The sequence below is a fragment of the Streptomyces sp. NPDC015032 genome, from assembly GCF_043080425.1.
Classification (GTDB): Bacteria; Actinomycetota; Actinomycetes; order Streptomycetales; family Streptomycetaceae; genus Streptomyces.
Genome location: NZ_JBIBVN010000015.1, coordinates 56,084 through 113,210 on the forward strand (window position 1 = coordinate 56,084; position 57,127 = coordinate 113,210).

52 protein-coding genes (2 of these 52 cut by a window edge) are annotated in these 57,127 nt (G+C 70.3%); 25 read left to right on the forward strand and 27 right to left on the reverse strand.

Annotation, left to right across the window (positions count from 1 at the left end):
- A protein-coding gene (locus tag ACF08M_RS21900) for a hypothetical protein (RefSeq protein ID WP_392186925.1) crosses the window boundary here: on the reverse strand, positions 1-205 show its 5' end (the start). It extends 1,349 nt beyond the left edge of the window; only the first 205 of its 1,554 coding nucleotides appear in the window; it begins with the start codon at positions 203-205; its stop codon lies beyond the left edge, outside the window.
- 481 nt (positions 206-686) lie between these two features.
- Here ACF08M_RS21900 and ACF08M_RS21905 point away from each other — a divergent pair, with 481 nt between their 5' ends.
- A complete protein-coding gene (locus ACF08M_RS21905; RefSeq protein WP_392186926.1) occupies positions 687-2,654 on the forward strand; it encodes a VWA domain-containing protein in 1,968 nt (655 codons plus the stop codon).
- Here ACF08M_RS21905 and ACF08M_RS21910 read toward each other — a convergent pair.
- Together ACF08M_RS21910 and ACF08M_RS21915 are read right to left on the reverse strand one after the other, a co-directional pair.
- Positions 2,588-3,838: a sensor histidine kinase gene (locus tag ACF08M_RS21910; RefSeq protein WP_392186927.1), complete on the reverse strand. Its 1,251-nt coding sequence runs from the start codon at positions 3,836-3,838 to the stop codon at positions 2,588-2,590. The genes ACF08M_RS21905 and ACF08M_RS21910 overlap by 67 nt on opposite strands.
- Entirely contained in the window at positions 3,835-4,488 is a 654-nt protein-coding gene (locus tag ACF08M_RS21915; RefSeq protein WP_392187022.1) for a response regulator transcription factor, read from the reverse strand. The genes ACF08M_RS21910 and ACF08M_RS21915 overlap by 4 nt, the downstream gene beginning before the upstream one ends.
- Before the next feature lie 251 nt (positions 4,489-4,739).
- On the opposite strand from ACF08M_RS21915, the gene metG reads away from it, so the two are divergent.
- Together metG and ACF08M_RS21925 are read left to right on the forward strand one after the other, a co-directional pair.
- Positions 4,740-6,344 (forward strand): methionine--tRNA ligase, encoded by a 1,605-nt coding sequence (metG, locus tag ACF08M_RS21920; RefSeq protein WP_392186928.1) that lies wholly within the window; start codon positions 4,740-4,742, stop codon positions 6,342-6,344.
- A gap of 434 nt (positions 6,345-6,778) precedes the next feature.
- Positions 6,779-9,550 (forward strand): hypothetical protein, encoded by a 2,772-nt coding sequence (locus ACF08M_RS21925; RefSeq protein WP_392186929.1) that lies wholly within the window; start codon positions 6,779-6,781, stop codon positions 9,548-9,550.
- A gap of 115 nt (positions 9,551-9,665) precedes the next feature.
- On the opposite strand, the gene ACF08M_RS21930 is transcribed toward ACF08M_RS21925, so the two are convergent.
- From ACF08M_RS21930 to ACF08M_RS21945, 4 genes are all read right to left on the reverse strand, one after another.
- Positions 9,666-10,247, reverse strand: a complete 582-nt coding sequence (locus ACF08M_RS21930; protein ID WP_392186930.1) for a Uma2 family endonuclease — start codon at positions 10,245-10,247, stop codon at positions 9,666-9,668.
- A 66-nt stretch (positions 10,248-10,313) separates the two neighbouring features.
- Positions 10,314-11,147 (reverse strand): L,D-transpeptidase family protein, encoded by an 834-nt coding sequence (locus ACF08M_RS21935; protein ID WP_392186931.1) that lies wholly within the window; start codon positions 11,145-11,147, stop codon positions 10,314-10,316.
- 208 nt (positions 11,148-11,355) lie between these two features.
- Positions 11,356-11,553 carry a DUF397 domain-containing protein gene (locus ACF08M_RS21940; protein ID WP_392186932.1) on the reverse strand — a complete coding sequence of 66 codons (198 nt, stop codon included), beginning with the start codon at positions 11,551-11,553 and terminating at the stop codon, positions 11,356-11,358.
- 8 nt (positions 11,554-11,561) lie between these two features.
- A complete protein-coding gene (locus ACF08M_RS21945; RefSeq protein WP_392186933.1) occupies positions 11,562-12,413 on the reverse strand; it encodes a helix-turn-helix domain-containing protein in 852 nt (283 codons plus the stop codon).
- A 245-nt stretch (positions 12,414-12,658) separates the two neighbouring features.
- Here ACF08M_RS21945 and ACF08M_RS21950 point away from each other — a divergent pair, with 245 nt between their 5' ends.
- The 7 genes from ACF08M_RS21950 (at position 12,659) to ACF08M_RS21980 (ending at position 17,527) form a co-directional block, all read left to right on the forward strand.
- Positions 12,659-13,075, forward strand: a complete 417-nt coding sequence (locus tag ACF08M_RS21950; RefSeq protein ID WP_392186934.1) for an ATP-binding protein — start codon at positions 12,659-12,661, stop codon at positions 13,073-13,075.
- A 129-nt stretch (positions 13,076-13,204) separates the two neighbouring features.
- A complete protein-coding gene (locus ACF08M_RS21955) occupies positions 13,205-13,408 on the forward strand; it encodes a hypothetical protein (RefSeq protein ID WP_392186935.1) in 204 nt (67 codons plus the stop codon).
- Position 13,409: 1 nt separating this feature from the next.
- Positions 13,410-13,946 carry a DUF6879 family protein gene (locus ACF08M_RS21960; RefSeq protein ID WP_392186936.1) on the forward strand — a complete coding sequence of 179 codons (537 nt, stop codon included), beginning with the start codon at positions 13,410-13,412 and terminating at the stop codon, positions 13,944-13,946.
- Positions 13,943-14,785, forward strand: a complete 843-nt coding sequence (locus ACF08M_RS21965; RefSeq protein ID WP_392186937.1) for a helix-turn-helix domain-containing protein — start codon at positions 13,943-13,945, stop codon at positions 14,783-14,785. The genes ACF08M_RS21960 and ACF08M_RS21965 overlap by 4 nt, the downstream gene beginning before the upstream one ends.
- 176 nt (positions 14,786-14,961) lie before the next feature.
- On the forward strand, positions 14,962-15,102 hold the full coding sequence (locus ACF08M_RS21970) for a hypothetical protein (RefSeq protein ID WP_392186938.1): 141 nt from the start codon (positions 14,962-14,964) through the stop codon (positions 15,100-15,102).
- Positions 15,099-16,280 (forward strand): methyltransferase domain-containing protein, encoded by a 1,182-nt coding sequence (locus ACF08M_RS21975; protein WP_392186939.1) that lies wholly within the window; start codon positions 15,099-15,101, stop codon positions 16,278-16,280. Before ACF08M_RS21970 ends, ACF08M_RS21975 begins: the two co-directional genes overlap by 4 nt.
- A gap of 170 nt (positions 16,281-16,450) precedes the next feature.
- Entirely contained in the window at positions 16,451-17,527 is a 1,077-nt protein-coding gene (locus ACF08M_RS21980) for an RICIN domain-containing protein (RefSeq protein ID WP_392186940.1), read from the forward strand.
- Positions 17,528-17,773: 246 nt separating this feature from the next.
- On the opposite strand, the gene aspS is transcribed toward ACF08M_RS21980, so the two are convergent.
- On the reverse strand, positions 17,774-19,564 hold the full coding sequence (gene aspS / locus ACF08M_RS21985; RefSeq protein WP_392186941.1) for an aspartate--tRNA ligase: 1,791 nt from the start codon (positions 19,562-19,564) through the stop codon (positions 17,774-17,776).
- 195 nt (positions 19,565-19,759) lie between these two features.
- On the opposite strand from aspS, the gene ACF08M_RS21990 reads away from it, so the two are divergent.
- Positions 19,760-21,943 carry a SpoIIE family protein phosphatase gene (locus tag ACF08M_RS21990; RefSeq protein ID WP_392186942.1) on the forward strand — a complete coding sequence of 728 codons (2,184 nt, stop codon included), beginning with the start codon at positions 19,760-19,762 and terminating at the stop codon, positions 21,941-21,943.
- Between the two features lie 119 nt (positions 21,944-22,062).
- Here the strand turns inward: ACF08M_RS21990 and ACF08M_RS21995 are convergent, their stop codons facing one another.
- The 3 genes from ACF08M_RS21995 to ACF08M_RS22005 form a co-directional block, all read right to left on the reverse strand.
- Positions 22,063-23,193, reverse strand: coding sequence for an AI-2E family transporter (locus ACF08M_RS21995; RefSeq protein ID WP_392186943.1), 1,131 nt, complete (start codon positions 23,191-23,193; stop codon positions 22,063-22,065).
- Positions 23,194-23,243: 50 nt separating this feature from the next.
- Positions 23,244-24,200 (reverse strand): pirin family protein, encoded by a 957-nt coding sequence (locus ACF08M_RS22000; protein WP_392186944.1) that lies wholly within the window; start codon positions 24,198-24,200, stop codon positions 23,244-23,246.
- 168 nt (positions 24,201-24,368) lie between these two features.
- Entirely contained in the window at positions 24,369-24,809 is a 441-nt protein-coding gene (locus ACF08M_RS22005) for an SseB family protein (RefSeq protein WP_072487501.1), read from the reverse strand.
- Positions 24,810-24,980: 171 nt separating this feature from the next.
- Between ACF08M_RS22005 and ACF08M_RS22010 the strand changes: the two genes are divergently transcribed.
- From ACF08M_RS22010 to ACF08M_RS22035, 6 genes are all read left to right on the forward strand, one after another.
- A complete protein-coding gene (locus ACF08M_RS22010) occupies positions 24,981-26,807 on the forward strand; it encodes an acyl-CoA dehydrogenase (RefSeq protein ID WP_392186945.1) in 1,827 nt (608 codons plus the stop codon).
- Positions 26,808-26,918: 111 nt separating this feature from the next.
- On the forward strand, positions 26,919-27,542 hold the full coding sequence (locus tag ACF08M_RS22015) for a Uma2 family endonuclease (RefSeq protein ID WP_392186946.1): 624 nt from the start codon (positions 26,919-26,921) through the stop codon (positions 27,540-27,542).
- 85 nt (positions 27,543-27,627) lie between these two features.
- Complete coding sequence (locus ACF08M_RS22020; RefSeq protein WP_392186947.1) at positions 27,628-28,314, forward strand: hypothetical protein; 687 nt, start codon at positions 27,628-27,630, stop codon at positions 28,312-28,314.
- Positions 28,315-28,375: 61 nt separating this feature from the next.
- Positions 28,376-29,674 carry a M18 family aminopeptidase gene (locus tag ACF08M_RS22025; RefSeq protein WP_392186948.1) on the forward strand — a complete coding sequence of 433 codons (1,299 nt, stop codon included), beginning with the start codon at positions 28,376-28,378 and terminating at the stop codon, positions 29,672-29,674.
- A gap of 149 nt (positions 29,675-29,823) precedes the next feature.
- The gene (locus ACF08M_RS22030; protein ID WP_392186949.1) at positions 29,824-32,811 is read left to right on the forward strand and encodes a BTAD domain-containing putative transcriptional regulator; all 2,988 of its coding nucleotides are present in this window, start codon (positions 29,824-29,826) and stop codon (positions 32,809-32,811) included.
- Positions 32,812-32,981: 170 nt separating this feature from the next.
- Complete coding sequence (locus tag ACF08M_RS22035) at positions 32,982-33,734, forward strand: hypothetical protein (RefSeq protein ID WP_392186950.1); 753 nt, start codon at positions 32,982-32,984, stop codon at positions 33,732-33,734.
- A gap of 94 nt (positions 33,735-33,828) precedes the next feature.
- Here ACF08M_RS22035 and ACF08M_RS22040 read toward each other — a convergent pair whose 3' ends face one another.
- Positions 33,829-35,655 (reverse strand): NHL domain-containing thioredoxin family protein, encoded by a 1,827-nt coding sequence (locus ACF08M_RS22040; protein WP_392186951.1) that lies wholly within the window; start codon positions 35,653-35,655, stop codon positions 33,829-33,831.
- An 82-nt stretch (positions 35,656-35,737) separates the two neighbouring features.
- On the opposite strand from ACF08M_RS22040, the gene ACF08M_RS22045 reads away from it, so the two are divergent.
- The gene (locus ACF08M_RS22045) at positions 35,738-36,229 is read left to right on the forward strand and encodes an LURP-one-related/scramblase family protein (protein ID WP_392186952.1); all 492 of its coding nucleotides are present in this window, start codon (positions 35,738-35,740) and stop codon (positions 36,227-36,229) included.
- Between the two features lie 126 nt (positions 36,230-36,355).
- Here the strand turns inward: ACF08M_RS22045 and ACF08M_RS22050 are convergent, their stop codons facing one another.
- Entirely contained in the window at positions 36,356-37,156 is an 801-nt protein-coding gene (locus ACF08M_RS22050) for a carbon-nitrogen family hydrolase (protein WP_392186953.1), read from the reverse strand.
- A gap of 170 nt (positions 37,157-37,326) precedes the next feature.
- On the opposite strand from ACF08M_RS22050, the gene ACF08M_RS22055 reads away from it, so the two are divergent.
- Complete coding sequence (locus ACF08M_RS22055) at positions 37,327-38,151, forward strand: maleylpyruvate isomerase family mycothiol-dependent enzyme (RefSeq protein WP_392186954.1); 825 nt, start codon at positions 37,327-37,329, stop codon at positions 38,149-38,151.
- A gap of 196 nt (positions 38,152-38,347) precedes the next feature.
- Here ACF08M_RS22055 and ACF08M_RS22060 read toward each other — a convergent pair whose 3' ends face one another.
- The 3 genes from ACF08M_RS22060 to ACF08M_RS22070 all read right to left on the reverse strand — a co-directional run bounded on the left by ACF08M_RS22060 (position 38,348) and on the right by ACF08M_RS22070 (position 41,377).
- Positions 38,348-39,658 carry a nitrate/nitrite transporter gene (locus ACF08M_RS22060; protein WP_392186955.1) on the reverse strand — a complete coding sequence of 437 codons (1,311 nt, stop codon included), beginning with the start codon at positions 39,656-39,658 and terminating at the stop codon, positions 38,348-38,350.
- A complete protein-coding gene (locus ACF08M_RS22065; protein WP_392186956.1) occupies positions 39,655-40,350 on the reverse strand; it encodes a GntR family transcriptional regulator in 696 nt (231 codons plus the stop codon). Before ACF08M_RS22065 ends, ACF08M_RS22060 begins: the two co-directional genes overlap by 4 nt.
- A gap of 109 nt (positions 40,351-40,459) precedes the next feature.
- Complete coding sequence (locus ACF08M_RS22070; RefSeq protein WP_392187023.1) at positions 40,460-41,377, reverse strand: aminoglycoside phosphotransferase family protein; 918 nt, start codon at positions 41,375-41,377, stop codon at positions 40,460-40,462.
- 279 nt (positions 41,378-41,656) lie between these two features.
- Here ACF08M_RS22070 and ACF08M_RS22075 point away from each other — a divergent pair, with 279 nt between their 5' ends.
- Entirely contained in the window at positions 41,657-42,556 is a 900-nt protein-coding gene (locus tag ACF08M_RS22075) for a D-alanyl-D-alanine carboxypeptidase family protein (protein ID WP_392186957.1), read from the forward strand.
- A 69-nt stretch (positions 42,557-42,625) separates the two neighbouring features.
- On the opposite strand, the gene ACF08M_RS22080 is transcribed toward ACF08M_RS22075, so the two are convergent.
- The 4 genes from ACF08M_RS22080 to ACF08M_RS22095 all read right to left on the reverse strand — a co-directional run bounded on the left by ACF08M_RS22080 (position 42,626) and on the right by ACF08M_RS22095 (position 45,848).
- Complete coding sequence (locus ACF08M_RS22080) at positions 42,626-43,060, reverse strand: VOC family protein (RefSeq protein ID WP_392186958.1); 435 nt, start codon at positions 43,058-43,060, stop codon at positions 42,626-42,628.
- Positions 43,061-43,221: 161 nt separating this feature from the next.
- A complete protein-coding gene (locus ACF08M_RS22085) occupies positions 43,222-43,569 on the reverse strand; it encodes a DUF2004 domain-containing protein (protein WP_392186959.1) in 348 nt (115 codons plus the stop codon).
- Between the two features lie 93 nt (positions 43,570-43,662).
- Positions 43,663-44,292, reverse strand: coding sequence for a DUF4232 domain-containing protein (locus ACF08M_RS22090; protein ID WP_392186960.1), 630 nt, complete (start codon positions 44,290-44,292; stop codon positions 43,663-43,665).
- Between the two features lie 479 nt (positions 44,293-44,771).
- Positions 44,772-45,848, reverse strand: coding sequence for an FAD-dependent monooxygenase (locus tag ACF08M_RS22095; protein ID WP_392186961.1), 1,077 nt, complete (start codon positions 45,846-45,848; stop codon positions 44,772-44,774).
- Between the two features lie 63 nt (positions 45,849-45,911).
- Between ACF08M_RS22095 and ACF08M_RS22100 the strand changes: the two genes are divergently transcribed.
- Complete coding sequence (locus ACF08M_RS22100; protein ID WP_392186962.1) at positions 45,912-46,508, forward strand: TetR/AcrR family transcriptional regulator; 597 nt, start codon at positions 45,912-45,914, stop codon at positions 46,506-46,508.
- A gap of 299 nt (positions 46,509-46,807) precedes the next feature.
- Here ACF08M_RS22100 and ACF08M_RS22105 read toward each other — a convergent pair whose 3' ends face one another.
- The 3 genes from ACF08M_RS22105 to ACF08M_RS22115 all read right to left on the reverse strand — a co-directional run bounded on the left by ACF08M_RS22105 (position 46,808) and on the right by ACF08M_RS22115 (position 48,661).
- Positions 46,808-47,464: a maleylpyruvate isomerase N-terminal domain-containing protein gene (locus ACF08M_RS22105; RefSeq protein ID WP_392186963.1), complete on the reverse strand. Its 657-nt coding sequence runs from the start codon at positions 47,462-47,464 to the stop codon at positions 46,808-46,810.
- 106 nt (positions 47,465-47,570) lie between these two features.
- On the reverse strand, positions 47,571-47,774 hold the full coding sequence (locus ACF08M_RS22110) for a DUF397 domain-containing protein (protein WP_392186964.1): 204 nt from the start codon (positions 47,772-47,774) through the stop codon (positions 47,571-47,573).
- Between the two features lie 5 nt (positions 47,775-47,779).
- Positions 47,780-48,661 carry a helix-turn-helix domain-containing protein gene (locus ACF08M_RS22115; RefSeq protein WP_392186965.1) on the reverse strand — a complete coding sequence of 294 codons (882 nt, stop codon included), beginning with the start codon at positions 48,659-48,661 and terminating at the stop codon, positions 47,780-47,782.
- A 240-nt stretch (positions 48,662-48,901) separates the two neighbouring features.
- Here ACF08M_RS22115 and ACF08M_RS22120 point away from each other — a divergent pair, with 240 nt between their 5' ends.
- Positions 48,902-49,396, forward strand: a complete 495-nt coding sequence (locus ACF08M_RS22120) for an ATP-binding protein (RefSeq protein ID WP_392186966.1) — start codon at positions 48,902-48,904, stop codon at positions 49,394-49,396.
- On the opposite strand, the gene ACF08M_RS22125 is transcribed toward ACF08M_RS22120, so the two are convergent.
- Genes ACF08M_RS22125 through pdhA form a run of 3 tightly spaced genes read right to left on the reverse strand, consistent with a single transcriptional unit; the run spans position 49,383 to position 52,958 of the window.
- A complete protein-coding gene (locus tag ACF08M_RS22125; protein WP_392186967.1) occupies positions 49,383-50,783 on the reverse strand; it encodes a dihydrolipoamide acetyltransferase family protein in 1,401 nt (466 codons plus the stop codon). The genes ACF08M_RS22120 and ACF08M_RS22125 overlap by 14 nt on opposite strands.
- Positions 50,784-50,793: 10 nt before the next feature.
- Positions 50,794-51,774: an alpha-ketoacid dehydrogenase subunit beta gene (locus ACF08M_RS22130; protein ID WP_392186968.1), complete on the reverse strand. Its 981-nt coding sequence runs from the start codon at positions 51,772-51,774 to the stop codon at positions 50,794-50,796.
- A gap of 2 nt (positions 51,775-51,776) precedes the next feature.
- Positions 51,777-52,958, reverse strand: coding sequence for a pyruvate dehydrogenase (acetyl-transferring) E1 component subunit alpha (pdhA, locus tag ACF08M_RS22135; protein ID WP_392186969.1), 1,182 nt, complete (start codon positions 52,956-52,958; stop codon positions 51,777-51,779).
- Between the two features lie 340 nt (positions 52,959-53,298).
- Between pdhA and ACF08M_RS22140 the strand changes: the two genes are divergently transcribed.
- The 3 genes from ACF08M_RS22140 (at position 53,299) to ACF08M_RS22150 (ending at position 55,833) form a co-directional block, all read left to right on the forward strand.
- On the forward strand, positions 53,299-53,958 hold the full coding sequence (locus ACF08M_RS22140; protein ID WP_392187024.1) for a response regulator: 660 nt from the start codon (positions 53,299-53,301) through the stop codon (positions 53,956-53,958).
- Positions 53,959-54,281: 323 nt separating this feature from the next.
- Entirely contained in the window at positions 54,282-54,719 is a 438-nt protein-coding gene (locus ACF08M_RS22145; RefSeq protein WP_392186970.1) for a pyridoxamine 5'-phosphate oxidase family protein, read from the forward strand.
- Positions 54,720-54,840: 121 nt separating this feature from the next.
- Positions 54,841-55,833: a phosphotransferase gene (locus ACF08M_RS22150; RefSeq protein ID WP_392187025.1), complete on the forward strand. Its 993-nt coding sequence runs from the start codon at positions 54,841-54,843 to the stop codon at positions 55,831-55,833.
- 21 nt (positions 55,834-55,854) lie between these two features.
- On the opposite strand, the gene ACF08M_RS22155 is transcribed toward ACF08M_RS22150, so the two are convergent.
- On the reverse strand, positions 55,855-57,127 hold the 3' portion of the coding sequence (locus tag ACF08M_RS22155) for a protein kinase (protein ID WP_392186971.1). It continues 356 nt past the right edge of the window; only the last 1,273 of its 1,629 coding nucleotides appear in the window; its start codon lies off the right edge, out of view; its stop codon occupies positions 55,855-55,857.

Consider the following 57,127-nt stretch of genomic DNA (forward strand, 5'->3'; position numbering starts at 1 on the left):
CGAGTCCGGAGAGGTCGGTGCCGGTCGTCAGCCGGAAGTCCCCGGCCCGGCCGGGAACGGCAGCGGCCAGGGCGGCGGCGCCACGCCGCGCGGTGGCCGTTCCGGTTCCCGCGAAATCGTCCTGTTCGCCCTCGGGTTCGCTGTCGAAACCGTCATCCGGCATGCCCTCGTTGCCCGGTACGGGATCGTCCACGGCCAGCGCCACGGATGACGGAGCGGACGACGGAGCGGACGACGGAGCGGACGACGGAGCGGACGACGGAGCAGCGCTTGCACCGGCTGCCGGCGCGAGGCCGGAAAGCATCGCCCCGGTCACCACGGCACAAGCCCCGAAACGTGTTCTGCGAGATCGTTTCCCCACGTGAGAGCCCTTCTTGACAGCGCATGCGGATAAACAGACAACGGTGCGCCTGATCACTTACCAGACACACCGCCCGTTCACGCTACCGAGGCAACTCGGGACCGGGTGGGCACATTCGAACGACGCACATCAGGTCCGCACCACATACGCACAAGGCTTGGCCGGAGCTCGGTCGCAGTTCGGTCGCGGCTCAGTCGCCCCACGGGCGGGCCGCACCGCCGAACGGCCGGATCCGGCCGCTAACCTTACGTATCCGCCCTGGCCAGGGATGAATTCCCACAGGTCGGACATTCATCGCACCCAACTCACGCGAAAGGCCTCGCCCATGGGCATTCGGAGCTTGCTGCGCAAGGTGTTCGGCCGCGACCGCGCGGAGCAGGACGCGCCGGCGCCGACGGCCACGGTCCCGCCCCAGACCGAACGCACCGCGCCCGCGGAGTCGGAGTCGGAGCCGATCACGGCGACGGCGACGGCGACGGTGGACGAGCCGGCTACGGAGTCCGCCCCGGCCGCCAAGGCCTCGGTACCGGCCCCCGCCTCGCCCCGGTCCGTCACCGGCGACAGCGGTCTGGCGTCGGACCTGGTGGCGGCGGCCTTCGACAAGGCGTCCCTGCCCACGGTCCCCTCCCAGGGCTCGGCCCCGAAGCCGAAGCCGGTGGAGGCCACGGAGCCGGAGGCTACGGAGTCGGCGGCTACGGAGACCGACAGGGCCGCGGCCGAGGTCGAGGAGACCAGCAAGGCCGAAACCACGGTCGAGGTAGCGGCCACGGAGCCGGAGGTCGAGGAGACCGAGGCAGAGGCCACGAAGCCGACCACCATGAAGACCGACAAGACCGAGGCCGAGCCAGTGGCGGCCCCCGCCGCCAAGGCCGAATCGGAGGCTACGGAGCCGGTGGCGGCGCCTGCCGCCGAAGCCGAGCCGGAGCCGATCGCCGCGGAGGCGGAGCCGAAGGCCACGGCGGTCGCCGAGCCGGAAGCCGAGCCGGTCACGGTCGAGGCCGAGAGCCCCGCCGAGCCGGAGACCGTTGCCGAGACCGCCGCCGAGGCAGAGGTCGATGTCGAGCCGGAGGCCACGCCCGCCGCCGAGGCCGAGGCCGAGCCCGAGACCGTCACCGCCGAGGCCGAGACCCCCGCCGAGCCGGAGACCGCAACGGCTGCCGAGCCCGAGCCGGAAACCACGCCTGCCGCCGAGGCCGCGCCCGAGACCGCAACCACTGCCGCACCCGAGGCCGCGCCTGAGCCCATCGCTGCCGAGGCCGAGGCCAAGCCCGAGCCCGTCACTGCCGAAGCCGAACCGGAGACCGCAACCGCTGCCGAGCCGGAGCCGGAGCCGGAGGCGACGCCTGCCGCCGAGGCCGAGCCGGAGACCGCTGCCGAATCCGAAGCCGAGGCCAAGGCCCCCGCCGAGCCGGAAGCCACAACTGCTGCCGAGCCCGAGCCGGAGGCCACGCCCGCCGCCGAGGCCGCACCCGAGCCGGAGACCACCCCCACCGCAGAAACCGAGCCGGAGGCCACCCCCGCCCCGGAAGCCGAAACCGAAGCAATCCCGACCGCGACCCCGACCCCGGCCGCAACCCCCGACGCCCCCGACGCCTCCAAGCCCGCCCCCGCCCTCGCCCTCGCCCAGGTCAAGGCCGGTGCACCCGGGCTCGTCGAGCCGTACAAGGCCGCCCGGGCCGCACTGGAGGCGCACGGGCTGACCGGGCTGCGTGCCACCGTCTACCTGGTCCTCGACCGCTCCGGCTCCATGCGGCCGTTCTACAAGGACGGCAGCGCCCAGCACCTGGGCGACCGCACCGTCGCCCTCGCCGCGCACCTGGACGAGAGCGCCACCGTCCCCGTCGTCTTCTTCTCGACCGACATCGACGGCACCGGCACGGTCGAGCTCACCGCCCACGAGGGCCGGATCGACGAACTGAACGCGGGCCTGGGCCGCCTCGGCCGTACGAGCTACCACCGCGCCGTCGAAGAGGTCGTCGCGCACTACGAGAAGTCGGAGGCGACCGGCCCCGCTCTGGTGATCTTCCAGACGGACGGCCCGCCGGACGCCAAGCAGCCCGCCAAGCAGGCGCTGGCCGACGCGGCACGGCTGCCGCTGTTCTTCCAGTTCGTCGCGTTCGGCGACGAGGACGCGAAGGGCTTCGACTTCCTGCGGAAGCTGGACGTCCCGAACGCCGGGTTCTTCCACGCGGGCCCCGCCCCCCGCGAGGTCGCCGACGCCACGCTCTACAGCGAGGTCCTCGCCGCTCTCCCCGCCTGGATCGAGGCGCGCGAAGCGGCGACCGAGGGCTGATCCACCGGCAGGCGTACGGTCACGGCGAGCCCGCCCGCAGGGCCCGGCACCGCCGTGACCGTACCGCCGTGCGCGACGGCAATAGAACGCACGATCGAGAGACCGAGTCCCGAGCCCCGTCCCATCCGGTCCTTGCCCTCACCCCGCCGGAACGGCTCGAACAGCCCGGGGATGTCCGCCGCGTCGACCACGGGCCCGGTGTTGCGCACCTCCAGCAGTGCCCCGTCGCCGACCGTCACCAGGGACACGTCCACCGTCCCGTCCGGCACGTTGTACGTGACGGCGTTGGCCAGCAGATTCGCCACCAGCTGGGCGAGCAGCAGTCGGCTGCCCCGTACCTCGCAGGGCCCGGTTTCGACGTTCACACCCGGGTGCGTGGCCGTCTCCTCCGCCACCACCTGCGCGAGGTCCACCGCCTCCCGCTCGCTCGCCGCGAGCCCCCGTTCGCTGCGCGCCAGGACCAGCAGCCCCTCGATGAGCCGCTCGCTGCGCCGGTTGTTGTCCAGGAGCGTCTGCCGGGTCCGTACGAGATCCTCCTGGGACGGATCGTCCAGGCCGATCTGGATCGCGGCCCGCTGGGTGGCGAGCGGTGTGCGCAGTTCGTGCGAGGCGTTGGCGATGAACCGGCGCTGGCTGTCGAACGCCTTCTCCAGCCGGGCCAGCAGCGCGTCGAGCGTGTCGCCGAGCTCCTTCAGTTCGTCGTCGGGGCCGTGGGACGCGATCCGTTCGTGCAGGGTGTGCTCGGAGAGCCGGCGCGCCTTCGCCGTCATGGCGTGGACCGGCCGCAGGACCCGGCCCGCCGTCCACCACCCCACCGCGACCGCGCAGGCCGTCATGACGAGGAGCGCAGCCGCGGACCACACGAGCAGCTGATGACCGGCCGCGTCGCTGACGTGGTCGGTGAGGTCGTAGACGGTGGGCGGCCCGAGCCCCCGCCGGGTGATGAGGGGGCCGTTCACCGCGTAGCCGGGCTGGACGACCGCGGCCGTACGGGCGATGGCGCGCGCCTGGGAGTCCGTACCGGCTCGGGAGGCGAGGTTGACGGTGGTGAGCAGCGCCGTCCCGAGCACCAGGAACACCCCGCCGTACACGAGCGCGATCCGGGTCCGGATCGTGGGGACGTGCGGGAGGTGCCGGACGCGCCGGGCCCGCCGGGCCGACGGGTCGTGCGACGGGCGCTTCACAGGGCGTACCCCACTCCCTGCACCGTACGGATCAGGGCCGGCTCCCCGAGCTTCCCCCGCAGCTTGCTCATGCAGACACGGACGGCACCGGTGAACGGATCGGCGTTGGCGTCCCAGGCCCGCTCCAGCAGCTCCTCCGCGCTGACGGTCCCGCCGTCGGCCTCCAGCAGCAGCTGGAGCACCGAGAACTCCTTCGGCGAGAGGTCCAGCTCCCGCCCCTCCCGGGAGGCGGTGCGCCGCACGGTGTCCAGCCGGATGCCGAACCGCTCCAGCTGCGGCGGTACGGGGCGGGCGCTGCGGCGCCGCAGCGCCCGTACCCGCGAGACCAGCTCGGGGAACTCGAACGGCTTGCCCATGTAGTCGTCGGCGCCGAGATCGAGACCGGCGACCCGGTCCTCCATGGAACCGGCGGCGGTGAGCATCAGAATCCTGGTCCGGGAGCCGGAGGCGACCAGCCTCCGCGCCACGTCGTCGCCGTGCACCCGTGGCAGATCGCGGTCGAGGACGACGACGTCGTAGTCGTGGAGCCCCAGGTAGGCGAGGGCGGCATCACCGCTGTACACCGTGTCGACGGCGAACCCGGCCCGCCGCAGCCCGGTGGCGACCAACTCCGCCAGGATCTCCTCGTCCTCGGCGACCAGTACCCGCATCGTGATGTCCCTTGCCTCGTACATGCGCGTCCACTCCCTCCCAGGATGCGTCTTTGTTACGGGAAGTGATGTTTCGCAAAGGTCTCCGCCGCTCTTCGCCACTCTCTGCCGTTCTTCTCCGCCCTCCGCCGCTCCTCTCCGCTCTCTGCCACTCTTCGCCGCACACCACCCGCCGCCCGGCTCCCCGGCGTGCCCGGGGCCCGGCGTTATCCGTGTGAGTCGATCTCCCGCAGGCCGTTAGGATTTCGACCATGGCGGCCACTGGATCCGAGAAGCAGGGGGCGACGGCGTACTACGTCTCGACCCCCATCTACTACGTCAACGACGCTCCTCACCTGGGCCACGCCTACACGACCGTCGCAGGCGACGTGCTCACCCGCTGGCACCGCCAGCGCGGCGAGAAGGTGTGGTACCTCACCGGCACGGACGAGCACGGTCAGAAGATCATGCGCACTGCCGAGGCGAACAATGTCACCCCGCAGGAGTGGTGCGACAAGCTCGTGGAGGAGGCCTGGAAGCCCCTCTGGGAGCACCTGGACATCGCGAACGACGACTTCATCCGTACGACGGAGAAGCGGCACACCGACCGGGTGCAGGAGTTCGTGCAGGACCTGTACGACAAGGGCGAGATCTACAAGGGCGGGTACGAGGGCCCGTACTGCGTGGGCTGCGAGGAGTACAAACTCCCCGGCGACCTCATCGAGGACGAGAACGGCGTCAAGCTGTGCCCGATCCACAAGAAGCCGGTGGAGATCCTCAAGGAGGAGAACTACTTCTTCAAGCTGAGCGCGTACGGCCCGAAGCTGATGGAGTTCTACGCGAACAACCCGGGCTTCATCCAGCCCGAGTCCGCCCGCAACGAGGTCGTGAACTTCGTCAGGCAGGGCCTGCAGGACCTCTCCATCTCCCGCTCGACCTTCGACTGGGGCGTCCCGGTGCCGTGGGACGAGAAGCACGTCATCTACGTGTGGGTCGACGCCCTGCTGAACTACGCCACGGCGGTCGGCTACGGCGCCAACCAGGAGAAGTTCGACGGGACCTTCCCGGCCGACGTCCATCTGGTCGGCAAGGACATCCTCCGCTTCCACGCCGTGATCTGGCCCGCGATGCTGATGGCGCAGGGTCTGCCGCTGCCGGGCCGGATCGCGGCCAACGGCTGGCTGATGGTCGGCGGCGAGAAGATGTCGAAGTCGAACCTCACCGGTATCAAGCCGCAGGACCTGACCACGCACTTCGGCGTGGACGCGTACCGCTGGTACTTCCTGCGCGCCATCGCGTTCGGCAGCGACGGCTCGTTCTCCTGGGAGGACTTCTCCGCCCGCTACACCTCCGAGCTCGCCAACGACTACGGCAACCTCGCCTCGCGCGTCGCCGCCATGGTCGGCAAGTACTTCGGCGGGGCGCTCCCGGAGGCCACCGCCGAGAGTGACGCCGAGAAGGCGGTCCGGGAAGGTCTGGCGAAGGCCGTCGCCACGGCCGATCTGAAGATCGGCGAGGAGCTGGACTTCCAGGCCGGCATCCTGGCGATCTTCGACTTCGTGAAGCAGGTCAACGGCTACATCACGGAGCAGGAGCCCTGGAAGGTGGCCAAGGACACGTCCCCGGAGGGACAGGCCCGCCTGGCGACGATCCTCTACACGGCCGCCGAGTCGCTGCGCGGTGTCGCGGTCCTGCTGAACGCCGTGATGCCGGAGACCTCGCAGAAGCTGTGGGACTCCCTGGGCGCCGAGGCGTCCCTGGGCGCACTGTCCGACCAGCGCGTACAGGACGCGGGCACCTGGGGCCGGCTCCCGGCGGGCGCGACGGTGACGAAGGGCGCGGTGCTGTTCCCCCGCCTGGAGGAGAAGCCGGCATAACCGGATGTACGCACGGGGCAGGGCTGGGACCACTGGAAACCACCCTTGCAGTGGAGCCCTTCGACGTTCGTAGTCGTGGGTGACGGGTTCGAATCGTTCGAGGCCCGGACAGCATCGGCCGGCTGTCCGGGCCTTTGGCGTTCTGCTCGCTGTCCGGTCAGGTACCGAAGGCCGCGGTCAGCGCCCCGGGACACAAGACCACGCAGCCGACGGACGCCGCGCCGGCTGCGAAGAGAGCGCGGGTTGCCATGCGAGCGGGTTGTCATGCGCGCGGATTGTCATGCCCCTGCTCACTTTCTCGATTCCTGTCAGATTCCTGTCAGCTTTCCCGAGGCGGGACAACCGGTGACGACACGTCACCCTCTCCTGGTGCGGGGGGTGCTCCTGGGATTCCTGGGGCACTGACGCATGACCAACAACGAGGAGACACCATCGTGAGACAGGTCTCACGTGCGCTGACGGCTGCCTTGGCGGCCGTGGCGCTGGCGGCGGGTGTGCCGGGGCCGGCGCACGCGCAGCCGGCCGCCGATTCCATACCCGGCGCGCCGCCGGGCGCCTCCGGGGAGCAGCTGCCGGAAGGATGGCGTGTCGAGGGCGGGGAGCTGATCTGGAGTTCGCCCGAGCCCGTGGGCATGGGCGGCGCCCTGGTCGAGTTCCGCTCGGGAGAGCGGACCCTCGGCATCCCGGAGCCCTCCCCCGACCAACGCACCTTCCGGCTCCGCCTCGGCGGGGCGAAGGTCGGACCGGTGAGCAAACTCCAGGTGGTCGCCGGTTCGCGGCGGCTGGACGCCGCAGGGACTGACCGGGCACCCGGTCAGCGGCGCTCGGCGGCCCCGGCGGCGCCCCAGGACCCGTTCCCCGCCAACCCGGTCGACCCCGGTGTCGCCGGTAAGTACCGCACCATCAGCGGTGAGTACGTCCTGAAATCGGTGAGGCTGCCGGGCTACGCCCAGCCCGTGGAGATGCGCGCCACGGTCGTCGGCCCTACGGACGCGCCGGGGAAGCGACCACTGGCGCTCTTCCTTCACGGCCGCAGCGCCACCTGCTACGAGCCCGGCGAGAACAGCGCGGGCATGGAATGGCCGTGCAAGCCGGGCAACAAGGAGATCCCGAGCTACCGCGGCTTTCTGCACGACCAGAAGCTCCTGGCATCCCAGGGCTATGTGACGGTCTCCATCTCCGCTAACGGTGTCAACGCGCAGGACGGCCGCGCGGCCGACCTCGGGGCGCAAGCCCGTTCGTCCCTGGTGCGCCAGCACCTCGCCCGCTGGGCGGAGTGGGGCGCGAACCCCGCGAAGGCACCCGAGGCCGTGCGCGCGACGGAGCCCGCGGACCTCTCGAAGGTGCTCCTGGTCGGCCACTCCCGGGGCGGCGAGGGCGTCAACCGGGCGGCCCTGGACAGCGTCTCCCCGCCGCCGCCCGCCGAGGACGGCTACCGGGGGCCGGTGGGCTGGCGGATCCGCGGCACCGTCCTGATCGGCTCCACCCTCTTCGGCCAGAACCCCACACCCGATGTGCCGTCCATGGCCCTCCTGCCGGGCTGTGACGGCGATGTGAGCGACCTCCAGGGCCAGATCTACCTCGACGGCACCCGGGGCATCGGCGGGGGCACGGCGCTGCACAGCGCGGTGTACATGGTCGGCGCCAACCACAACTTCTTCAACACGGAGTGGACACCCGGCCAGGCCGAGGCCCCGGCCTCCGACGACTTCTGGGACGACACGAACAACCCGGACCCGGTCTGCTCGGCAGGGGCCAAGACCCGGCTGAGCGCCAAGCAGCAGCAGACGGCGGGCGCCACCTACATCGCCGCCGCCGCGCGGCTCTTCCTCGCGGGCGACGACCGGGTCCGCCCGCTGCTCGACGGCTCCGACCGGCGCGCGCCCTCGGCCGGCCCCGCCCAGGTGCTGACCCACGCCGTCGGCGGCAACCGCACCCCGGCGATCCGGCCCGACGACCCGCTCTCGGTGACGAACGGGCGCGTGTGCCAGCAGATCACGACGAGCGCCGACCGGGCCTGCCGGCCGGACTCCGGCCCCGGTAGGTCGCCGCACTTCGCGTCCTGGGCGGACACCACCGATGAGCCGGGCCGCAACGCGGTCACGGCCCGCTGGACCGAGCCGGGCACCCCGGTCCGGCTGACGCCGGAGCGCGCCTTCTCACTGGCGGGCTCCGACGCGCTGGCCCTGCGGGTGATAGTGCCGCCGAACACCCGGGGCACCCGGCTCGACGTCGCCCTCACCGACACCTCCGGCAAGCGGGTGAGTCTCGGCCAGGTCACCGTCGACGGCCTTCCTGGCTCCGACTCGACGGCCGCGCACTGGGCGCGTGAGGTCCGCGTCCCGCTGAAGGCCGCCGTCGGCGCCGGTGTCGACCTGAAGCGGACGCAGTCGCTGGAGCTCACCCCACGCAGCAGCTCCGGCGAGTTCTGGCTGATGGACGCCTGGGGCTGGCGCCCCGGCACCCCTGCGGTACACCCCGTCGCGCTCCCGCGTGTCGACATCGGCAGTCTGACGGTCAAGGAGGGCGACTCCGGCACCCGCACCTACCACGTGCCCGTCCAGGTCACCGGCAAGGGCACCGGCGTGATCAAGCTCGCCGTCCGCGACCCGGAGACCTACGAGTCCACCGTCCGCACCATGACGGTGAAGGCCGGTGACTCCGCAGGCGTGTCGATCACGGTCAAGGGCAACTCCCGCTACGGCTACGACCTCCGCCACGAGGTCGCGGCCAAGGCCGTGCGCGGCACGGCGGTCGGCGGCGCCTTCGGGGGCGTGCTCGTCGAGAACGACGACCCCATGCCCACGATCGCCGTGACCCCGGTCGCCGACTCGGTCACCGAGGGCCAGAAACTCACCTGGAAGGTGGAGCTCTCAGAGCCCGCCGACGTCGACATCGAGACGCGGTTCGACCTCCTGCCGGTGCACGAGGGCACGGAGCTGTCCACGAAGGACGTCGACAAGGAATGGCTCTCCGAGATCGGCGAGTCCGCCGACCCGGAGCGGCCCCTGTCCACGAACAGTCCCTCCCTCTGGGCATCCATCCCCAAGGGCAAGACGAGCACTGAAGTGTCCGTGCCCACGGTCACCGACACGCTGACCGAGCCGGAGGAGTCCCTGCGGATGCAGGTGTACATCCTCAAGCAGGACGACTGGCTGGAGGGCCCCCTCCTCACGGGGAAGGTCACGGACGCGCGCCAGGGCTGACGCCCAGGGTCCACGTCCCGCACCGACGGTGCCTGAGCGCACCACCTGGACGATGGCACCGGCCCCGCCACGGGGCCGGTGCCATCGGCGTGAAGGGGGCCACGCCGCTTCCGGGTCAGCGGACCCAGTTCTTCAGCGGCTCCGTGTCCAGTTCGATGCCCACGGGGTCGGGCAGCTCCACGGACTTCCCGTACGGCACCGTCACCACTCGCTCGTACCGCACGCCGTCGGGCTGCGAGTGCACCTTGACCTCGCAGGTGTCGCGGTCGATGAGCAGGTAGACGGGAATGCCGGTCTCGGCGTACGCCCGCGGCTTCTCGACACGGTCCCGGCGGTCGGTGTCCTCGTCGTACGAGGTGACCTCGACGACCATCAGGACGCCGTCGGGACTGGCCCACTCGCCCTGGCCGACGAAGTTGTCGAGAGGGGCGAGTGCACCGTCCGGGCGCGCATTGCCCTTGCGGTAATTCTCAATGCGCAGACCTTGTTCGCCGAAGAGCCAATTGCCCGGACCCGACTGCATGCAGATCTGTGTCAGCCAGGCGATGATCCGCCCGTGGTCCCCGTCCGGCACAGCCTTGACCCCCAGTTTCCCGTTCACGAACTCCAGACGCAGCGCTTCTTCGGCACGTATGGCGTGACGGGCGAGGTCCTCGAAGACCTCCTGGGTCAGCACACTCTCGTCAACCACGCTCATCACTGCCTCCTGAAGGAAACCGGGCTGCGTCCAGCGTACGGTCGCCCCACCCGGCCCGTACCCGGTTCACTGCTCCAGCCACTCCGCGTCCCCCATCACCACGACGGGCTTCTTCGCCGGGTCGAGAAGGCGCAGCAGTTCCCTCATCCGGTCCTCGGGGAGCGAGACGCAGCCCTGGGTCGGGCCGCCGTGGTCCGCATGGATCCAGATGCCGCCGCCCCGTTCCTTGCCGAGCGGACGTTCCGCGTCCAGGGGGGAGGCGCCGGGGATCCGGTTGTAGTCGACGGCGATGACGTAGTTGAAGGAACCTGCGAGGGACTCCCCGTCGAACCCTTCACCGCTCACATCGAAGGCCGGGCTCTGGTTGTACGGGAACATGGTGCCCGGGGGTTCGAGCAGGCCGCCCGCGGCCGTCAGCCCGAAGACCCCGACCGGGGTACGGAGGTCGTTCTCCCAGTGCTCGTCCGTCCAGCCTTTCAGCGCGTTGTGGGCCGGCCAGCGGTCCGTGACCGCGCGCCAGCCCAGGGCGGGATCGTCGCGGGTGTAGAGGACCGCGGTGGACAGGCTGGAATTGTAGAAATCGCCGGTGACGACGAGCGCCTGCCGGGAGTCCGCCGGAACCTCGGCCCGCATCCGCGGCCCCAGCGCGGGGATCTCCTGGGGGCGGAGGCGCGGGGCCGCCGGGGCCGCCGGGGCCGGGGCGGCCTTTCCCCGTACCCCGTCGGCCTGCGGCCCCCCGACACCTGCGGAGGCGGTGGCGGATACCCGGACCTTGCGGGTGGCGATGTCGGCGTCGGAGGTGGTGTCGCAGGCGGTGAGCAGCAGGATCGCGGCGACGCAGGTGCCGGCGCGTACGGCGTACGGGGGACGCCGGGCGGCCGACGGACGGGGCACTGGCACGGGTACTCCTCCTCAGCGGTCATGGGGCGCGGGCGGCACAGGCGAGGCTCCCCGTCATGCTTCGTCCCGCCGAACCCAGTTAACGCCGCCACCCGCGAGCGCGAATCCGCACGGGGGCCATACGGCGGTACCGCCCGCGGGCGGACGCCTGCGTGATCACGACCGCCCCCGCACGACGCCTGCACGCCCCCTTGCGAGGGTGCGGATGTCACACCCCGCCGAGCCGCCCGCCCTTCACCCCGCCCAGGAGCCGGTCCAGCTGGGCCGGGGTGATCGCCAGCTCCGTACCGGGGTCGTCACTCTCGCGGAGCCGTATCAGGCCGTCGGCGGAGGCAAGTTCGACGCAGCTGTTTCCGTCGCCGCCGCCCGAGAACGAGGACTTCTGCCAGGCCATCGAGTTGGACATGCTCGACCTCACCATTCCTTGGTCATCCGGTGAATGAAATCGCGCGACTTGCCGGGATCGAGTGATGCCGCTTCCAGCTTGTGGAAGAGCGCGCGGAACCGGTCGAGCTGGGACTCGGCGTCAAGGAACGCGGTGCCGTGAGGCGCGTCCCGCACCACCGTGTCCAATCGAGGCACCGGCCCACCCGCGTACACCATCGCGCTCCCGGCGCCCGCGAAGCCATCGGTATCGAAGGGAACAACCCTTACCGTTACGCCTTCTCCCTCGGACAGGGTGAGAATCTGGTCGAGTTGGGCACGAGAGGCCCTGCGGTCACCCACCCTGATGCGCAGTGCCGCCTCATGGATCACCGCCTCGTACTTCACGGGAGCAGCTCTCTCGAAGATGACCCTCCGCCCCATCCTGTGGGCCACCCTGGCTTCGAGCTCACCCTCGGGAAGTCCCGGGGGCAGGTACGAGAAGACCGCACGGGCGTAGTCCTCGGTCTGTAGCAGGCCCGGTACGTGGATGATCTCCACATCGCGCCGGAACGAGGCATGGTGCTCCAGCTCCGACAGATCCAGGAACGCGGGTGGGAGCACACCCTGGAACTCCTCCCACCAGCCACGCGTACGGTCGGTCACCATCGTCGCGAGCGCGTCGATCAACTCTCTGTCGGCGCAGGCGCAGTGGGCCGCGAGTCTTCGCAGTCGCTCTTCACTGACACCCGCGTTCCCGGCCTCGATCTGGCTCATCTGGGCAGAACTCGTCCCGAGAAGCCCTGCCACTTCCCGAGCCGTCATGCCCGCCGCATCTCGCAGCTTGCGCAACTCCGCGCCCAGGCGCACCTGGCGTGCGGTCGGCTGGCTCCTCGCCGGCATGCACACTCCTCCCCAACCGCACTGCCTGTGGGACTCGTTGGAGCAACCCGTTCGGGTGCCAGATTACGCCAACGGCTTGCACGGGCTAAAACTTTCGCCCTACCTTCAGTGACGTGCCGCACACGCTGCGAAACGCCGGGACCCCGGAAGCGCACCGCCCCGCCCTGCCATGACGGGTACGACATGCCACCGCCCGAAGACCGCAGCGCCCGACAACCACGCACGCACCAAACGGAGTTCCCCTTATGCCGAACTCGCCTGTGAGCACCGATGCCCCCTGGGAGTACACGCTGTACATCCCCCACGACCCGCGTGCGGTCACGGTCTCCCGCCGCACTCTGCGTCTGATCCTCACCCTGCACGACCTGCTGCCGCTCTCCGAGACCGCCGAACTCGTCGCCAGTGAACTGGTGGGCAACGCGGTACGCCACACCAAGGGCCCGGCCGCCTTACGCCTGCGCTGGGCGGGCCGCGTACTGCGCATCGGCGTCTGGGACGCGGACCCCACCCCACCGACGCCGCCGCTCCACCCCTCCGCGGAAGCCGACGGCGGACGCGGCCTCGACCTCGTCCGCAACTGCACGAACGGGTGGGGCTGGTACCCGCTCAGCAGCAGCGGCGACTCCGGCAAGTTCGTCTGGTGCGAACTCCTCGCTGCCTAGCGGGACATGGCTCCTTCGTTGCGAGCAATCCGACGACCTTGGGACAGATCCGCAATCTGCCGCAATCGCCACCAAGACGTCGACTATCCGGCGCATCCTGATCACCAGCCAACGTGGATGGAGAGCCATATGACGCTCAGGTTCATCGGCACAACCTCGGAGCATGGCAACTGCCCCACCCTGTACGAAGTGGTAGAGACCGGCGACATCCTTGTCCAGGGGGAACGGGAGACCGACCCGGAACATCTGGCTCAACTTCGTGACGTCAAGGAAAGTGAGACGTTCGTCGTCATCCCCCGCGAATTACTGACACGCTTCGCCCCCAAGGAGTGACATGCCCCCTCTCGTCCCGTTCGAGGAGATCGTGCATCTCTTCGATGAATTCGAGCACACCGCGTGGCGACTGGAGACCCAGCGCGGCTACGCCACCGACCGCGTCAGCCAGAACTGGGCCCGCTTCCAACGAGGGGAGACCCTGGGATTCAACCCGGACAGCCCGTGGCATGCCAGCGTTCGCGAGAAGACCCAGGGAGGAAAGACGTTCGCACGAGTGCGCCTGGTCGACAACCCTCCCACCGAAGGTCAGCAGTTTCTTTTGGCCAGTGGACTGGGCAACGTCGAGGCTGGCGAAGACATCCGCAACCTGTACCGGGACGACGCGGAGCGTCTTGGGCTGCCCAATTTCGACTTCTGGCTGTTCGACTCGCGGATCCTCGCTCGCTTCCACATCGATGACCAAGGCGTGACGATGGGCGTCGAGCTCATCGACGATGCCCCCGCTGTGCTTCGAGCCTGCCAAGTCCGTGATGCCGCCTGGCACCACGCGATCCCGACCAGGGTGTTTCAGGCGCAGGTACCGTCGACTGCGTGAGTACGGACTTCCAAGCCGGACGTGTCGCCCTCGGTGCGCGGTTGCGTGAGCTGCGCACCGAGGCCGGCCTGAACGGCAAGGAGATTGCCGAGCGGCTTGGCTGGCAGCGGTCGAAAGTGTCCCGGCTGGAAACGGGGAAGCAGACCGCTACGGCCGATGACCTTGAGGCTTGGGCGGCTGCTGCTGGTGCCGAGGTGGAGGCCGCAGATCTTAGGAGTCGCCTGCGCGGTCTGGAATCGCAGCAGCGATCCTGGCGTAGGCAACTGTCCACCGGACACAGGGGTGTCCAGGAGAAGTACGTCGCGGAGTACCGCGCGACATCCACCGTCCGAGGCTACGAAGCCACCGTCATTCCTGGACTTTTCCAGACGCCGGATTACGCTCGCCATCTACTGGTGCACAACGCCGATCTGATGGACAGCCCACGGGATACCGAAGCTGCTGTATCCGCCCGTATGAAGCGGCAAGAGGTTCTGTACGAGACCGGGCGAAGCTTCAGTGTGTTGATCTGGGAAGGCGCTCTCCACGCCGTGATCTGCCCAAAGGAAGTGATGGCGGCGCAACTCGACCGCCTTGCCGGGCTGATCGGCTTGAGCACGGTGTCGATAGGGATTCTTCCACTCGGAGCGTCCCTCCCTCTCACACCCAAGCACGGATTCTGGATCTTCGACGACCGCCGGGTAGTCGTTGAGATCATCAGCACCGAGCTTCGGCTGGAATCAAGCCATGATGTGTCCCTTTACCGAAAGGTCTGGGACCGGCTGGACAAAGGCGCTGTCTACGGGCCCCACGCACACCGTCTGATCGGCCGAGCAAGGGCCGCCCTGGACCTCGCCTGAGCAACCGCACCCAATCCGCGAACCGGCAGGCGCAATCCCGCGCAATCGACAGGCGCGACTTCTGTCGGCGTCCCTACGGTGCTGCTCATGCCCCCTCGGCCCCGCCCCGATCGGCCAACGGCTCATCACGCGGCCGAGGCGGTTGCAGAAGACCCGGCATCAACAGAGGAGGAACAGTGACCAACGCTCGATGGATCACCCAGGCCGACGACGGCAACCCGCAGGACGACAGCGACTCGGGCAACAAGCACGGCGGGGGCGGCTCGGACGAGGGTGGCAACACGTCGGACGGCCAGGGACCGGCGGACGGCAGGTGAGCGAGCGGGACATCGAGGAGGCCGGTCCGGGAGGGCTGGCCTCCTTGCTCGTGGAGAAGGGGGCTCTGTCCTCGGACTGGCTTCCGGCGTTCACGACGGTTCCCCGTGACGCCTTCGTGCCCGACAGGGTGTGGCCGGGGCAGGCGAGCGGGACGCGTCAGGGCGAGTGCGTCGACCGGAACACGGATCCCTTCGGGTGGTGGGAGAAGGTCTACTCGGACGTTCCCCTGACGACGCAGTGGGACGACGGAGCCCAGGCGGGCCCGGACAAGGGCCGGTCACCCACCTCGTCCAGTTCCATGCCGAAGATGGTTTTCTCCATGCTTCGCGAGCTGGATGTGAAGCGGGGGGACCGGGTCCTGGAGATCGGGACCGGAACAGGGTGGAACGCCGCGCTGCTCTCGCATCGGCTCGGGTCCGGGAACGTTGTGACGATCGAGGTCGACCCGGCCGTCGCGGACGAGGCCCGGCGCCGGTTCACCGCGTCAGGACTCACACCGCTGTCTGTCGTGGGTGACGGAGCGAAGGGCTACGCCGAGGGTGGCCCGTACGACCGGGTGATCGCGACCTGCTCGATCGCTGCGCTTCCGTACGCGTGGGTGGAGCAGTCTCGGCCCGGCGCGATCATTGTCGCTCCGTGGGGGCCGCCGTACGGCGGGCAGGGAATCGCGCGGCTGACGGTCGGCTCCGATGGTTCGGCGCAGGGGCCGTTCGTGATGTCGTCGGCGTTCATGCGCCTGCGGAACCAGCGCGAGAGCTTCCCTCCCACGCGTGACTACCTCGGCGGAGAGGAGTGGCCGGCGTGCGGCGACAGCGGAGTGTCGAGCCTGTCGCCCGACGACATGGGCGACTGGCATCACATGTTCACCCTGGGCGTGCGGCTACCGGACCTGTTCTGTCGCGTGGACCAAGGGGTGAGCGGCACCTATCGGCTGTGGCTGTTCGACATGGCCGGATCGTCGTGGGCCACGGCCGACTTCGAGAAGGGGCGCACCGCGTACGACACCGTGCAGTCGGGTCCGCGCCGCCTGTGGGACGAGGCCGAGGCCGTCATGCGGTGGTGGAAGGAGCAGGGCGAACCGGGATTCGAGCGGTACGGGCTCACGGTCACCCCTCGGCGAGGTCAGCAGGTCTGGCTCGACGACCCTGCGAACCTCGTGCCCGTGCGGGTGCCGTAGACCTCCGCCGTGCCCCATGAACCGTACGGGGCGAGTCCCGTCGTCACGTCGCCCCCCATACCACCTCCCGGCGGAAGCCGGGCCTATTACGACGAGTTCGTCCCGTTCTGGGAAGCAGCCCGCTACGCTTGATGGGTTCTGAACAACCAAGTAAACAAGGGGAGTTGAAGATGTCTCCGTTAGGCAGGCGGATCCGCACCGCCCTTGGCCTGGTCGCCGCCGCGACCCTCGCGCTGGGCCTCACCGGCACACCGGCGACGGCCGATGCGCCGGCGCCGCGCACGGCGGACCTGAGCAAGGTCTCGCTGCACAACGTCAACAACAACCGCTACCTCGATGTCCAGAACGGCAACCAGGACCCGGGGGCGATCATCGTCACCAACTCGGCACCGGGTTACCAGCAGAACTGGCGCATCAATGCCGTGGGCAATGACGGCTCGTTCACCCTGGTGAACACCGCAACCGGAAAGTGCGTCACCGCCGGTGTCCCGCTGCGGCAGCAGCAGTGCGGCGAAGCCGGTGACAAGCGGTGGTACTTCCAGCCTGTCGCCGTGAACGGTGCCACGACGAACGCGTTCATGGTCCGCAACGCCGGGAACAACAAGTGTCTCGATGTCGTCCTCGGCGCCACCTACGACGACGCCTGGACGCAGACCTACGACTGCAACGGCTCCCGAGCTCAGCAGTGGACCCTTCCCGACCAGACAACCACGGACGCGGCGTTCGACCTCGCCGTCGACTACGCGGCGTTCCGCTGCGGGAAGAACGCCTCCACCTGCTCCTGGACGAAGGGGTCCCAGACGCCGGCCGCGCCGCTGCCGAAGCAGTGCGTCTCCCCGGTCTGGTACAACGGCACCTCCGCGCCCGTACCGTGGACGTTCTCACTCACCACCGTCAGCGGCTGGTCCACCGAGATCGGCTTCGGTCTGACCAGCACTCTGGAAGGCGGCGGCGGAGAGCTCGTACCGCTCAAGGTCAACGTCGCCCAGACCGTTTCCGGCAAGGTCAGCATGAGCCTCTCGCAGGAGCTCGGCAACTCCCTCACGGTGACGGTCCCGCAGCAGCAGTACGGCTGGGTAGCCCTGTCCGAGCTGGCCACCAAGGTCTCCGGCGAGTGGACGTTCGACGCCACCGGCATGCCGTGGACCGCGCAGGACACGGTCACCGTCCCGCTGACGTCCGGCGAGGGTGGCGCGAGCGTCTACATGGCGCAGACCAGCGACACCTTCACCGGCTGCGGCAGCTGACCGATGCTGTTGCCGTTCCCCGCGGTCCGGGCTCCTGGCCGGTCTTCCCCGGTTCAAGGGGGGCAAGGCCGGCAGGGGGTGATCCGCCCGGACCTCGACGGCAGCGCGCCCCCGGGCCTGTTCACCGCGTGAAACCCGAGGAGTCGTGAGCCTCGCAGCCAGTCGCGACTTCGGCGGTGACAGCGAACAGCCCCCGGCCGGGCGGCCGGGGGCTGTTTCACGTGGAACACGGAGAGGTACCGGAGGTCACTTCTCCGTGTTGTCCTTCTCCTTCGCCGACGCGACCGGCTTGCGGAGCTGGATGTTCAGCTCGCGCAGGCGGGACTCGTCCAGCTCCGTCGGGGCGCCCATCATCAGGTCCTGGGCGTTCCCGTTGAGCGGGAAGGCGATCGTCTCGCGGATGTTGGGCTCGTCGGCCAGCAGCATCACGATGCGGTCGACGCCCGGGGCGATGCCGCCGTGCGGCGGGGCGCCGAGGCGGAAGGCGCGGAGCATGCCCGCGAACTCGTGCTCGACGGTCTCGCGGTCGTAGCCGGCGATCTCGAAGGCCTTGAGCATCAGCTCGGGCTCGTGGTTACGGATGGCGCCGGAGGACAGTTCGATGCCGTTGCAGACGATGTCGTACTGCCAGGCAAGGATGTCCAGCGGGTCCTTCTCCTCCAGGTCCTTCAGGCCGCCCTGGGGCATCGAGAAGGGGTTGTGCGAGAAGTCGATCTTCCCGGTGTCCTCGTCCTTCTCGTACATCGGGAAGTCGACGACCCAGCAGAACCGGAAGACACCCTCCTCGAAGTGGCCGGCGCGCTTGGCGGCCTCGACGCGGACGGCGGACATGATCTTGGAGACCTCGTCGAACTCGCCCGCGCCGAAGAAGACCGCGTGGCCGGGAACGAGGGACAGACGCTCGGTGAGGGTCTTGATGTCGGTCTCGGTGAGGAACTTGGCGATCGGGCCGGTGAGGCCGCCGTCCTCGCCGACGCGGACCCAGGCCAGGCCCTTCGCGCCGTGCTGGACGGCGTAGTCGCCGAGGCCGTCGAAGAACTTCCGGGACTGGCCCGCGGTGTCCGGGACCGGGAGCGCACGGACGTGCTTGCCGGCGAACGCCTTGAACTCCGAGTCGGCGAAGATGTCGGAAATGTCGACCAGTTCCAGCTGGGCGCGCAGGTCCGGCTTGTCGTTGCCGTACTTCAGCATCGCCTCGCGGAACGGGATGCGCGGGAACGGCGAGGTGACGTGGCGGCCGTTGCCGAACTCCTCGAAGAGCTCGGTCATCAGCTTCTCGATCGGCCGGAAGACATCCTCCTGCTCGACGAACGACATCTCGACGTCGAGCTGGTAGAACTCGCCGGGCGAACGGTCGGCGCGGGCGTCCTCGTCGCGGAAGCAGGGCGCGATCTGGAAGTAGCGGTCGAAGCCGGAGATCATCAGCAGCTGCTTGAACTGCTGCGGGGCCTGGGGCAGGGCGTAGAACTTGCCCGGGTTCAGGCGGGACGGGACGACGAAGTCACGGGCGCCCTCGGGGGAGGTCGCGGTGAGGATCGGGGTCGCCATCTCGTTGAAGCCGAGGGCCACCATCTTGGCGCGGATGGAGGCGATGACGGCCGAGCGCAGCATGATGTTGCGGTGCATGCGCTCGCGGCGCAGGTCGAGGAAGCGGTACTCCAGGCGCCGCTCCTCGTTGACCCCGTCCTCGGTGTTGATCGTGAAGGGCAGCGGGGCGGCCTCGCCCAGCACCTCGACCTCGGTGACCTCGATCTCGATCTCGCCGGTCGGAAGCTCCGGGTTCACGTTGTCGGCGCCGCGAGCGGAGACCTTGCCGTCGATCCGTACGACGGTCTCCTTGGTGAGCTTCGCCAGGGCCTCGTTGCCGGGGGTGCCGGGACGGGCGACGAGCTGCACCAGACCGTAGTGGTCGCGCAGATCGATGAAGAGGATGCCGCCCAGGTCTCGGCGATTGTGCAGCCAGCCGCTCAGCCGGACGTCGGTGCCGACGTCAGAGGCGCGGAGCTCGCCGCAGGTGTGTGACCTGTACCGATGCATTCTCGTTCATCCAGTCTTCGCGGTTCGGGGTGGATTCAGCCTCCCCAGGCTACCGCCCGCACCCGCATCGAATCATTGACATTGACATTTCAAGATCATCGGGGCGGAGCGGACGGCCCCGACCCCGCGACCGGACGGGGCGCGGACTGCCACCCTCAGTGGCGCCTGCGGCACAGATCTTCTTAAATGGGGGCAATGCGCACCGAGGACATCCTGGCCGCGACCGCGACCGGTCTGTGGCGGTGGGACAACGGAGCCGGGACCGTCACGCTCGATGCGGAGGCCGCCCGGCTGCTTGAGCTGCCCGCCGCGACCGGCGTCTTCCGGGAGTCCGTGGTGCGCTCCCGTTTTCATCCGGTCGACTGGAACGAGATCTGCGGGGTGGTGAATCTCGCGGTCGCCGAGGGCACCCTCGCCGAGGCCCGGCTGCGGATCGTGGACGAGAACGGCCGGGTGCTGCGTACCGTACGCAGCCGCTCCAAGCCGTTCCCGCCCGAGACGCCGGGCAGCACCGCCTATGTGCTGGTCGGCATGGTTCAGGAGGTCGCCGAGCCGCAGCCCGGCACCACCGGCGCGCACACCCCCGTCACGGGGGACTGGCGCCGCTCCCGCGAGGCGTTCCTGCTGGACGCCGGCCGGGCGCTGGCCGAGGCCCGGTCCACCGCCGAGGTGCTGCGGGTCGCCTCCTCGCTCTCCATGCCCGGGTTCTCGCCGGACGGCCTGGCGGTCTTCGGCATCACGGGCGACCGCCTGACGATCACCGGGCACCACGGGCACAGCGTGGGCGACGATCACCCGTTCAACGGCATGCCGCTGGAGACCGACTACCCGGCCGCCGAGGTCGTACGGACGGGGCGGGCGATCTATCTGCCCTCGCCCGAGGAGTACCGCCGCCGCTACCCGGTCACCTGGCCGCTCGCCAGCCGTTTCGGGCGCCGCTCCTGGGCCTTTCTGCCGCTGATCGTGGCGGGGCGGACCTTGGGCGCCTGGATGGCGGGGTTCCGGAACCCGGTGTCGTTCTCGCCGGACGAGCGTTCCGTACTGACGACCGTGGCCCGGATGCTCGCCCAGGCGCTGGCCCGTGCCGGGGTCGCGGACACCGAGCGGGAGCTGTCGCTGGGGCTCCAGCGCTCGATGATGCCGTCCCTCGGCCCCGGCATCCCGGGAATGACGGTCGCCGCCCGCTACATCCCGACCGGCGGCGGGCTCCAGGTCGGTGGCGACTGGTACGACATGATCCCGCTCCCCAACGGCCGTATCGCCCTCGTCATCGGTGACGTCCAGGGTCACGACGTGCGCGCCGCGGGCCTGATGGGGCAGTTGCGGATCGCCCTGCGCGCGTACGCCTCCGAGGGGCACAGCCCGGACGCGGTGCTCTCCCGCGCTTCCCGGTTCCTGTCCGGGCTGACCGACGCGTACGAGGAAGGGGAGGAGACCGGGCCGCGCTTCGCGACCTGTCTGTACGCGGAGGCCGACCCGGAGACCGGGACCCTCGACATCGCACGGGCCGGCCACCCCGATCCGGTGGTGATGACCGCCGACGGGACCCCGCTGATCCGCCAGACCGAGGGCGGGCTGCCGCTCGGCGTCGAGGCGGACGCCGACTACCCGACGACCCGGCTCACCCTGGAGGCCGGAGAAACGATCATGCTCTGTACGGACGGGCTGATCGAGACCGGCGGCCATGACATGTGGACCGGCTGGATCCGGCTGCGGCCGATCCTGGAACGGGACACGGCCGACCTGGAGAAGCTCGCCGACGCCCTCGTCCAGGCCGTGCACGGGCCGACCTCGCACTACACGACGGGACCGCTGGCGGACCGCCGGGAGGACGACATCGCGCTGCTGCTGCTGCGGCGCGACGGGGGAACACCGAGGCGGACGGCACAGCGGCGCACCGCGCTGACCATCGCGCAGGCCGAGCCGGAGCGGCTCTCGGCGGCCCGGCAGCAGCTGCGGGAGCTGCTGCACGACTGGGCCGATCCGGAGCAGGTCGACGCGGCGGTGCTGATGTTCTCGGAGATGGCCACCAATGTTCTCGTCCACACGGACGGGGACGCGCTCGTGGTCGCCCAGGCGACGGGGGACCACGGTGAGCGGCGGCTCCGGGTGGAGGTGGCGGACGTCAGCGACGAGCTGCCGCACAGGCGGCGGCCCGGGGAGATGGCCTCCAGCGGGCGGGGGCTGGTGCTGATGGAGATGCTCGCGGACGCGTGGGGGGTGGATCCGCGGGGGACGGGGAAGTCGATCTGGTTCGAGCTGTACGAGCCGGAGGCGGTCGAGCCGGGACCGGACGGGGCGGGGCCGGATGGGGCCGGATGGGACGGGGCCGGGCCGGATGGGGCGGGGCTGCCGGATGGGGCCGGGCCGGGGAGCTGAGCCGGGACCGGAGACGAGTCGGGACCGGGGGCTCCGGTGGATGGCCCGCCCTCGAACGCCGGGCGGGCTGGAGCGGGTCGCCGTGGCCCGGGGCCCGGGGTGGGTGGCCGGCTGCCCCGTCAGGCGCCGGACGCGGCCGGGGCCGGCCCGCCCGGCTCTCCGCCTTCGCCACCTTCGCCGCCCTCGCCGCTACCGCCGCTCCCGCCGTCCCCTCCCGGTCGTCCGCGCAGTTCGCCGAGGATGCCGAAGGCCGCCGCGCAGGCCGGTACCGCGAGCAGCATGCCCAGCAGGCCCGCCACACTGGCGCCCGCGGTGATCGCGATCATGATGGTGGCCGGGTGCATCTGGACCGTACGGCTCTGGATCATCGGCTGCAGGACGTGCCCCTCCAGCACCTGTACGGCGAGCACGACCCCCAGCGCCCAGAGCGCGATCACGAGGCCCCGGTCGGCGAGCGCGACGAGCACCGCGACCGCACCGGAGATGAACGCCCCGAGATAGGGGATGTAGGCGCCGACGAAGACCAGCGCACCGAGCCCCACCGCGCCCGGGACTCTCAGGATCAGCAGGCCGACGGTGATGCAGAGCGCGTCGATCAGCGCGATGAACGTGGTGCCGCGCATGAAGCCCTGCACGGCTTCGAAGGCCCGCCGCCCCATGGCCTCGACCAGGTCCCCGGTACCGCGCGGGGCGACGGCGTGGGCGAGATCCACGGCCTTGTCGGAGTCGCGCAGGAAGAAGAAGGTCAGCAGCAGGGCGAGGACGCTGGTCGCGAGCAGCGAGCCGATCAGGCTGATCCCGGAGAGGAGGCCGCCCGCGGCACTCGCGCCGAACTTCTCGAAGAGTTTCCGGGCATTGGCGACGAGGTCATCCGCATTGGTGGTCCGGCTGATCCCGACGTGGTCGATGACCCACTGCCCGGTGTCCTTCAGCGAGCGGACGATCTGGTCGCCGGTGTCGACGAGCGCGGTGACGACGATGTAGCCGGCGCCGCCGACCACCGCGACGAGCAGGACGCACGTGAGTCCCGCGGCCACCGAGCGGTTCACCCCGCGGCCGGTCAGCCGGCTGTGGACCGGCCCGAGCAGCGCCGTACCGAGCAGCGCGAGGAGAACGGGCGTGACCGCGGTCTTGAAGACGACGCACAGCCAGACCGCGACCGCGGCGACCCCGGTGACAAGGAGGACGACACCGCACCAGGCGGCCGTACGCCGCGCGACATCGGGCAGGAGGGGCTTGGGGGTCTGCACCCTCCCACCCGATCATGGTGCAGGTGTGATGTCCACTCCGTCCGCGAGTGTCACATTCCGTGGACGGCGGGCACCGTACCGAGGCGGCCGGCCTGGAAGTCCTCGACGGCCTGCTTCAGTTCGGCCTGGCTGTTCATCACGAACGGTCCGTAGTGCGCCATCGGCTCGCGGATCGGGCGGCCGCCGAGCAGGACGACCTCCAGGTCCGGGGTGTTGCCGTCCTGCTTCTCGTCCGCGCGGACGGTCAGCGAGGAACCGGCGCCGAAGACCGCGGTCTGCCCCATGTGGACGGGGCGGCGCTCCGCACCGACGGTGCCGCGCCCGGCCAGCACGTACGCGAGTCCGTTGAAGTCCTCGCGCCACGGCAGGGTCATCTCGGCGCCGGGGCGGACGGTGGCGTGGATCATCGTGATCGGGGTGTGGGTGACTCCGGGGCCCTCGTGCCCGTCGAGCTCACCGGCGATGACGCGGAGCAGCGCGCCGCCGTCCGGGGAGGCGAGGAGCTGGACCTGGCCGCCGCGGATGTCCTGGTAGCGGGGGGCCATCATCTTGTCGGCCTTGGGCAGGTTCACCCAGAGCTGGAGGCCGTGGAAGAGGCCGCCGGACATGACCAGGGACTCCGGCGGGGCCTCGATGTGCAGGAGGCCCGAGCCCGCGGTCATCCACTGGGTGTCGCCGTTGGTGATGGTGCCGCCACCGCCGTTGGAGTCCTGGTGGTCGAAGATCCCGTCGATGATGTACGTGACGGTCTCGAAGCCACGGTGGGGATGCCATGGAGTCCCTTTCGGCTCCCCGGGCTGATACTCCACCTCGCCCATCTGGTCCATCATGATGAACGGGTCGAGGTGCTTGTAGTTGATCCCGGCGAACGCGCGGCGAACCGGGAAGCCCTCGCCCTCGAATCCGCTCGGAGCCGTGGTGACGGTGAGCACGGGGCGGGCTGTGGCGTCGCCCGAGGCGACGACCTTGGGCAGGGTCAGCGGGTTTTCGACGGTCACTGCGGGCATGGGAGCCACCTCCGGGTTGTCCTGAGCTCAATTTAGTTGAATGGTGAACATCCCGCAAGGCGTCGTTCATTCCCGCACCTCCCACGGCGACGAGCCCGCACCTCCCACGGCGCCGAGAAGGGGCCCGTACCTGGCGGTACGGACCCCTTCTCGGACGAAGACCGGACGTCAGCCGTACATACGGCGCATCGCGAAGTCGACCATCTGCTCCACGGCCTTGGCGTCGAAGACCATGCGGTGCTCACCCTCCATGTCGAGGACGAAGCCGTAGCCGGTCGGCAGCAGGTCGATCACCTCGGCCCCGGTGATCACGAAGTACTTGGACTCCTTGCCCGCGTACAGCCGCAGTTCCTTGAGCGTGGTGAACATCGGGATCACCGGCTGCTGGGTGTTGTGCAGCGCGAGGAATCCGGGGTTGTCGCCGCGCGGGCAGTAGACCTTCGACGTCGCGAAGATCTGCTGGAAGTCCTCGGCGGACAGCGAGCCGGTCGTGAAGGCGCGTACCGCGTCCCCCAGGGACGGCGGCGAGGGCTCGGGATACAGCGGCTGCTCGCCGTAGCCGCCACCCATCTGCTGCTGTGCACCCGGGTTCTGGTCGTAGCCGTACATGCCGCAAAGAGTAATCGGACACATCGGGACCTTGAGGGGTTGCGTCTTATTACTGACGGGTAGCATCATCGTAGAGGTCAGCTGATATACGCACCGCCAGCTCGTCGCCCGCCCGGCCCACACCCTTCCCGGGGCGCTGCACGCCACTGCTATTGATTACGGAGCCTTCCCATGGGGCACTACAAGTCGAATCTCCGCGACATCGAGTTCAACCTCTTCGAGGTCCTCGGGCGCGACAAGACGTACGGCACCGGCCCGTTCGCCGAGATGGACGTCGAGACGGCGAAGAGCATCCTCGACGAGGTCGCCCGCCTCGCGGAGAACGAGCTGGCCGAATCCTTCGCCGACGCCGACCGCAACCCGCCGGTCTTCGACCCGGAGACCAGCACCGCGCCGGTCCCGGAGACCTTCAAGAAGTCGTACCAGGCGTTCATGGACTCCGAGTACTGGCGCCTGGGCCTGCCCGAGGAGATCGGCGGCACCACCTCCCCGCGCTCCCTGATCTGGTCCTACGCGGAGCTGCTGCTCGGCTCGAACCCGGCCGTCTGGATGTACTCCTCCGGCCCGGCGTTCGCCGGCATCCTCTTCGAGGAGGGCAACGAGGCGCAGAAGAAGATCGCCGAGATCGCCGTCGAGAAGCAGTGGGGCTCCACGATGGTGCTGACCGAGCCGGACGCCGGTTCGGACGTCGGCGCCGGCCGCACGAAGGCGGTCGAGCAGGAGGACGGCTCCTGGCACATCGAGGGGGTGAAGCGCTTCATCACCTCGGGCGAGCACGACATGTCCGAGAACATCATCCACTACGTGCTGGCCCGCCCCGAGGGCGCGGGCCCGGGCACGAAGGGCCTCTCGCTCTTCATGGTCCCGAAGTTCCACTTCGACTGGACCACCGGCGAGCTGGCCGAGCGCAACGGCGTGTACGCGACCAACGTCGAGCACAAGATGGGCCTCAAGGCGTCCAACACCTGCGAGATGACGTTCGGCGACCGGCACCCCGCCAAGGGCTGGCTGATCGGCGACAGGCACGACGGCATCCGCCAGATGTTCCGCATCATCGAGTTCGCCCGCATGATGGTCGGCACGAAGGCCATCGCGACCCTGTCGACCGGCTACCTGAACGCGCTGGAGTACGCCAAGGAGCGCGTCCAGGGCACCGACCTGTCGCAGTTCATGGACAAGACCGCCCCCAAGGTCACCATCACGCACCACCCGGACGTGCGCCGCGCGCTGATGACGCAGAAGGCGTACGCGGAGGGCATGCGCTCCCTCGTGCTGTACACCGCCACCGTCCAGGACGCGATCCAGGAGAAGGAGGCCGCGGGCGAGGACGCCAAGGCGCTGCACGGCCTCAACGACCTGCTGCTCCCGATCGTGAAGGGCTACGGCTCCGAGAAGTCGTACGAGCAGCTGGCGCAGTCGCTCCAGACGTTCGGCGGCTCCGGGTACCTCCAGGAGTACCCGATCGAGCAGTACATCCGTGACGCCAAGATCGACACGCTGTACGAGGGCACGACGGCGATCCAGGGTCAGGACTTCTTCTTCCGGAAGATCGTCCGCGACCAGGGCGCCTCGCTGAACACCCTCGCCGAGGAGATCAAGAAGTTCCTCGCGGGCGCCCAGGGCACCGAGGAACTGTCCGGCGCGCTGGACTCGCTCGCCAAGGCGGCCGTGGACCTGGAGGCGATCGTCGGCACGATGATCACCGACCTCACCGCCACCGGCGAGGACGTCAAGAACATCTACAAGGTGGGCCTCAACACCACGCGCCTGCTGATGGCCTCCGGCGATGTCGTCGTCGGCTACCTGCTGCTCAAGGGCGCGGCGGTGGCGGCCGAGAAGCTGCCGACCGCCTCCGCGAAGGATGTCGCCTTCTACCAGGGCAAGATCGCCGCCGCGAAGTTCTTCGCCGCGAACGTCCTGCCGGGCGTCTCCGCCGAGCGCGCGCTCGCCGAGTCCGTCGACAACTCGCTGATGGAGCTGGACGAGGCCGCATTCTAGGACCCGCACCGTTCACGATCGTCAACACGCACCGTCATCCGGACACGCTTTCGGATGGCGGTGCTGTCGTATCAGCTGGGTACGCTGAGTGCAGGTCCGAGAATCCCGTCCATGGGAGGAACCATGACTGCCGAGGCCCTGCCCGACTCGCTGCACCGTCAGCCGGACGGATCCAGGTGGCCGGTCCCGCCGACGGACGGCTACACCGTGGACGACCTGTTCGCACTTCACGACCTCCCGCCGCACACAGAGCTGATCGACGGGAGTCTGGTTTTCGTGAGTCCGCAGCGGAAGTTCCACACGCTGGCGATGTATTTGCTGGAACAGGGGCTGCGCAGCCACGTCCCGGAAGATCTGCGGGTCCGCCGCGAAATGGCCGTCGTCCTCGGCAAGCGCAACGCACCGGAACCCGACCTCGTCGTGGTGACTGCCGAAGCGGACGGGGACCAGCTCCAGACCCGCTACCAGGCCGCCGATGTCCTCCTCGCCGTCGAGGTCGTCTCGCCCGATTCCGAGGCGCGGGACCGCGACACCAAGCCGCACAAGTACGCCGGGGCCGGTATCCAGAACTTCTGGCTCGTCGAGATGTCGGCGAGCGGCCGGCCCGTGGTCTGGACGTACGCACTGGACCCGGTCAACAAGAAGTACGTCTCCACCGGCATTCACCACGACCGGCTGAAGCTCTCCGTCCCGTACGACATCGACATCGACCTGACCGCCATCGACCGGCTGTAGGTCTGGGCGGACCCGCCGGCCCTCTCTGGTGCCTCTCCCGACACTAGGATCGGACACCCGGTAGCCGGAGGGGGCGGGTTCATAAATGGGGGGCGAGGGTTTCGTGGGTACGCGAGGGAGCCGGGGGCTCCTGGCTGCCGGGGCGGCGGCGCTGCTGCTCGCGGCCTGCGGGGGCGGGGGCGGGAGCGGTGACGAGGCCAAGGGGGTGGCGCTCGACAGCAAGCAGCTCACCTCCGTACTGCCGGACGCGAAAGCCGTACCGGGCTGGCGGATGAACATGAAGCCGGGCGTCCTGGAGCCGAACCCCGAACTCCCGCCCGCGGCCTGCGTGACCTCCATGACGAAGAAGCAGGCAACGGCCTGCGGCAACGCCACGTTCTGGGGCTCGTCGTCCTTCGCGCGGAAGGCCGACGCGACCACCCTGGACTTCTGGGCCCTCGCCTACAAGAACGAGAAGGCCGCGGACGCCGCGTATGACGCCCTCGCCGGGTGGTACGGCGGGGACAGGGTCGGCGTGAACGCCGAGAAGATGGACCTCGGCAGCCCGGGCGACGACCGGGAGGCCAACCGTACCGAGATCGGCGCCCTGGGCGGCCCGGGCACGCTCACGTACATCCGGGTCGGAACGACCGTCCTCGGCTTCAGTACCGGCACCACCGGCAGAGCGGTCGTCCCCGACCAGGAGGTCAAGGCGATCGCCGCCATGTTCGTGGGGCGGGCCCAGCAGGCCCAGGACGGCGAGAAGCCCTCGGCGGCGCTGCCCGGGGACTGAACGGCCGCAGCCCCGGGGCGAGGGTGAAGCCTCCCGGTCCTGCCTCGTTACAGTGAAGAACATGAGTTCCTCCCTCCGCTTCGACCGCGGGCACACCGACGATCTGATGGCCTTCCTGATGGCCTCCCCCTCCCCGTACCACGCCGTGGCCACCGCGGCCGAGCGGCTGGAGAAGGCCGGATTCCGCCAGGTCGAGGAAACCGCGGCCTGGGACGGCACCAGCGGGGGGAAGTACGTCCTGCGCGGCGGTGCGATCGTGGCCTGGTACGTGCCGGAGGGCGCCACGGCGCACACCCCGTACCGGATCGTCGGAGCGCACACCGACTCGCCGAACCTGCGGGTCAAGCCGCTGCCCGACACCGGGGCACACGGCTGGCGGCAGGTCGCCGTGGAGATCTACGGCGGGACGCTCCTCAACACCTGGCTCGACCGTGACCTCGGCCTCGCCGGCCGGATCTCGCTGCGCGACGGCACGCACCGGCTGGTGAACATCGACCGGCCGCTGCTGCGCGTACCGCAGCTGGCCGTGCATCTGGACCGGTCGGCCAACCCCGACGGTCTGAAGCTCGACCGGCAGAAGCACATGCAGCCGATCTGGGGGCTCGGGGACGTCGAGGAGGGCGACCTGATCCGGTTCGTCGCCGAGGAGGCGGGCGTCGACGCCGAGGACGTGACCGGCTGGGACCTGATGCCGCACGCCGTCGAGCCGCCCGCCTATCTGGGCCGGGACCGCGAGCTGCTCGCCGGGCCCAGGATGGACAACCTGCTCTCCGTGCACGCGGCGACCGCCGCGCTCGCCGCCGTCGCCGGGCTGCCGGACGCCGAGCTTCCGTACATCCCGGTCATGGCCGCCTTCGACCACGAGGAGAACGGCTCGCAGTCCGACACCGGCGCCGACGGGCCGCTGCTCGGCACGGTCCTGGAGCGCTCCGTCTTCGCCCGCGGCGGGGCGTACGAGGACCGCGCCCGGGCCTTCGCCGGAACCGTCTGCCTCTCCTCCGACACCGGCCACGCGATCCACCCCAACTACGCCGAGCGCCACGATCCGACCCACCACCCGGTGGTCAACGGCGGACCGATCCTCAAGGTCAACGTCAATATGCGGTACGCGACCGACGGCAGCGGCCGGGCCGTGTTCGCGGAGGCGTGCCGGAAGGCGGACGTGCCGTGGCAGACGTTCGTCTCCAACAACTCGATGCCGTGCGGCACCACGATCGGCCCGATCACCGCGGCCCGGCACGGCATTCAGACCGTGGACATCGGCGTCGCGATCCTGTCGATGCACAGCGCCCGTGAACTGTGCGGCGCGGACGATCCGTATCTGCTGGCCAACGCGGTGGCGGCGTTCCTGGCGGGCTGACTCCCGGGGCGGTACCGGCCACGGCGTCCGCCGGGCAGCGCCCCGCCGACCGGGCGGTGACCCCTCGTCGGCTCCACGGCACCCTCGATATTCTGGGACTTTGCCCGTGCCCCCACCTCGGGTGCACCCGCCCGGAAGGGAAGCCGTACGTGGAGTTCCGGCTGCTCGGCACCGTCTCCGTCGACACGCGCACCGGGCCGCTGCCGCTCGGCCCCGCCAAACGCCGCAGCCTGCTGGCCGCACTGCTGCTGTCCGCCAACACACCCGTGTCCATCGCCCGGCTGACGGACTCCTTGTGGGACGACGAGCCTCCGCTGCATGCCCGCAGCGTCATCCAGGGACATGTGTCCCGGCTGCGGGCCCTCCTGGTGGGCGCGGACGCGGAGGCGTACGGGGTGGACCTGGTCACCCTCGGCGACGCGTACGTGCTGCGGGCGCCGGAGACCCTGCTGGACTCGCAGCGGTTCGAGGAGCTGCTGGTGCTGGCGCGGGAGCAGCGCAGCCCCGCCGACACGGTGCTGATGCTCAGGGAGGCCCTGTCCCTGTGGCAGGGTCCGGCGCTCACCGGCGCGTTCGCCGGGCCGCCGCTCCAGGCCGCCGCCCAGTCGCTGGAGGAGTCGCGGCTGGCGGCGGTCGAGCAACTGGCGCGCGCCCACGCGGCGCTGGGGGAGCACAACCGGGCGGCGGCCATGCTGCGGGCGGAATCGGTCGCGCATCCGATGCGGGAGTCGCTGGCGGCGGCGCTGATGACGGCGCTGTACCGGGCGGGGCGCCAGTCGGAGGCGCTGGACTGGTTCCACCGCACGCGGCGGCTGCTCGCCGACGAGCTGGGGATCGATCCGGGACACGAACTCGCCGACGCGTACGCGCTGATTCTCCGCGGCGACCCCGGCCCGGAGCACGCGGCCGGCCCGGAGCACGCCGCCGAGCCGGACCGTACGGCCGGAGGAACGGACGGGACCAACCGTACGAACGGAACGGACCGCACGGACGAAGCGCACCACGCACCGGTCCGCAGGGACCACTCGGTCCGCATGGACGAAGCACGCCATGCACCGGCCCGCACCGATCACTCGGCCCGCACGGACCATGCGGACGGTCCCGGCCGTGCGGGCGGCCCGGGTCCCGCAAGCCGCGCACCCGTCCCGTCGCCTCCCCATGCCCCCACCGCCCCGGCGCCCTGGTTCCCCGGTTCCCCGACCCTCTCGGCCGGCGAACCGCGCCCCGCCGATCTGCTCCCCCGCGCGCCCCGCGGCTTCCAGGGGCGGGCCGCCGAGCTGGCCGCGCTCGGCCGGGCCGCAGCGGGCGAGGCACCCGTCTGCCTGGTCACCGGACCGGCAGGGGTGGGCAAGACCGCGCTGGCCCTCCAGTGGGCGCACCGCACCCCCGCCGCCTTCCCGGACGGGCGGCTCTTCGCCGATCTGCGCGGGTTCAGCGACGCCCGTGAGCCCGCGCTCGTCGAGGTCCTGCGCGAGTTCCTGCTGGCGCTCGGCGTCGCACCGCGGCGCATCCCGGAGTCCGTGTCCGCGGCGGCCGCGCTGTTCCGGTCGCTGACCGACCGGCGCCGACTGCTCGTCGTCCTCGACAACGCCCGCGACTCCGCCACGGTCAGGCCCCTGCTGCCGGGCGGCGCCGACTGCGTCACGCTGGTCACCAGCCGGAACCGGCTGGAGGGCCTCATCGCGTCGGACGCGGCCCGCCCCGTGCCGGTCGATGTCCTCGAACCCCAGGACGGCACCGCCCTGCTGGCCGGAGTGCTCGGCGAGGAACGGGTCCTCGCCGAACCCGTGGCGGCCCGACGGCTCGCCGAGCTGTGCGGGGGCCTGCCGCTGGCCCTGCGGGTCACCGCGGCCCGGCTGGCCGGGCGCCCCCGCCGGACACTGGCGGGCCTGGCCGACGAACTGGCCGACGAACGCAGCCGGCTGACGTACCTCGATGTGGACGACACCGGTGTCCCGGCCGCGCTGCGGCTGACCGTGCAGCAGCTGTCGCCGGACGCCGTCCACCAGTTCACCCGGCTCGGGCACCACCCCGGCAGCCACTTCGACCCGTACTCGGCCGCCGCGCTCGCCGGTACGGACCCGGTCACCGCCGCGACGGCACTGGAACGGCTCGCCACCGCCCATCTCGTCGCCGAGACGGCCCCCGGGCACTGGATACTGCACGACCTGGTGCGCCTCTACGCCCGCGGCCTGGGCCCGGGGTCCGCGGACGAGGCGCTCCGCAATGTCCTCGACCACTACATCGCCACCGCGCTCGCCGCCGCCGACACGGCCGAACCCGGCGGTGAGCCCTGCTTCGTCCTGCCGGACGACTACCACCGCCCCACCGCCGTCAGGGACTTCACCGACCGGGCGGCGGCGATGAACTGGCTGGCCGCCGAACGCGACGACCTCGCCCTGGCCGCCGTCGCGGCCCGGACCGCGGGCTTCCACGACCGGGCCTGGCGGATCATCCTGCTCCAGTGGCCGCAGGTGGTGTGGCGGGTACGGGACGGCTGGGCCCCGCTGCTGGAACTGGCCCTGGACTCCGCCCGCACCGAGAACGATCCGTACGCCGAGTCACGCGTGCTGAATCTGCTGGGCTGGGTGCTGACCGAGGAGGGCAGGACCACCGAGGCCGTCACCCTGCTGGAGCGCTCGCCCGGCCTCGCCCGGCAGGCCGGTGACCCGCTCGGCGAGGCGACCGCACTGATCAACCTGGCCATCGTCCAGGCCGAACAGGGAGGGCTCGACGCGGCGCTGGAGGGCTGCGAACAGGCCGTCGGTCTGGCCCGCGAGGAATCCGACGCGCACACCGAGATGCTCGCCCTGCAGCACCTCGCCCGGATGCAGCTCACCGCCGGCCGCCCGCAGGACGCCCTGCACTCCGCCCGCGCGGCGCTCGACCTCGGGCCCGAGCACGAGGAGGTCGCACGCCGGGTGCTGCTGCTGACCGTCAGCGGCGAGGCCCGGCTGGCACTCGGCGAGGAGGACGACGGCATCCAGCTGCTGGACCTGGCGGCCAGGGAAGCGGAAGGCGCCGGTTACGACGAGGGCGCGGTACGGGCCCTCGAAGCGCTCCTGCGGGTCACGGCACGCGCGGAGTACCGCACGCGGTACGAAGAGGCGGTCCGGCGGCTCACCGACGACGGCTGAGCCGCACGCCGACGCGATGACGTGAGAGTGACGGTCCGAACGTCAGCGGGACGTCAGCGGGACGCCAGCAGAACATGAGCGGCCCGCCCCAGACTCATACGTGTCAGCAGGTCAGGGGCGCTCGCCAATGACCAGGCGTCCGTCTCACCGTCAGACTCGGGGGAATTTCCATGAGCACTCTCCGCAACCGCACCACCGTCCTCGCCGCCGCGACCACCGCCGTGCTCGCCCTGGCCCTCACCGCCTGCGGCGGCAACGACGACACCGGCACGAAGTCCGCCGGCCCGGCGAACGACGCCGCAGCGGCTGCCGCCTCGACGGACGCCACCCAGTCCGCCACCGGCGCCACGACCACCGCGAAGAACGGCGGTGCCGGGCAGAACACCGGAGCCACGAAGACGGGCGCCTCGAAGACCGGCACGTCCAACGGCAGCACCACGGCGGGCGGCAACACCAGCGACAGCTACGCCTACAAGCACCCGTGCAGGAGCGAGGACCTGTCGGTGCGCGTGTACCCCCGCGAGGGCTCGGCCACCCAGCAGGTGATCGAGGTCAACAACGTCGGCGCGAACTCCTGCGGCCTGAGCTACTTCCCGCAGGTCAGCCTGGGCGCCGCGAAGGCTTCGGACCGCAGCTCCGACATCAGGCCGGCCGTTCCCGGCGGCCTGGGCGGCGCACCCGCGTACCCGGTCAAGCCCAAGACGGCCGCCATCGCGGTGATCGACCTCAACCCGAGCGGTGCGAACGGCCTGACCTGGATCGACGAGATGAACGTGCTCGCCGACGGCGACCACATGCCCAACGCGGAGACGCAGAACTTCGAGCTCGGCCCCGATGTGAAGGTGCGCGACCCGAAGCTCGGCCTGTACCGGAGCACGGTCGCCGACGCGGTGAGCTCCATGAAGCAGGCGGGCACCTCCTGACCCGCTGAGGGCCTGGCGTACGACGAGCCCCGCCGGATGCGGCCCCTGCCCACCCGGAACAGGGGGCCCTCCGTATCCGGGTCTCCGCGCGCCGTCAGGCCTGTTCGTCCATCCCTGCCAGCACCAGCGGCAGTCGGGGCGTTCCCTTCGCACTCACGCGGACGGGGACGCCCCAGTCCTGTTGGTGGACATGGCAGGCCGGGTACTCGTTCGACGGATCGTCGTCGCAGGAGGCGGCCATCGCGGAGACGTGCAGCACCCCCTCGGTGATCCCGTCGGCCAGGACCAGGTCGCGGAACAGGTCGGTACCGGGACCGGAACCCTCTGCCAGCAGCTCGGGCGGGGTGGCCGAGACCAGCAGCCGGGTCGAGGGACCGTACCGGGTGTCCAGCTTCTGCCCGGCGGGCGCCTGGAAGACCACGTCGAGCCGGAGCGTGCCCGGCGCGATCTCGGTGGCCGCGCGCTGGGTGTGATGTGCCCGGTCGGCGACGCGTACGGCCTCCTCCGGGAGCCGCAGCCGGGTCAGCCGGTGCCGGGCGGACTCGACGACGACGAGATCGCCGTCGACCAGCACCGCGTCGCTGGGCTCCCGCAGATCCGTCGCCAGGGTGGTGACCTCGCCGCTCACGGGGTCGTAGCGCCGCAGTGCGTGGTTGTACGTGTCGCTGACGGCCACGGACCCGTCGGGCAGCGCGGTCACCCCCAGCGGGTGCTGGAACAGCGCCTGATCCGCTCCGCCGTCGCGGTGCCCGAAGTCGAAGAGGCCGGTGCCGACGGCCGTACGGACGGCGAAGCCGGTCCCGTCGCGTTCCACGTACCGCAGGGCAGACGTCTCCGAGTCGGCGACCCACAGCCGCTCCCCGTCGGCCGACGTGGCGAGCCCGGACGGCTGGGCGAACCAGGCCTCGTCGGCCGGACCGTCGACCAGGCCCTCGTTGGTCGTGCCCGCCGCGACCCGCACCGTCCCCGTCGCGGGATCGTACGTCCACAGCTGGTGCACGCCCGCCATGGCGACCCACAGCCGGTCCGCGAACCAGGCGACGTCCCAGGGGGAGGAGAGGTCGACCTCGCGGGCCGGGCCCGCGGTCGGCGAGCCCTGCCACCACTGACGGCCGGTGCCGGCGAGCGTCGTCGTCACCCCGGTGGCGAGGTCGAGGGCGCGAATGGCGTGGTTGACGGTGTCGGCGACCGCGATCCGGCCGTCGGGCAGCATGGCGAGCCCCTGCGGCTCGGAGAACCGGGCGTCCTCGGGTCCGCCGTCGGTGAACCCCCGGTCCCCCGTACCGACGTGCCGGCGGACCGTTTCACTGTCGCGATCGATCTCGACCAGGCGGTGGCGAGTCGTGTCGGAGACGAGGAAGCCGCCGTCGGGCAGGGGCAGGGCCTTGCCGGGGAACCGCAGATGTGTGGCGACCGGCTCGGGCGCGACGTAGGGGCCGTCGCCGCGGCGCAGCGTGCCCTTCGCCACGTGCTCGGCCTCCAGCTCCCCGACCAGCTTCTCGATGGCGTGCGCATGGCCCTCGCCCGCGTGCTGGGCGACGACGTACCCCTCGGGGTCGATGACGACGAGCGTGGGCCAGGCGCGTACGGCGTACTGCTTCCAGGTGGCCAGCTCCGGGTCGTCGAGGACCGGGTGGTGGACCTCGTACCGCTCGACGGCGTCGACGACCGCCTGGTGCTCGGCCTCGTGGACGAACTTCGGCGAGTGCACGCCGATGATCACGACGGTGTCGCGGTGTTTCTCCTCCAGCTCGCGCAGCTCATCGAGGACATGCAGACAGTTCACACAGCAAAAGGTCCAAAAATCCAGGATCACAATGCGTCCTCGCAGGTCAGCGAGGGTGTACTGCTGGTCGCCTGTATTGAGCCAGCCGCCCTTGCCGATCAGCTCGGGGGCCCTGACGCGTGCACGTGTTGCCATGTGAGGAGTCAACATCACCATGGCCCGCGCGCATTCCGGCGGGTCCGCACATTCCGGGGCGTCCTGGGGGAACCTGTGAGCCATGAGATTCCTGGTGCGTGAACGGCTCTTCGCCGTCGGTGACGACTACTGGATCGAGGACGCGGACGGCCGCAAGGTCTTCCTCGTCGACGGCAAGGCCATGCGGGTGCGTGACACCTTCGAGCTGAAGGACGCGCAGGGCCGGATCCTGGTCGAGATCCGGCAGAAGCTGCTCAGCCTGCGCGACACGATGCTCATCGAGCGCGACGGCGAACAGCTCGCCACGGTCAGGCGCAAACGGCTGTCGCTGCTGCGCAACCACTACCGGGTCACGCTGGTGGACGGCACCGAGCTCGACGTCAGCGGCAAGATCCTGGACCGCGAGTTCGCCATCGACTACGACGGGGAACTGCTGGCCCAGATCTCACGACGGTGGCTGACCGTCCGGGACACGTACGGCATCGATGTCGTGCGGGAGGACGCCGACACGGCGCTGCTCATCGCCGTTTCGGTGTGCGTCATCGTGCTCGCCGACAAGGAGCACGAGGGCTGACCCGGGCACCGGGCGCCGGGCACGTTTCACGTGAAACGTGCCCACTTGCCCGCTTGCCCGCTTGCTCGCCTCGCCCGCTCGCCCGCCTCGCGGAACGCGCCCTGCGCGCCTGTCTCGGGATGCCCCCTACTTGCCCGCCCCGGGAAGGGCCGGCCCCAGCCGCCGGTCCTTGAGCGCAGGGAACTGCTCGCGGGTGGCGGCGACCTTCGCCGGGTCGAACTCCACGCTCAGCACCTCCTCGTCCGCACCCGCCTCCGCGAGCACCTCGCCCCAGGGGTCGACGACGATGCTGTGTCCGGCCTGCTGGATTCCGGCGTGGGTGCCCGCGGTGCCGACGGCCAGGACGTACGACTGGTTCTCGACGGCGCGGGCCCGGGCCAGCAGCGTCCAGTGGGCACGGCGGCGCTCGGGCCAGCCCGCCGCGACGATCAGCGTCTCGGCGCCCGCGTCGACCAGGCCGCGGAACATTTCCGGGAAGCGCAGGTCGTAACAGGTGGCGAGGCCCAGCGTGGTCCGCGGCAGGGCGACCGTGACGAGCTCCTCGCCGGCCCCCATCATGACCGCCTCGCCCTGGTCGAAGCCGAAGCGGTGGATCTTGCGGTACACGGCGGCCCGTTCGCCCTCGGGTGTGAAGACGAGCGAGGTGTTGTAGAGGGTGCCGTCGTCCGCGCGCTCGACGAAGGAGCCGGCGTGCAACCAGACACCGGCGTCGGCGGCGGCCTTCGCCATGATGTCGTGGGTGGGCCCCCGGAGCGGCTCGGCCTCGTCCGCGAAGGCGGTGTACGCGAAGGCGCCGACCGGCCAGAGTTCGGGAAGAACCACGAGATCCGCACCGCGCTGGGCCGCGATCAGCGAAGCCGCACGCTCCCTGCGGGAATTGACGGATTCGTCCGGGTCTACTGCGATCTGGATGAGGGAGGCGCGCACACTACCACCGTCCTGGCATTCGAGCCGTCAACACGGGCCTACGATCGTCACACGAAAGCACTGCCGGGGTGCCTGCTCGCAGCGTAACTTAGCGATCGAACCTCCCACGCAGCCCGCCGCCCGCGATCAGCACTCCAGCCCATGCACCGCAGAACCGCACGAGGGGTCCCGTGACCGTCCATCCCAGCCTCCAGACCTACGCCGATGCCTGGACCCACTCCATCGAGTCGATAGCCGAGCTGGTGAAGCCGCTCGCCGAGGGAGAGTGGAACGCCCGCACGCCGTGCCCCAACTGGTCGGTGCGCGACATCATCTCGCACATCATCGGCATGGAGTGCGAGCAGCTCGGCGACCCGCGCCCGATCCACACACTGCCGCGCGATCTCTTCCACATACAGAACGACTTCGCCCGCTACATGGAGATGCAGGTCGATGTGCGGCGCCACCACACCGCGCCGGAGATGACCTCCGAGCTGGAGTACACGATCATTCGCCGCGCACGTCAGCTGCGCAACGAATCGCGTGACCCCCAGACCATGGTCCGGGCGCCGCTCGGTGCCGAGCAGACCCTCGAACTGGCGCTGCAGATGCGGGCCTTCGACGTCTGGGTGCATGAGCAGGACCTGCGGTGGACGCTGCGGCAGCCCGGCAATCTGGACTCCCCCGGTGCCACCGTCGTCCGGGACACGCTGCTTGCCGCGCTGCCGAAGGTGGTGGCGAAGGACGCGGGCGCGCCGGCCAGTTCGGCGGTCGTGCTCGATGTGCACGGGGAGCTGGAGTTCCTGCGCACGGTCCGAGTCGACGCGGAGGGCCGCGGTTCGGTGGACGGTTCGCCGTCCCTCGGGCCCGCGGTGACGCTGGCGATGGACTGGGAGACGTACTACCGCCTCGCCTGCGGGCGGGTGCGTGCGGGGGCGGTCGCGGACCGGGTCAAGGTCGAGGGCGACGCGGACCTGGCGGCGGCGATCCTGCAGAACTTCGCCGTGACGCCGTGACGCCATGACGCCGTACGGCCCCCTGAGGCTGTGATGCCCTGAGGCCCTACGTCCCCTGAGGCCGTGACGCCCTGAGGCCATGACGCCGGGACGGCACAGTTCCCCGGCGCCGTAGCACCCCGGTGCCGTGCCACTGTGGTCGGCGGCGCCCGTCGCGCGAGGACGGGCGCGCCGCCGATCCGGCGCGACAGCCGCGCTACGCGGGTACGTGCACGGCTTCCACCCGGCTGATCACATGGTGGTCCCGCTCGCGGTGCGTGGCGCGGGAGTGCAGCCGCAGAATCTGTACGACGCCGAGCGTCTCCAGTACGAAGACCGAGGAGAACGCGATCCGGTAGTCGTCCCCGGTGGCGTCCAGCAGCACGCCGACGGCGAACAGCGTGGTCATCGAGGCGGTGAAGCCGCCCATGTTGACGATGCCCGACGCGGTGCCCTGCCGCTCCGGCGGGTTGGCGGGCCGTGCGAAGTCGAAGCCGATCATCGAGGCGGGACCGCAGGCGCCGAGCACCACGCACAGGACGATGAGCAGCCACATCGGCGCGTGGTCGTCCGGGTAGAAGAGGGTCGATGCCCAGAACAGCGCCGTCACCGTGACCGTCCCGAGGGCCAGCGGGGCGCGGGCCGCGTGGTGGCGGGCGATGATCTGCCCGTAGACCAGTCCGAACGCCATGTTGGAGAGCACCACCAGAGTGAGCAGCTCACCGGCGGCGGACCGGCTCAGTCCCTGCGCCTCCACCAGGAACGGCAGCCCCCACAGCAGCAGGAACACCATGGCCGGGAACTGCGTGGTGAAGTGCACCCACATACCGAGCCGGGTGCCGGGCTCCCGCCAGGAGGCGGCGATCTGCTTGCGCACATAGGCGGCGCCCGCGTGCTCGGCGGGCGGCGGCTCGTGCCCCTCGGGGTGGTCCTTCAGGAACAGGAGAAGGGGAACGAGGACGAGAACCCCCGCGACGGAGCTGCCGACGAAGGTGGTGGTCCAGCCGAATCCGTGCAGGGCCCGCGCGATGAAGAGCGTGGAGACGAGGTTGCCCGCCATCCCGAAGAGCGCGGCGACCTGCCCGATCAGCGGACCGCGCCGGGCCGGGAACCAGCGGGTGCCGAGCCGCAGCACACTGATAAACGTCATCGCGTCACCACAGCCGAGCAGCGCCCTGGACGCCAGCGCCATGCCGTACGAGGGGGAGAGCGCGAAGCCCAGCTGCCCCAGGGTGAACAGGACGGCCCCGAGGGTGAGGACCCTCTTGGTGCCGAGCCGGTCGACCATCAGGCCGACGGGTATCTGCATGCCCGCGTAGACGAGCAGCTGAAGGATGGAGAACGTGGAGAGCGCGGAGGCGTTGACGTGGAACCGGTCGGCGGCGTCGAGTCCGGCGACCCCCAGGCTGGTGCGGAAGATGATGGCGACGAAGTAGACGGCGACACCGATGCCCCAGACCCAGACGGCGCGTCGGCCGCCGGGGGGATCGCCGGGCAGAGACAGGGTGGGAGCAGCACCGGAACTCACCGGTCCTCACCCCTGACGAGCACCTTGACCCGGCCGACATGACGCCGCACGACCTGCGCGGCGCCGTCTGCGTCACCGGACCTGATCGCCTCCAGCAGCTCGCCGTGCTCGGTGATGTTCGCGGCGATCCTGCCCGGGTGCGCCTCCATCACGGCGACACCCATCCTCAACTGCCGGTCGCGCAGCTGGTCGTAGAGGCGCGAGAGAATGTCGTTGCCCGCGTTGCGCACGATCTCGGCGTGGAAGCAGCGGTCCTTCACCGACACGGCGGCCAGATCCCCGGCCTGAGCCAACTGCCGCTGATCTTCTAGAAGTTCTTCCAGCCGTCCGATCAACTGCGCTGATGCGGGCACGGCCTTGCGGGCCGCGAACTCCTCGACCAGCAGCCGGGTCTCCACCACATCCGCGATCTCCTGCGCGGAGACGGCGAGAACGAGGGCACCCTTCTTCGGATACAGCTTGATGAGCCCCTCGACCTCCAGCCGCAGCAGCGCTTCCCGCACCGGCGTGCGGGAGACTCCGACGGCCTCCGCGAGATCACCCTCGGTGAGGAGCGTGCCGCCTTCGTAACGACGGTCGAGGACCGCTTCCTTGATGTGGGTGTAGACGCGCTCGGCGGCGGGCGGCTGCTTGGCGGAGGACTTCACGGCGGACTTCGCAGGGGGCTTCAGGGCTGGGGGCGCGGCAGGCATGCACACAGCATAGATACAAGATGCGTACATGGGGACACCCGTCCGGAGTCCCGGGTGTGAACAGTTGAGGTACAGGAAGTACCGCGACGTTCCGTGACGGTGGGAGGTTTCAGCCGCGGCCCGTCGCGATGAGGCGTCGCAGGGCAGCCTGAGCGGGTGGGCCCCAGGTGGGCTTGCCGCCGGGGCGTCCGTGGACGCCGGCATCTCCGACGAGGATCCCGACGAAAGCGCGCAGCACCGCCCAGCCGCGGGCGCGGCGCAGGGTCGCGGCGTCCATGGCCGACTGGTAGGCGTCATGGAAGCGGTCGGCCGCGCCGTCCGGCAGCAGGGTCCACGCGGCGGCGAGGTCGCAGGCTGGATCGCCCGCGCAGAGGTCGCCGAAGTCGATCACGCCGCAGAAGGTGCCGTCCGCGGTGAGAACGTTGGCCGAATGCAGGTCGCCGTGGATCCACAGGGCCGGACCCGCCCAGTCGGGCGCGGCGGCGGCGTCTTCCCAAACCGCGCGGACGGCGTCCGGGTCGGGGATCAGTCCCAGTTCGGTGGCCGAGGCGAGCATCTTGGCGAACTCCTCGGCGACGTCGGCCAGCGGTCCCCCGCGGCCACGGCCGACGGGCGCACCGTCGGGGGCAGGTCGGTGCAGAGCCGAAAGGAAGGCGGCCAAGCTGTCGGCCGCGTCCGCGGCGCGCGTGGCGGGGGCGCGGTCGGCGGGCTCACCCGGAACCCAGGTGGTGACGATCCAGGGCCGCGGGAACCGCTCGGAGGGCTCGCCGAGCCGCTGCGGGACGGGAACCGGCAGAGGAAGCCTCGGGGCGAGGGCGGGCAGCCAGGCATGCTCCTTGCGCAGCAGCGCGTCCGCGGACTGCGTCGCCCAGGGCAGCCGGACGGCGAGGTCGTCGCCGAGCCGCCACAGTTGGTTGTCCCAGCCACGCGCGCCGAGCCTCACAGGGCGATCGGCCAGGTCGGGGTGCTGGTCGCGCAGCAGTTCCCGGACCAGCTCCGCGGTGATATCGATCTCGGTGTGGGTCATACGGAGCAACCGTAGCCGGGCGACGGACTTCAGGAATCCGTCCAGGAACCCGTCCAGGAATCCGTCCAGGAATCCGTCCAGGAATCCGTCCAGGAATCCGTCCGAAAAACTGTCCGGACGCGGGCCAGGTTTCCGGACGGGCACCCTCCCCCGGCCCGAACCCTCCGTTGCTCCGAAATTGCCCCAGGAATCAGCACATCCTTCCCCGGCTCTCATGAGTCTCACCACCGAGCGGCACCCTCATGTGGCCGCATTCCAGGGGCATTTGGAGCATTCAAGTTGAAAATCGGCATTAAGGGCATAAACCGTGTTTCCGCCGCTGCCACCGTGGCCCTGACGGCGGGTGCCGTCATCGCGGGCAGCGTGTTCGCCTCCACCGCGCAGGCTGCTACGCCCCCCACCCCCACGATCACCGCCAAGGGCGGTTACGTGATGAACAACGGCACCGCGAAGACCCTCTTCACCAAGGCCGCGGACACCCGTCGCTCCACTGGTTCCACCACCAAGATCATGACCGCCAAGGTCGTCCTGTCGCAGAAGAACCTCAACCTGGACTCCAAGGTCACGATCCAGAAGGCGTACAGCGACTACATCGTCTCCAAGGGTGCCTCGTCGGCCCGCCTGATCGTGGGCGACAAGGTCACGGTCCGCCAGCTGCTGTACGGCCTGATGCTGCCGTCCGGCTGCGACGCCGCGTACGCGCTGGCCGACAAGTTCGGCTCCGGCACCACCCGCGCGGCCCGCGTGAAGTCGTTCGTCGGCAAGATGAACGCCCAGGCCAAGTCCCTCGGGCTGAAGAACACCCACTTCGACTCGTTCGACGGCATCGGGAACGGCTCGAACTACTCGACGCCGCGCGACCTGACGAAGCTCGCCAGCAGCGCGATGAAGAGCTCCACGTTCCGCACGGTCGTGAAGACCAAGTCGACCAAGCAGAAGGTCACCACGAAGTCCGGTGGCTACCGCTACATGTCGTGGTCCAACACCAACACGATGCTCAGCAGCTACAGCGGCGCGATCGGCGTGAAGACCGGCTCCGGCCCGACGGCCAAGTACTGCCTGGTCTTCGCCGCGACCCGCAACGGCAAGACGGTCATCGGCACGGTGCTCTCCTCCACCAACGCGACCAACCGCTCGGCGGACATGAAGAAGATCATGGACTACTCCTTCAAGAAGTAGCCCGCCCGGCAACGCACGCGAGAGGGGGCCCGCACCACACGGGCCCCCTCTCGCCGTACCGGAGCATGCTCAGTCGAGGCAGAACTCGTTGCCCTCGACGTCCTGCATGTTGATGCACGACTCGTTGTTCTCGTCGGCATACAGCACGTTCGTGCACACCGCACCGAGCGCCACCAGCCGATCGCGTTCGGCCTCGAGCACGGCCAGCCGCTCCGCACCCACGAGCCCGGTACCGGCCCGCACGTCGACGTGCACCCTGTTCTTGGCGACCTTGCCCTCGGGAACGCGCTGGAAGTACATGCGCGGACCCTCCCCCGTGGGATCGGAGCACGCGAACCACGCACCCCGCTCCTCGGGCGGCAGTGAGTCGTTGTAGGCGTCCCAGGAGTCGAACCCCTCCGGCGGCAACGGTGCGACGTACCCCAGCACCTCGCACCAGAAACGAGCGACGCGCTCGGGGTCCGCACAGTCGAAAGTGATCTGGATCTGCCTCACCGATGCCATTCGGCCAGCCTAACAGCGGGCATCCTCCGGCCAATTCCCGCCGAGGATCGCTACGTTGACCAGCGAATGAACAGAAATCGCCCCGGCTGTTCGCTCCCATACCCACACAGATGCCGCCATCGCATCCGCACGGGCCGTCGCGTCGTGCAGCGGCGAAGTCGTCAGCTCTCCCAGTCGACGGAAACCACCGTCCGGTCCCGGGTCAACTTGACGGCGAGTATTTGATCACTGAGATCAGGATCGAACACGTAGTCCAAAAGGACAGGGGGCCCATCGGACAGGCCGCTCACCCACAGATCGACGCTGCTCAGACGCATGGCGGCGGCGAAGGAATCAGCTCCGACCGCTCCACCGGCCGCGTCCCGTACCAGACGCACCACCGTCTCGCTGTCTTCGAGCTCCTCGACGTGGTAGTCGATGAAGTGTCGATGAAGTAGCGATCCTCGTGCAGGTACGCTCGCAGCGCCGTGCGAGCCATTGCGTCGAGGGCCGACAGGTCGCTCAGGCACGCTGCAAACGCATCCAGCGGCCCTTTCGCGTGCCGCCCGGCGGATCCGGCCGACTCGCGAGGTTGGGCGCCTTCGGCTTTTCGGGTGTGCGGGTCAGTCGCCCTGGCCGGCGCTGCCCATCGGGCCGACCTTCACCGGGGAGCCGGAGCCGTCCGTGGCGGGCAGCGTGGCGGCGCCGGGCCATTCGACGGAGAACGACTTCGTCTCGTCGGGCGGGGTCACCACCAGGGCCGTGACGCGGACGCCGGAGCCGCCCGACTTGTTGATCGGGTAGGTGACGCCGAAGTACACCGACTTCCCGTCCTTGAGGGTCATCGGGGTGCTCTTCTCACCGGTACGCTCCGCGGACAGCGATCCCGCGCTGGTCTTCAGATCGACGCCCGCGTACCCGGAGAGCACGCAGTCCCGGCCGCCGCCGTTCTTCAGCTCCACCGCGACGGTGCCCTCGGTGTCGCCGTCGATGGTGCTGTCCGTCGCGGAGATGTCCAGGTCGTCGGTGCGGCACTTGCCGATCTTGCCGTTCTCGCCGGAGCCGGTCCCGGCGGCCGTGCCCTGCCCGCCGGAGCCCTTCCCGGCAGAGTCCTTCCCACCGCCCGAGGAGGACCCGGCGGACGCGGCCGGCGGGTCGTTCTGCGCCATGGCGTCATCGTCGTTCTGGCAGGCCGTGAGCGAGAGACCCGCGGCAACGGCCAGGGCGGCGAAGGTGAGCTTGCGAACGCGCATCGTTTCTTCCTCAACATCGGTGGGGGGAGTGCGGACTGCTCGGTACGAGCCGGTACGAGCGAGCGTTTCTGATCACCAGGAGCCACCCGGACCGGCCAACCGTTCCGCCCAACCACCCCCTAATACATCCCTGTTACACGCACAGCCCGGCACAACGCACACCACCACCGCGAACACCCCGCTCGCACCCGCCCGCCCCGCACCCCTGCCTTTGCCGCCGTCCGGCGCGGGAAACGGGGCCCGAACACAGTGCGCCACACCGCTCCCGGGCACGCCATCGGCCGGCCGATTCGGCGGTTCCCGCCACCGTTGCGCACCTGTTCGCGGCCGCCGCCCACTGGGACAGACCCGTAACCCGGCGAATCTTGACCACAACCGGCGGCGTGCCCTCCTCAACCCGCCTCGCCCGCGCCCGATCGCGGGGCAGCCCGTCAGGGGGCCGGCCCGGAGGCGGCGGTGCAGGATGCGCCTGGCGGGAGTCAGGCCGGTGGCCTGCCGATGGTCAGGAACAGCCGCATGGCCGCGTTCCGTACCGGCGCGATCCGACGCGGGGTGTGTACCGCGCGGTTCATCAGCCGGGCGGCGCGCGCGAGCCGTTGGGTGGGCCGGCGACGGGCCGCGTCGTAGGCGGCGAGGGCGTCTTCGACGCGCGCGCGTGCGGTGAGCTCACGGGCGACGGTGACGCCGTCGACGAGCGCCTCGCACGCCCCCCTGCCGAGGTCGGGGGTCATCGCATGGGCGGCATCGCCGATGAGGGCGATGCGGCTGCTGACGTAGCTCGGCAGGGGCGCGGTGAGGTCGTAGAGGTCGTTGCGCTGCAGGCCCGTGCCGCCGGTCTGCGCCAGGTGGTCCAGGACCCGGCGCACGCCGGGGTGCCAGTCGCCGAACCACGCCTGCAGGGCTGCCAGATCGCCGCCCGGCACGGGCACGCGCTCGGCTGCCGGGGCACAGGCGAACCAGCTCGTGCGGCCGCCTGCGCGCGGGATGACGCCGAAGCGGGCGCGCCGCCCCCAGGTCTCGGTCATCCCGTCGGTGTCGAGGTCGGCGGTGCCGTGCCAGGCGGTGACGCCGGAGTAGCGGGGGCGGTGCGCGTCGCCGAAGAGCACCGTGCGGGCCCGGCTGCGCAGGCCGTCGGCGGCGATGACCACGTCGTAGCCGGTGAGCTCGCGGACGTCGGTCACCGCGGAGCCGTAGCGCACGACCCCGTCGGCGAGCGCGGCGGCCAGCGTCTGCAGCAGCGCGGGCCGGGCGGTCACGTGGACGGCGTCGCCGGTGCGGCGGCGCAGAGCGGCCATGTCGACGTTCCCGATGAGGCCGCCGTCGGCGCGTACGAAGGTGCCGTAAGCCGCCGGCCGGGCGAGCCGGCGGGCTGTGTCCCCGAGGCCGAGAGTGTCGAGCGCCTGCAGCGCGCCGGGCCACAGGCCGAGCGAGGTGCCGGTGCCGGGCGGCGCGGGGGCGCGTTCGTGTACCTCGACGTCCCAGCCGTCGGCCTGTAGGTGCACGGCGGCGGCGAGGCCTCCGATGCCGCCGCCCACGATGATCGCTTTTCTGGGCATGCCACCACGCTACTATGTTTGTAGTAGAAGCACTATGTTTATAGTAGAGGGCACGACAGGCCGATGGAGAAAAGGGCGCGGATGCCGGGCAGGCGCGATCAGGTACTGGACGCGGCCGTGAAGGTGCTGGGCACCAGCGGCCTCCGCGGCCTGACGTACCAGGCCGTCGACAAGGCGGCCGCGGTGCCGGCCGGCACCACGTCCAACCACTTCCGCAGCCGCGACCTCCTCGTGACGGGCGTCGTGGCCCACCTCGAGGCGCTCGATGCCCGCGACTGGAAGCGCTTCGCGGCCACCCCGGTGGACGGCGACCCCGAGGAGCTGGCCGGCGCCCTGGCCCGCACGGTCCAGCACGTGCTCGGCCCCGCCCGGCACCGCACCACCGCCCGCTACGCACTGACGCTCGAGGGCATCGTCCGCCCCGCGGTACGCGAGCCGCTGAGCCGCGCGCGCGAGTCGATGATCGAACTGACCTCGAGGTGGCTGGCGGACCTCGGGTCGCCCGCACCGCGGGAGCACTGCGGGATCCTTTTCGACTACCTCGATGGCCTGATGTTCCATCAGGTCTCCATGCCAGATGTGGAGTTCGACCCCGAACCCGGCATCCGCACGGTGCTCAGCGCGTTCCTGCCCCCGTCCGCACCGGATCGACCGAACTGACGAAGCGTCGACGGCGACGGCCCTATCCCCGAGGGGCGCGTCCGCGGCACCGGCGCCGTGGCGCTGCGGGAGTAGGCGAGGTAGGGGGTGTCGGTGAGGCGCGCGGCGATGTGGATTCCCAGCGCGTCGAAGCCGCCACCGAGGGGCCAACTCCTCGATCAACCCGCCGAGATGTGTGCGGGAGATGCCGGTACAGGCAGGATGGGACAAGGCCGCACGGGCCCACCTCTTCTTGATCACACTCGCAGATCCCGTGCGGCCCCCTCCACGTCACGGCCACGCTTCCGATCCTCACGTCGTCAGCCGAGGATGAGCGGGAGGCTTGCGGCAAGATCGCCCAGAGCAGCCTTCTCAGCGTCGGTCGGCGTGCGACGTCCGGTGCCGATCAGCAACGCGTCCTTGTCGGAGAACGAGGCGGGAAACGGGGTCCCGGCGATCTTCTCCAGCGACGTGCGAGCCGCGACGAGGGTCTCGGTGGGCGGCTCGGCGGCCGACGGCAGATGCGCAATCAGGTCGAGGTGGTGCAAGGTCCATTCGAGCACGTACGCGGACAGGTAGTCGCCGACGGTCAGCACCTTGTCCTGGGTGCTGACGCGGCGGGTGGGATCGGCGAGTTCGGCGGCTCGGCCCGCGGCGGAACCCACGTCGTCGAGGTGGAACTTGAGCCACCGCGGCTCGCCGTATGCGGCGGCCAGCCGGGGGATCAGCGCATCGAGGGGGTCCTCGCCGGTCGGTGGTTCGTCCAGGAGGCCCCAGTAGGTGACCGCGTCCGCGGTCGGTTGGGTTTCGGTGGGCGTGACCAGGGTGATCAGGACGTCCTGGGCGTCGATGACCAGGTGGCAGACCAGGTCCCGCACGAGCCAGCCGGTACAGCCGGACAGCTGCTCGAAGTCCTTGTCCGGTAGTTCGGCGACCACCGTGCGCAATGCTGTCCACGAGTGTGAGAAGAGATCCACTACGACACGGTAAGCCGCACTCGGAACGGCGGACAAGCGGATTCGGACGGCCGGCTCGTGCACCTGGTAACCGATCTTCCATGACGTCTTGCGGGCTGCCCCGCCATCAATCGCGGGGCAGCCCATGACCCCGGCACAGCCCGGCCTGGAAGGCGTCCCAGGCGGCGGGGCCGAGAAGGACGACGGGGCCTTCGGGCCGTTTGGAATCGCGGACGGCGACGGTGCGGGGTATGTTGCGGGCCACTTCGACGCACTCCTGGCCCGCGTTGCCGCCGCTGTAGCTGGACTTGACGAACTTGTACCCGAGCACGCGGTTTACAGCTCCCTGAGGATGTCATTGATAAGCCTGACCGAAGTATGTTGCGCAAGCCCCAGGCGCGAGATGCGGTCGAAAAGGCTGCTGTGACGTTCGGCATCAGTATCGCTCTCCAGCCAGAGAGTGGTCGAGGTCGTATCCATGTGGACCACGTCGAGCGCTCCCGGCTCAGCGAAGGACACGATGGTGAAGGCGCTTGTCATGCCGGGGTGAGCACCCGCGATATACGGCATCACCTGAAGCTTCACGTTCGGCTGCCGAGCCACATCCAGCAGCCTGCCGAGCTGGCCCCTCATCACCTCGCGTCCGCCCACCAACTGACGCAGGGCACCTTCGTGCACCACCGCCCGCAGCTCAAGCGGTCGGTCACCACTCAGCCGCGCCTGCCGCGTCATCCTGGACTCGACGAAGGGTTCGATCTCATCGGGGTCGTCCCAGGACCCGTTTCCCACGGCGAGCGCTCTGGCGTAGTCCGGGGTCTGCAGCAGTCCGGGCACGATGGCGACTTGCCAGGTGCGGAGACTGGTGGCGATGTCCTCCAGAGCCACGTACTCGACCATGGACTGAAGTCCCGGGTACTGATTCCACCAACCGCTCGCCTTGCGACGTTCGCGGTCGGTCTTGGCGAGAGCCAGCAACCTGTCGACGACCTCGGCGTCAGCCTCGCCGTACAGGTGGCACAAGGCCCTGATGTCGGGGTCCCGTATCGGTACGAGGCCCCGCTCGATCTTCGCAACCTTGGCGACCGACGCCGTCAGCGCCTCCGCAGCGTGCGCTTGCCGCAGGGAGCGCCCCTCACGCATGCGCAGCAACTCGCCGCCGAGACGGCGCCCGAGCACAGTCGAAACCGTCCGGCCCCGATCAGGGCTGTTACCTGCCACGTCGCATCCCTCCGCCAAGTCGCCCAAGTCTGGGACTCATTCTCCTCGAACACCAACTAGGGCAGAGAATTTTCTGCCCGAACTTATTGCTGCACGCACAACCATCCCGCTACCGTCGGTGTTCCACCGCTCGCACAGCGGAGCCGAAACCGGCGGAAGTGCACCGCCCTGCCCCGCGCCAAAACCGGCGCCCCGCGGGCGCGGCATCGCCACCGCCCCCTCATCGAGAGGCACCTGTCCATGGCCGAAACCCAGGAGAATCTCCCCGCTCCCGACCCCGTCCTCCACGAGGACCGGCTCGACTTCACCCCGACCGCCCGCAGCGTCTCCCTCTCCCGGCGCCGCACCGCGCGGCTCGTCCGGGAGTGGGGGTATCCGGACCTGGCCGGCGACGCGGCGTTGCTGGTCAGCGAGTTGGCGACCAACGCGTTACTGCACGGCGCCATCCGGGGGCGGCTCTTCCGCGTCCACCTCACGCTGACCTCGACCACGCTCCGTATCGCGGTCAGCGACCCGCGCGGCGAGCGGCTGCCCGGTCTGCGCGCGGCTGGGGACGACGAGTGCTACGGGCGGGGGCTCCTGATCGTCGCGCGGATCGCGGACCACTGGGGCGTCGAGCCGCGCACCGTCGGGAAGACCGTGTTCGCCGAACTCGCCCTGCGGCGGAAGCCGGACATGCCGATGGGCCCGCACGAACTTCGCGCGGGCCCATCTCATACAGCTACGCCCAGGTGATCAGCCGCTTCGGCTGTTCCAGGATCGCGGCGACGTCCGCCAGGACCTTGGAGCCGAGCTCGCCGTCGACCAGACGGTGGTCGAACGACAGGGCCAGCGTGGTGACCTGACGGGGCTTCACCTTGCCCTTGTGGACCCACGGCTGGAGCTTGATCGCGCCGACCGCGAGGATCGCGGACTCGCCCGGGTTCAGGATCGGCGTACCCGTGTCGACGCCGAAGACGCCGACGTTGGTAATGGTCACCGTGCCGCCCGCCATCGCAGCCGGGGACGTCTTGCCCTCACGTGCCGTGGAGACCAGCTCGCCCAGCGCCGCGGCGAGCTCCGGCAGGGTCTTGTCGTGCGCGTCCTTGATGTTCGGCACGATCAGACCGCGCGGGGTGGCGGCGGCGATGCCCAGGTTGACGTAGTGCTTGCGCACGATCTCCTGGTTCGCCTCGTCCCAGGCGGAGTTGACGTCCGGGTTGCGCCTGATCGCGACCAGGAGCGCCTTGGCGATGATCAGGAGCGGGTTGACCCGGACCCCCGCCATGTCCTTGTCTTCCTTGAGCTCCGCGACCAGCTTCATCGTGCGCGTCACGTCGACGGTCACGAACTCCGTGACGTGCGGCGCGGTGAAGGCGCTGCCGACCATCGCCTGGGCGATGGCCTTCCGTACGCCCTTGACCGGGATACGGGTCTCCCGCGCGCCCGCGACGACGGCGGCCGGCGCCCCGGCAGCGACGGGAGCGGCCTCCGCCGCGACGGGTGCCTGCGCCTGTACCGGTACGGGCGTGGCCGCCGCGTGCACGTCCTCGCGGGTGATGACCCCGCCCTCGCCGGTCGGGACGACCGTCGCCAGGTCGATGCCCAGGTCCTTGGCCAGCTTGCGCACCGGCGGCTTGGCGAGCGGCCGGCTCTCCCGGACGGTCGCGGGGCCGTGACCGTTCAACTCGCCCTGGATCGCGGCCGCCGCGACGGGTGCCACCACCCCGGCGCCCTTGCGGGCGCGCCGCTTCGTGGAGGTCTCGGCGACGCCGTACCCCACCAGAACGGGCTGACGGCCCTTGGGAGCCTCCGGCTCCGGTTCCGCCGCCGGTGCGGGCACCTGAGCCGGGGCCGCGTCACCGCTGCCCGGGGCCACGTCCACCGCGATGATCACCTGGCCGACGTCGACGGTCGTGCCCTCGGGGAAGCGCAGCTCGTGCACCACCCCGTCGAACGGAATCGGCAGCTCCACGGCCGCCTTCGCCGTCTCGACCTCGCACACGACCTGACCGTCGGTGACGGTGTCGCCGGGCTGGACGTACCACTTGAGGATCTCGGCCTCGGTGAGTCCCTCGCCCACGTCGGGCATCTTGAACTCGCGGAAGCGAGCAGCGTTGGAAGTGTCGGTCATCGTTGTCACGTCCCAGTCCTCAGTACGCCAGCGAGCGGTCGACGGCGTCGAGCACACGGTCGAGACCCGGCAGATACTCGTCCTCCAGCCGCGCCGGCGGATAGGGGGCGTGGTAGCCGCCGACCCTGAGCACCGGTGCCTCCAGGTGGTAGAAGCAGCGCTCGGTGATCCGGGCGGCGATCTCGGCCCCGGAGCCGTAGAACACCGGCGCCTCATGGACCACGACGAGCCGGCCGGTCTTCTCGACCGAGGTCTGGATGGTGTCGAAGTCGATCGGGGACATCGAGCGCAGGTCCAGGACCTCGATCGACTTGCCCTCCTCCTTGGCCGCCTCGGCCGCCGCCAGGCAGACCTTCACCATCGGCCCGTACGCGGCGAGCGTGAGGCCGGAGCCGGTGCGCGCCACGGCGGCGCGGTGCAGCGGGCCGGGGATGGAGTCGGTGGCGACCTCGCCCTTGTCCCAGTAGCGGCGCTTCGGCTCGAAGAAGATGACCGGGTCGTCGCTCTGGACGGCCTGCTGCATCATCCAGTACGCGTCGCTCGCGTTCGAGGGCGAGACCACCTTCAGGCCCGCGACGTGCGCGAACAGGGCCTCGGGGGACTCGCTGTGGTGCTCGACGGCGCCGATGCCGCCGCCGTAGGGGATCCGCACGACGACCGGCATCTTGACCTTGCCGAGCGCGCGGGCGTGCATCTTGGCGAGCTGCGTGACGATCTGGTCGTACGCGGGGAAGACGAAACCGTCGAACTGGATCTCCACGACGGGCCGGTAGCCGCGCAGGGCGAGCCCGATCGCCGTACCGACGATGCCGGACTCGGCGAGCGGGGTGTCGATCACCCGGTCCTCGCCGAAGTCCTTCTGGAGTCCGTCGGTGATCCGGAAGACCCCGCCCAGTTTCCCGACGTCCTCGCCCATGATGAGGACCTTGGGGTCGGTGTCGAGTGCCTTGCGCAGCGACTCGTTGAGAGCCTTCGCGATGGACATCTTTTCCATGGCCATGGCTACTTGCCCTCCTCGGCGGAGTCCGCGAACGATGCCTGGTAGGCGGCGAACTGGGTGCGCTCCTCGTCGACGAGCGGATTCCCGTCGGCGTAGACGTGGTCGAACATGGCCATCGGGTCCGGATCGGGCATCGACCGCACCGCCTCCCGCACACGCTTGCCGAGGGCCTCGCTCTCGGCCTCCAGCTCGGTGAAGAACGCCTCGTCGGCGGCGCCCTCCTTCTCCAGGTACGTGCGCAGCCGCAGGATCGGGTCCTTTGCCTCCCACGCGGCGCGCTCCTCGTCCGCCCGGTACTTCGTCGGGTCGTCGGAGGTGGTGTGCGCGCCCATGCGGTAGGTGAACGCCTCGATGAGCATGGGGCCCTCGCCCCGGCGGGCCCGCTCCAGCGCCGCCCTGGTGACGGCCAGGCAGGCCAGTACGTCGTTGCCGTCGACCCGGACCCCGGGGAAACCGAAGCCCTGCGCGCGCTGGTAGAGCGGGACGCGGGTCTGCTTCTCGGTCGGCTCGGAGATCGCCCACTGGTTGTTCTGGCAGAAGAAGACGACCGGGGCGTTGTAGACCGCGGAGAACGTGAAGGACTCGGCGACGTCCCCCTGGCTGGAGGCACCGTCGCCGAAGTACGCGATCACGGCCGAGTCCGCGCCGTCCTTGGCGACGCCCATGGCGTAGCCGGTGGCGTGCAGGGTCTGCGAGCCGATGACGATCGTGTACAGGTGGAAGTTGTTGCTGTTCGGGTCCCAGCCACCGTGGTTCACGCCGCGGAACATCCCGAGCAGATTGGTCGGGTCGACCCCCCGACACCAGGCGACGCCGTGCTCGCGGTACGTCGGGAAGACGTAGTCGTCGTCGCGCAGGGCCCGGCCGGAACCGATCTGGGCGGCCTCCTGGCCGAGCAGGGAGGCCCACAGGCCCAGCTCGCCCTGGCGCTGGAGGGCGGTGGCCTCGGCGTCGAAGCGGCGGGTCAGGACCATGTCCCGGTACAGACCGCGCAGTTCTTCGGCGGTCAGGTCGATCCCGTAGTCCGGGTGCTCCACGCGCTCGCCCTCGGGCGTCAGCAGCTGTACGAGCTCGGGTTCAGAACTCTGTGGCGTCTTCGCGGACGTCTTCGCGGTCGTTTTCACGGCGCTGGTCCGCTTGCTGCTGCGTCGCGGCTTGCGCGCGGCAGTGCTCTCCACGGTCACGTGCGTGCTCCTCCGTCGGTCCGGCCCCCGGGGTCTGCCGGGAAGCCAGTGCGGCTCGCCTGTGTCCGTACCCGTGCACGGGGTGGGTGCCGCTCGGTCCGGGAACAGGCGTGACAGGTGCCCCGGCGAGCGTCCTGCCAAAAGCACGTTACCCAGAAGGCCGCATAACTGCGAAACCCTATCTGACCTGCGATTTTGCTTGGATTTCCAAGTAAATCGAAAAAGTCGGGAACTCTCGCTGGTCACAGCTCTGGGAACAGCCTTGCAGGCCGCCGGAACAACGGCACGTTATCCCGCCGTTCGGCGGCAGGGAAGAGGCGAGTGTGTGAGACTGCGTTTTGTGCGCGAACAAGGAAAAATCACTGTTTTTCTGCTGGACGACCACGAAGTCGTCCGGCGCGGGGTCCATGAATTGCTCTCGGTCGAGGACGGCATCGAGGTCGTCGGCGAGGCCGGCACGGCGGCGGACGCGATGGTCCGCATCCCCGCGACCCGGCCCGATGTGGCGGTGCTCGACGTACGGCTGCCGGACGGGAGCGGGGTGGAGGTCTGCCGGGAGATCCGTTCCCAGGACGACAGCATCAAGTGCCTGATGCTGACCTCGTACGCCGATGACGAGGCGCTCTTCGACGCGATCATGGCGGGTGCCTCGGGCTATGTGCTGAAGGCGATCCGCGGCAACGAACTGCTGAACGCGGTACGGGACGTGGCGGCCGGGAAGTCGCTGCTGGACCCGGTCGCGACCGCCCGGGTGCTGGAACGGCTGCGCGACGGCAAGAAGGGCCGGGGCGACGACAAGCTCGACAGCCTCACCGATCAGGAGCGCAAGATCCTCGATCTGATCGGGGAGGGACTGACGAACCGGGTGATCGGCGAGCGGCTGCACCTCGCCGAGAAGACGATCAAGAACTATGTCTCCAGCCTGCTCTCCAAACTGGGCATGGAACGGCGCTCGCAGGCCGCCGCGTATGTGGCCAGGCTGCAGGCCGAGAAGGGCTGAGCGGCGCCCGGCGGGACGGAACAGCCGCGACGGGGCTGGGCGGCGTACGGCGGGACGGCCGCGACGGGCTGGACGGCGTACGGCGGGACGGAACAGCCGCGACGGGCTGGGCACCACCTGAAGAGACGGCCGGGGCCCGCCGCGCGGCGCACCGCGGGACGGCCCGGGGGCGCGGGCGAGCACCGCGCGCCGGAAGCGCCGAGCACTGCCTGAAGAGACGGCGAGAAGGCCGCGGCCCTCGGTGATCTTCGGGACTTTGGTCCCGGTTCGCCCGGGGCCGCGGCCTCTGTTCACGGCCTCCCCGGTGGCGGAGAGTCGAGGGCATGCCCCCTGAGGAACTCCACGCGATCGAACTGCTCGGCCGCGTCCCGTACGGCCGGCTGGCGACCAGCATGCGGGCCCTCCCGATACTGGCGGTCGCCCGCCACATCGTGATCGACGGCCGCGTCGTCCTGCGGATGCACGGTGGCCTCGGCTACCACGAGGCATGCAACGGCACGGTCGTGGCGTACGGGGCGGACAACTTCAACACCGCGCCCTCGGGGGACGACAACGGCGAGCTGTGGTCCGTGCAGTTCACCGGCCCCGCCGAGATCGTGCGCCCGACCCCCGGCCAGCAGGAGCGTTTCGGCGCCGTCCCCGCCCAGGTGAACGGGGAGCCGTTCGCCCCGGCCTACCTCGGCGTCGACCCGCACTTCGTCTCCGTGCACACTCTGGGCTTCCCGCGCAAGTCCACCGAACCGCAACACAGCGTGATCTAACATCTGGCGAGTGCTGCGCTCATCTGTAACCCTCCCGTCTGCTCCACCGGCCGGCGAGGCGCTGTGCTCGTCCGCACCCCGCCCGGCCGTGCCCCGTCCGCCCGTCCCTCCGGTGGACGAGGTGCTGCGCCGCTACCCGGATGCCGGTGAGCCCCTCACCTGCAAGCCTGTCACCCAGGGCCTGCTCAACCACGGCTACCGCGTCTCCACCACCCGCGGCCGCTACTTCCTCAAGCACCACCTCGACGACGCCACCGGCGACCGCGCCACGATCGTCCGCCAGCACCGCGCCACCCAGCGGCTCCAGTCACTCGGCGTGCCCGTCGCCCCGCCCGTGGAGGACACCGAGGGCGACACGGTGACGGAGATCGGCGGCCGGTGCTACGCCCTGCACCCCTGGGTCGACGGACTGCACCGGGCCGGCGCCCAGCTCACCACCGACCAGTCGCGACGGCTCGGGGCGCTGCTCGGGGCCGTGCACACCGGCCTCGAACAGGTCATGGGGGCGGGCACCGGGCTCGTCGGCCGGTCCGGCGGGCACCGGAGCCCCGACCCCGCCGACACCTTCGCGCTGATCGAGGACCTGCTGGCGGCCGCGCGCGGGCGCCGGCCCCGGGACTCCTTCGACGAGCTGGCCGAACACCGTCTCCTGGAGCGGCGGGCCCTGCTGGAACAGCACGCCGACCGCAGGCCGCCCACCCCCGACATCCCGGCCACCGGGTGGGTGCACGGCGACTTCCACCCGCTGAACGTCCTCTACCGGGGCACGGACCCGGTCGCGATCCTCGACTGGGACCGGCTGGGGGTCCAGCCCCGCGCGGAGGAGGCGGTGCGGGCCGCGGCCATCTTCTTCGTGCAGCCCGCCGGGAAGCTGGAGCTGGAGAAGGTGCGGGCGTACGCGGGCGCCTACCGGCGGGCGGCCGGGGCGGGGGCGGCGGAACTGGCCGCGGCCGTGCACCGGGTGTGGTGGGAGCGGCTCAACGACTTCTGGATACTGCGCTGGCGGTACCGCCTGCACGACCGGAGGGCCGACCCGCAGTTCCCTGCGGTGTCGGCCCTGGTGGTCTGGTGGACGCGCGAGTACGAGGCGGTGCGCGAGGCGTTCACGGGGTGAATCCACCCCGTGCACGGTGGGTTACGGGATGACGCCCGACGTGCCGCCGCCCGACGAGGACGTACCGGTGCTGGTCCCGGTCGTGTCGCCGGTGCCACCGGTGTCCGTGCCCGTACCGCCGCTGGGCGTCCCGGCGCCACCGCTGTCCGTGCCGGTGCCCCCGGTGTCGGTGCCCGTACCGCCGGTGTCCGTGCCCGTACCGCCGGTGTCCGTGCCCGTACCGCCGGTGTCCGTGCCACCCGTGCCCGGCGTGGACGGGTCCGTCGACGGCGGCTCGGACGGCTTGTCCGGTTTGACCGGCGGGGAGTAGGTGTTCCGCCGCGGGGGCGGGTCCTGCTGATTTCCGGTGGAGTTCTCCGGCGGTGGGTCCTGCTCGGTGTGCTCGTCGCTCGGCGAGGGCGAGCTCTCCGGCGAGGACGACGAGCTGGAGGTCTCTGTCGGCGTCTCCTTCTGCTGGGTGCCGTTGCTGTCTGCCGCGTTGAGGGCGAGGGCGACACCGGCTCCGATCGCGATCAGCGCGAGCACGACGAACAGCCACAGCTTGCCGCGGCCGCCACCTCCCGGGCGCCCGCCTTCGTAACCACCGTCGTCGGGGTTCATCGGCGGCAGGATCGGGCCCTGCGAGGTGTCCCCGTGCGATGGGTGGCCCATCGCCATCGTGGCGCCGGTGACACCCATGGCCGGGGTGTGGCCGCCCTCGTGCATCGCGACCGGGCCGGTGTTCCAGGTGCCCGTGTGGCCGCCCTGCACCTGGAGCATCTGCAGGCTGTACTGGATGAGGCCGCGCATCTCCTCGGCGCTCTGGAACCGGTCGTCCGGGTCCTTCGCGAGCGAGCGCATGGCCAGCCCGTCCAGCTCCGGCGGCACCACGTCCAGAACCTCGGACGGCGGGACCGGAATGTCCTGCACATGCTGATATACGACGGAGAGCGGCGTCTCACCCGTGAACGGGGGCCGCAGCGCCAGGAGTTCGTACAGCAGGCAGCCGGTGGCGTAGAGGTCGGACCGGTGGTCGACGGCCTTGCCCAGCGCCTGCTCGGGGGAGAGGTACTGCGGCGTGCCCATGACCATGCCGGTCTGCGTCATCGTCGACTGCGCGCCGTGCAGCGCACGGGCGATGCCGAAGTCCATCACCTTGACCGCGCCCGAGTTCGTGATGATCACGTTGGCGGGCTTGATGTCACGGTGCACGATGCCGTGCTGGTGCGAGTAAGCGAGGGCTTCCAGCACGCCCGAGACGATGATCAGCGCCTGCTCGGGCGGCGGGGCCTCGGCGCTGAGGAGCAGATCGCGG

Excerpts from the sequence above, each read along its gene's own strand:
- ACF08M_RS21905 (WP_392186926.1), top strand. The coding sequence starts at position 687 with ATGGGCATTCGGAGCTTGCTGCGCAAGGTGTTCGGCCGCGACCGCGCG.
- ACF08M_RS21915 (WP_392187022.1), bottom strand. The coding sequence starts at position 4,488 with ATGCGGGTACTGGTCGCCGAGGACGAGGAGATCCTGGCGGAGTTGGTC.
- metG (WP_392186928.1), top strand. The coding sequence starts at position 4,740 with ATGGCGGCCACTGGATCCGAGAAGCAGGGGGCGACGGCGTACTACGTC.
- ACF08M_RS21930 (WP_392186930.1), bottom strand. The coding sequence starts at position 10,247 with ATGAGCGTGGTTGACGAGAGTGTGCTGACCCAGGAGGTCTTCGAGGAC.
- ACF08M_RS21940 (WP_392186932.1), bottom strand. The coding sequence starts at position 11,553 with ATGTCCAACTCGATGGCCTGGCAGAAGTCCTCGTTCTCGGGCGGCGGC.
- ACF08M_RS21945 (WP_392186933.1), bottom strand. The coding sequence starts at position 12,413 with ATGCCGGCGAGGAGCCAGCCGACCGCACGCCAGGTGCGCCTGGGCGCG.
- ACF08M_RS21950 (WP_392186934.1), top strand. The coding sequence starts at position 12,659 with ATGCCGAACTCGCCTGTGAGCACCGATGCCCCCTGGGAGTACACGCTG.
- ACF08M_RS21955 (WP_392186935.1), top strand. The coding sequence starts at position 13,205 with ATGACGCTCAGGTTCATCGGCACAACCTCGGAGCATGGCAACTGCCCC.
- ACF08M_RS21960 (WP_392186936.1), top strand. The coding sequence starts at position 13,410 with ATGCCCCCTCTCGTCCCGTTCGAGGAGATCGTGCATCTCTTCGATGAA.
- ACF08M_RS21980 (WP_392186940.1), top strand. The coding sequence starts at position 16,451 with ATGTCTCCGTTAGGCAGGCGGATCCGCACCGCCCTTGGCCTGGTCGCC.
- aspS (WP_392186941.1), bottom strand. The coding sequence starts at position 19,564 with ATGCATCGGTACAGGTCACACACCTGCGGCGAGCTCCGCGCCTCTGAC.
- ACF08M_RS21990 (WP_392186942.1), top strand. The coding sequence starts at position 19,760 with ATGCGCACCGAGGACATCCTGGCCGCGACCGCGACCGGTCTGTGGCGG.
- ACF08M_RS22000 (WP_392186944.1), bottom strand. The coding sequence starts at position 24,200 with ATGCCCGCAGTGACCGTCGAAAACCCGCTGACCCTGCCCAAGGTCGTC.
- ACF08M_RS22005 (WP_072487501.1), bottom strand. The coding sequence starts at position 24,809 with ATGTACGGCTACGACCAGAACCCGGGTGCACAGCAGCAGATGGGTGGC.
- ACF08M_RS22010 (WP_392186945.1), top strand. The coding sequence starts at position 24,981 with ATGGGGCACTACAAGTCGAATCTCCGCGACATCGAGTTCAACCTCTTC.
- ACF08M_RS22015 (WP_392186946.1), top strand. The coding sequence starts at position 26,919 with ATGGGAGGAACCATGACTGCCGAGGCCCTGCCCGACTCGCTGCACCGT.
- ACF08M_RS22020 (WP_392186947.1), top strand. The coding sequence starts at position 27,628 with ATGGGGGGCGAGGGTTTCGTGGGTACGCGAGGGAGCCGGGGGCTCCTG.
- ACF08M_RS22025 (WP_392186948.1), top strand. The coding sequence starts at position 28,376 with ATGAGTTCCTCCCTCCGCTTCGACCGCGGGCACACCGACGATCTGATG.
- ACF08M_RS22035 (WP_392186950.1), top strand. The coding sequence starts at position 32,982 with ATGAGCACTCTCCGCAACCGCACCACCGTCCTCGCCGCCGCGACCACC.
- ACF08M_RS22040 (WP_392186951.1), bottom strand. The coding sequence starts at position 35,655 with ATGGCAACACGTGCACGCGTCAGGGCCCCCGAGCTGATCGGCAAGGGC.
- ACF08M_RS22045 (WP_392186952.1), top strand. The coding sequence starts at position 35,738 with ATGAGATTCCTGGTGCGTGAACGGCTCTTCGCCGTCGGTGACGACTAC.
- ACF08M_RS22065 (WP_392186956.1), bottom strand. The coding sequence starts at position 40,350 with ATGCCTGCCGCGCCCCCAGCCCTGAAGCCCCCTGCGAAGTCCGCCGTG.
- ACF08M_RS22070 (WP_392187023.1), bottom strand. The coding sequence starts at position 41,377 with ATGACCCACACCGAGATCGATATCACCGCGGAGCTGGTCCGGGAACTG.
- ACF08M_RS22080 (WP_392186958.1), bottom strand. The coding sequence starts at position 43,060 with ATGGCATCGGTGAGGCAGATCCAGATCACTTTCGACTGTGCGGACCCC.
- ACF08M_RS22090 (WP_392186960.1), bottom strand. The coding sequence starts at position 44,292 with ATGCGCGTTCGCAAGCTCACCTTCGCCGCCCTGGCCGTTGCCGCGGGT.
- ACF08M_RS22095 (WP_392186961.1), bottom strand. The coding sequence starts at position 45,848 with ATGCCCAGAAAAGCGATCATCGTGGGCGGCGGCATCGGAGGCCTCGCC.
- ACF08M_RS22100 (WP_392186962.1), top strand. The coding sequence starts at position 45,912 with ATGGAGAAAAGGGCGCGGATGCCGGGCAGGCGCGATCAGGTACTGGAC.
- ACF08M_RS22120 (WP_392186966.1), top strand. The coding sequence starts at position 48,902 with ATGGCCGAAACCCAGGAGAATCTCCCCGCTCCCGACCCCGTCCTCCAC.
- ACF08M_RS22130 (WP_392186968.1), bottom strand. The coding sequence starts at position 51,774 with ATGGCCATGGAAAAGATGTCCATCGCGAAGGCTCTCAACGAGTCGCTG.
- ACF08M_RS22145 (WP_392186970.1), top strand. The coding sequence starts at position 54,282 with ATGCCCCCTGAGGAACTCCACGCGATCGAACTGCTCGGCCGCGTCCCG.